Here is a 57072-nt window from a genome sequence, read left to right as displayed (position 1 = left end):
ACACCCGGATACCTTTTTCACAAACGCAGGTTTGGGCCGTGGTTACTCGGGCATTGGCGACTATAAAAAGGCGATAACCTATATAGAAAAGGCACAGGCACAGGCGCCAAGCAAGCCCGCCAAAGACAATATGGGAAAACAAATTAAAACCCTGCAGGACGGCAAGGATATTAATTAAAACTGTTCATCTATCAATTATACCATAATGCATTATTTACACTGGTTGGTAAAGGCGGTTGTGCTGGGCATAATCATCACCTGGTGCGCTGTTTTATCGGCCTTTAGCCAAAATATACAGGCTGATATTATTGATACCGCCGCCAATCCGCATTTATTTGCGGATGGCGTGGTTTCATCTCCCTATACCGAATGGGCCACTTCTTTTACACCGAATGGCAAAACGGTTTACTTTTCGCGCGGCGCAGTTTATTGGACAATATGCTCGTCTAAGATGATAAACGGTGCCTGGGCAAGGCCAACGGTAGTAAACATATCAGGCCGCTGGCGCGATACCGACCCTTTTATAACCCCTGATGGCAAACGAATGTTTTTTATTTCGAACCGCCCGCCCGAGGGCATGCCGCAAAATAAACCGCAGCCTAATTTTCACGTTTGGTATGCGGAGCGTTTGGCCGGCGATGAGTGGGGCGTGCCGCACTACCTGGATACTGCCATCAATAGCAAAATGGCCAGCAATTACGGCATATCGGTAAACCGGGCGGGCGACCTTTATTTTTGTTCGCGCGATAGGGAAGACCATGCAGGGATGTCGAGCTATTGTGCCAAATGGTTGGGCGGCCATTTTGATAAACCAAAACTGCTTGTCCTGCGCGACAAAGAAGAGGTACAGGACCCGTTCATAGCACCCTACGGGCGTTACATCTTATTTGAAAGCGGGCCGGATTTATACATCTGCTATAAAAATGGCGATGGCTGGTCGCCGGCCGAAAACCTGGGGCCAAAGGTCAATAATGGCGACTCCAATTCATCGCCTTGCATATCGCCCGATGGAAAGACGCTCTACTATTCAAGCTCGCGTATCAGGGGTTTTTACAAACGCGACCCGGTAAACCATGCCTTGAATTATGAAGAACTTGAAAAGGAAATGAACAGCGATTTTAATAATCAACCCAATATATTAATGGTGCCGGTTAATATAAAAAAGGCATCAAGCTAAAAAGATAAATTTCATGAAAAAGCTTATTTACATCACTACACTTATAATATCCTTTGTTGCAAGCCAGACCTATGCGCAGATAGATTCTATACGACTTAAAGACAAACGCCTGCTTACCTCGTTTTTAAAGCCTGCACTAAACCAATACCTGGTGTATTTCCAGGCGCCGAAGGATAAAAAGAAGCTTGGCTTGTCGTTTTGGCTGCGCGACATAAAAACTACCACCATTAACGGCGAAAAAGTTTTTACCATAAGCCAGCACTGGTATGGCAGCGACACCAATAGCTACCGCGTGGTTTATTCGATTAATAAACAAGCTGATTTTGCGCCCGTTTATCATTCAGAAACTTTACAAAACAAAATAAATGCCTATAACTGGGGACGGGACAAAATTTCCGGCGCCGACACCGTGGCCAACAACACCAGGAAAGGGTTTGCACTTGATTTTAAACTGCCAAACTTTAACTGGAATTTGGACATCGAGACGTTTGAAATGCTTCCACTGGCCGCTGGTAAAACCTTCGCTATAAACTTTTATGATGCGGGGCTAAGTCCGCCGGAATGGGTGATTTACAAGGTGATCGGCAGCGAAATAATATCGACCTTAAACAGCGAAAAAATTGATTGCTGGAAATTGTTTACCGAAGGCGAATACAAAGGCAACAAATACTCCGAAACCTATTGGATCAGTAAAAAAGACCATGAGTTTTTAAAGGAACAGGACAGCTTTAACGGGGGCTACCGGTATAAAATAAAAATGATAGGCGCCTCGCCCGACCTGGTACAGGTCTTTTCAAAATAAAAATAAATAAATCAACCAATTGTAACAGCCTTTCGCAGATAACGCGATGGGCTGTTTTTTTTTATATCTTTATTTAATTAAAAGGGATAACCTAAACATTGCTTCGAACCCGGTTGCAAACATTGCCGAACTATAAACTTTAAAAGCTTTGTACTATGGATATGATTAAGGATTTGAGGCTGGCTGTTTTAATTGATGCGGACAATGTACCGTATGCCAACGTGAAGCAGATGTTTGAAGAAATAGCCAAATACGGTACGCCCACTTTTAAAAGGATTTATGCCGACTGGACAAAGCAAACTGTATCAGGCTGGAAAACGGTACTGCTTGAAAATGCCATAACACCTATACAGCAATACAGTTACTCAACCGGCAAAAACTCAAGCGATAGCGCCATGATTATTGATGCCATGGATATTTTATATTCGGGCAAAGTAGATGGTTTTTGCATTGTATCGAGCGATAGCGACTTTACCCGGCTAGCCATACGCTTGCGCGAAGCCGGAATGAAGGTAATAGGCATAGGCGAAAAGAAAACCTTAATACCATTTATTACAGCCTGCGACAAGTTTATTTATATAGAGATTTTAAAGACTGAGGATGCCGCGCCCGAAGAGGGCCGGAAAGTCAGGTCGGGTAAAAAGCGGTCGTCGCCTAAAGCAGCGCCGATAGATAAAGTTGACCATGAGCTGGTAAAGCTGGTGAAAGACAGCATAAGCGATTTGGGCGACGAAAATGGCTGGGCTTACCTTGGCAACCTGGGTACGCAGATATTGAAGAAGAAACCCGATTTCGACTCGAGGAATTATGGCTACCCGAAAATGCTGCCGTTGATAAAGAGTTTAAATAAATTTGAGTTTGATGAACGGGAATCGGGCAAGGGGAATATAAAACACGTATATGTTAAAATAAAGTGACCTTAACAACCTTATCATTTCGGCAATTAAAATATGGCGCAGGCTGCCTTCTGTTTTTGTTATGGGCTAAACCCGTATCGGCACAGGTCGTCACTAAAACAGACATGGTTAAGCTAACTGCAGCAGCAGATTCATTCAGGAACCGGAGTGCGGTGGAAAAGCTTTATTGCCAGTTTGATAAACCTTATTATGCTGTGGGTGATACCATTTGGTTTAAGGCCTACCTGCTTAACGCCGCGTACCTTACGCCCTCAGTAAAAAGCGGAATCATGTACGTGGAACTCGTTAATGACAGCAATAAGGTGGTGCAACGGCAGATGCTGCCGGTGGCCAACGGATTAAGTTGGGGAAACATAGGGCTTGATCCCAAAACGGTGGTTGAAGGCGGCTATACCTTCAGGGCATATACCAACTGGATGCGCAACTTTGGGGAAACCTATGTTTTTAAACAGAGAATCTATATCGCAAGCCCATCGGCAAATAATTGGCTGGTAAATACCCGTTTTAGTTTAACCAGGGAGGGTGGTATAGAAAAAGGAAAACTTAAATTGCAATTTAACCAGTTTAATAATCAACCTGCAATTTTAAAAGAATTGGATTTAAATGTGCTTGATGGCCCCAAAACATGGTATAAAAGCAAAGTGCAAACCAAGCTTGACGGAACCGTTGATGTTGATTTCACCCTTAAATCGCCGGTAAAAAAGCTGACTTTGATAGCGCAGGAGACCGGGATCGCTGATGATACTCACAAATTAATTATTCCTGTAAATATAAGCCGCCCCGAAAATATCGACCTACAGTTTATGCCCGAAGGTGGTGCGCTGGTAGCTGGTTTGCCCGCGCACGTAGGCTTTAAAGCAATTGGCGAAGATGGTAAAGCCGTGAATGTTGAAGGTGCTGTTTATGACAGCCATCAACAGCAGATAGCTCAATTTAAAACGGTTCATAAAGGTATGGGGGCGTTTGATATGATGCCGGCCGCCGGCGAAGTTTATATCGCGAAAGTAACGTTGCAAAATGGAGTAGTAAAAACATACAGTTTGCCAGCTGTGCAAAACTCCGGAACGACCCTAAAAATAACCCAAGCCGTGGCTGCAGATTCGTTGGTGGTAACCATTGTGGGCGTGCAAGTTAACGGCAGTTATTATTTGATCGGCCAGGCAAACGGCGTGGTTTGCTTCGGAGCTATTGTTAACCTGGATGGCACGCCGGTAAAAAGTAAAATATCCACGGCCGGTTTCCCTACCGGTATTGCACGCTTTACTTTGCTTAATGCAGCCCGGCAACCGCTTAACGAACGGATGATTTTCATAAATCATAATGATTTTTTGCGAATAGATGCAAAGCCGGACAAGCCTGGCTACGGCGCGCGGGATAGTATTGGTATGCAAATAAACATCACCGATAAGAATGGCCAACCCGTACAGGGCAGTTTTTCGATGGCGGTAACTGACGACTCGCAGGTTAAAATAGACAGTGTGGGTACCACCAGCATAATAAGCAATCTTTTGCTCACATCCGATTTAAAAGGTACAGTTGAAGAGCCGGGTTATTATTTTCGGCAAGATGCCGATGGTAGCATACAACAGCAGCTGGATAACCTGTTATTAACCCAGGGTTGGGTGGGTTATAATTGGAGCAATATACTTGCCACGGCAAGGCAACTGGTATTTAAAGCTGAAAAAGAATTTATAATAAATGGACAGGTAACAAATGTGTTTAACAAGCCGGTAGTAAACTCGCATGTGTTGCTATTTTCAAAAAAGCCGCCTTTATTAATGGATTCTGTAACCAACAAAGGAGGCAGTTTCAGCTTCCGTAATATTATACCATTGGACACGCCTTATTATATGTTACAAGCTCGGAACAAACGGGGCAAAAGTTTTAACATTGATTTAAAGGTTGATGAATTTAAGCCGCCTTTATTTGCCATGGTTTCGGAAACCGCAACCCCATGGTATGTAAACAGCGATACCATTACCATGAATTACATAAAGGGGAGCATTGCAAATAAAACGGCGAAAGACAACTACCAGGGTAGCGGCCATATTTTGAAGGAGGTAAAAATTACTGCGAAAAAATTTATTAAGGATTCACAAAACCTTAATGGGCCGGGCAATGCGGATGTAGTGATAGATGAAAAAGAATTGGAAAAGGCCGGCAAGAAGACATTTTTGGATTTGCTGAAGGAAAGGGTGGAGGGGTTTCATGAGGGTGCCTTTTTGTTGATGGGCTCCCACAAAAGGGCTGAACATGACAACATGCTGTTTAACTTTGTAACTGACTTAAACAGGGGCAGCGACCCTATCTGGTATTTTATACATGACAGGGCGATAAAGTTGATTATAGATGGAGTACCACTTTCAAAAGTGTACGCAATAACCGGATTTAGGGATATTAATGATTATTTAACCACTCATTCGGCTGAGGATGTGAAAGGCATAGAGGTTAATATAACTTCAAAATACACCATGAAATATATCCCAATGGATGCCCCTGCCGATTTAAGTATGGCCGACGTAGCCTTTGTTGAAATTACGACCCGGGCAGGAAGCGGACCTGTAATGCCTTACACCCCCGGCACCTATTTATACAAACCTATGCCATTTAGCTTGCCAAAGCAGTTTTATCAGCCAAAATATACAGTGAAAAATAAGGACACAGCCGCTAAAGACCTGCGGTCGACCATAGCCTGGTACCCTAACATAATCACTGATAAAGATGGAAAGGCTTCTGTTTCATTCCATTCATCGGACAGGGCGGGAACGTACACTTTGATTTTAGAAGGTACAGACATTAATGGGAACCTGGGTAGCTACCGGCGAAAAATAATCCTGTCAAAAAGATAGTACGGACTTTAAACCGTCAGGATTTTTTGAGCAGCGTCGTCATCTAAAAACCTGCGCGTTAAACGGTAACAGATATAAACAATACCCGGTGAAGCTAAAATATCGATAGTGTAATGGATATGTTGCACCACTAATAAACCAGCAACAATTATAGTAGCAAAAAAACCAATTATTTTATCGTTACGTTTTTGAAGGCACAAAAATATTAACGTAAGCGTAGCTATGTGGCCCGAAAAAAAGAGATCCTTGGTGATGAGCGCCTGCCCATAAAAAACGCCTGTAAGAGGATCTGTAAGCGGAATTAATCCAATCGGGTGTTCAAGGGGCACTATACTTATGGCAATAAAACGAGCGATGGTTATCGGGATGAGCGCCCAGCAATAAATTATGTAAATTTGTGGCTTGTGAGCCGCCCTTATCATAGTTAATAATACCATGCCCCATATAATCGCGAAAATTGCAACTGATACGTTGTGCGGAGGTACCGCTGCTAAAACAGGGTCGTTAATAAGCGTACCTTGTCTTTTCTCGATATGTCCGAAAAACAATGGCATAGTAAAAACTACCGACAGCATAATAACCGTGCCGACAATAATTTGCCTGCGTTTTAGGGTTTGTTTCCAGGTATTACTCCAAACGTTTTTTATTGCCGTTACTGACATAGGGGCACATAGCTTAAATTAGCGTTGGCAAAAGTAGTAATTGCTAAACTATTTGAAAACCTTAAAATAATATTAAATTAACATGACCAAAATTAATAAAAACAGATGCAATGGCGTTGCATTTATGTGTATATTTGCAATATGAAACACCCAAGGCAATCTTCAAGGCTTGATAATGTAGGCATGACAGCGTCTATATTATGTGCTGTGCATTGCGCCCTGGTGCCTTTATTAATAACCAGTTTGCCCCTGTTTGGCCTGGGTTTTTTAGCCAACCCCTGGTTTGAGTGGGTCATGATAACCATCGCCGTGTTTGTTGGGTTTTACGCTATTGGCATTTCGTACTTTCGCTCACACCACCGCATTTTGCCGGCTGTTTTACTGTTGGGTGGTTTCCTGCTGATAATTATTGGGCACGTATATGTTAAAAGCTGGCGCGAAGCTATTATTGTGCCGTTTGGAGGATTACTTATTGCCACTGCCCATTTTTTTAATTATAAGTACACTACCATTTGCCGGGCCGACAATACCCTGTTTCATATGAAGCACAGCCACCCGCATAGCCATTAGTTGTAAGTCTGAAGTCTTAAGTCGAAAGTCTTAAGCCGGATTGCTGTCGTTTTTTACTTAAGACTTTCGACTTAAGACTATTGACTCATCCCTAATTCCAATACACATCTATACTTTTTGCCGATGTGTGTGTTATTCTTTTTAACTTTGTATTTGTAAAATTTTAAATAGTTCAAATGACTTCTCTAGAAAAAGAACTTTTTGAAGAGTTGCTTGATAAGCATCATCTTAAAAAAACCGCGCCGCGCCTTAAGGTACTGTCTTTACTGTCTAAAAAAGAAGTAGCAACCTCGCAGCCCGACCTTGAAAGCGTTTTGAATGATGTTGACCGGGTTACTCTTTACCGTATTCTGATTGCATTTGAAGAAAAAGGTATTATACACAAGGTGTTTGATCTGGACGGCACGGCTAACTACGCCATGTGTTCGCCGGTATGTGGTGATGAACACCACCACCATGATGAACACCTGCATTTTAACTGTACCGTTTGCAAAAGTGTGTATTGTTTGGACGACCTACACCTGCCGGAGATAAAATTGCCAAAAGGCTTTAAAGTTGATGGCTTTACCTTATATGCAGCGGGCTTGTGCCCTAAATGCAATAAACCGGCATAATTTGAATAGGTTGAAACAATTTATTTAATTATGCACTTATCTATCTGATGACAAAATACGCCCGAAGCCTAAGAGTATTTACCCTTACTGTTTCCATGTTTTTATTTTTGATAATAACATCATTTAGTGGGGGCGATGATGATGGGCCTCAATCGTTTCATTTTAAAACTGTTGTAATTGATGCTGGTCATGGCGGCAAAGACCCGGGTGCACACGGTTCCTATTCGTCCGAGAAGAATGTAACCCTCGCGATAGCAAAAAAACTGGAGCGCCTGCTTAAAGATAATATGCCGGAGGTAAACGTGGTGATGACCCGCTCGACCGATAGGTTTGTGGAACTGAATAAACGCGCAAACATTGCTAACCAAATAAATGCTAACTTATTTGTTTCTATCCATTGCAATTCATCGCCAGAAGGGACAGCAAAAATTGCTCACAAGGAAAAGGGCGTGATGATGCTGGTTTACGGTTTTCACCGCAAGGAAGAACAGATTGAAGCCCTACGCGAAAATGCTTCAATCTATATCGAAAAAGACTATCAAAAAAACTATGCCGGGTATAATGAAAAGGACCCTACATCGATGATTGTGTTAAATACTTTTATGCAAAAGTACCGCAAGCAAAGTATTTTGTTCGGCGAACTATTGGATGAACAGTTTAAAGGAAACGATGGTCGCCGTAGCCGTGGGGTTAAGGAGCAGGGTGTTTTGGTTCTTGCCCATAGCGCAATGCCAGCCATATTGGTTGAAACCGGTTACATAAATAACAATACCGAAGAAAAATACCTCAACTCCGAGGACGGGCAAAACGCTATTGCCAACTCTATTTTCAGGGCTATTAAGGCTTACCGCAGGCAAATTAAGCCGGTTAAGTAAGCTCTGCGCAACAAACATTTTACTTGTTTAGCTGTAGTTTTTTGTATTATTTGTAAGTGTACAAAAACCAGCATCGCCATGAAAAAATTAATACTTCTTTTTATTGTAACCGTCGCATTTGCCGCAACCGCATCGGCGCAAAAAAGGTTTTCGGCGGATGGTTTTGCCAAAAATCTGGGGAAAACAGGAACCCTTTGCGATACTGTTTACTCGCTGCGGGTAGTGAGCGATACGCTTGCGTTGTTAAATATGGGGGGCGTTTATCCCAATCAGAAGTACACAGTAGCCATAAAAGGCAATAAGGTAACGCTGGACTATACCAACCTGAAAGGCAAACCACTTTGTGTGACCGGTGTGTTTTTAATGTACAAAAACAGGCCTGAGATAGAGGTTTCGGAGCCGGAGCAGATTAATGCGAAATAGACCAATGCAGATTTTTTAGTTTCCAACGTCCGTCATTAAGCCCGGAAATGGCGGTAAAATAGCCGTGTGTATGTTGGGTCAAACCTTTGGTATCTGTAAGATCTTCGTTAAATCCGGCTGCGATAAATACTGCATCGTTTGCCAGGGCGACGGCCTTTACGTTGCTCCAAACTAATTTTATGCGCGGGATAATCTTAACAAGGGTATCCAAAACAAATTTTCGTGCCGACGGGTAGCTGGCAAAAGCAATCTTACCGTCGGATGCCATGAAAAAGCCTGGACTATCGTCAAAGTAATTTAGCCAGGCAGCGGGGCCTTTGGCTGAGATATCGTTTTCGATATTAACCATCAACTTAACCGCGCTATCCTTCACCATTGCGCTATCAGCGGGAGTTAACTTAGCTATTTTTTGCCGGCATGCAAAAGCCATAGTCACAATCACTATAGACAGGCTATATTGTTTTGCAAGGCGCGTCATAAGTCCGGCTATCTTTGGTTTAATTGTAATCTAAGCTATACAAAAAAACAAAATAAATTACACATCAATTTTTAATAATTGATAAAGTGTACTTACAAATGCCTTACCTGCCAGCTCCTTACCGAAAAACTCACCGCGCCCAAAAATACATTCAGCATCAACATAATCGATATAAAGCCTATGGGCGAATCATGTGGCAACGCCCCGAGGTAATCGGTTAATGGTATTTTTTGCGTTATAAGATAGGTGATAAAGAAAAACAGAATTTCGAATAGCTTTTTGCCACCGCTTACAATCCCGAGGCTTGCCGCGAGTAAAACAAGAAAGGCAGCGCCGTTGATAATATTGAACACCGAATAAATATTCCCGGCGGCGGCACTGCGCAATATCACCGGCAGCGCTAATGCAACAGCCATTGTAAAAGCTGCCAATAATTGCGATGGCAGCATGCGCTGTAATGGCTTGTATGACGACCAGGTGAAATAGTGAAGCCGGTTTGTTACTTCTTTGGTTGCCAGTTCCGACCAGCGCGTAACCTGCAAAAACAACAATATGGGCAAAAGATATGCATAAGCTATATCGAGCTTAACAAACACCATGCTTATCCAAAGCCCGCCGTTGACCAGCCAAAACCATTTTGGCCCTTTGCGGATAAGCAGTAATAGTTCGGTTTTAACAAACGGGAAGATGCTGTAATCGGTAACCACAGGCGGTAACAGCGATACATTAATTCCGGCTGCAAAGGTGCCATTGGTATGCGATATGTTTGCCGGTGCCAAGGCTTTTTTCTTTTTACCGGCGGCTTGTTTAAAATCAAACCTGTGGAACGAAAAGGATGAAAAATAAACTAAGCCAAATGCAATGCAAATCCACATCAGCCGGCTTGCAATAAAAATGCCTGTCCAGCTAATGCCATCCCACTCAAAAGTTTTAAACCGGTGTTTGGCGCTAAAAGTAAAGCCAAGGTTAACGGCGTCGATATGTTCATGATATTGCGTGTTTACTTTGTCCTTCACGCTATTGGTCATGGTGTTTACGCCAAACGTATCGATAAACGTATTTACTGTACTGCTCTTGTGCCCGACGACATTTGCCATTAGTGCGCCGAACAGGAAGAAGAAAATGATGTATTGCAGGATTAACTTTCGCCCCAAAAAAACTTCGGCAACTATAGCCAGTGCCGATACGGTGAACAAGGCTGGAATGGCAAAAAACAGGAAAGGCAGTATGAAATCACCAATGATGAAAGGGCTGCCGCTTGTCCGCACAAAAAACATGACGATACTAATCAGGAATGTGAGGGCCGAAATGGTAAGCAGCACCAAAAAGTTGCTGAGGAATTTGCTTAATAAGTATCCGAAATTGGTAATGGGTGTTGTGGCAATAATCTGGCCGATGCCCGTATCTACATCTTTTTTGATACCCCCGTTTATTAAAAAAAAGCCGTAAAGTGATAACATGATGGTTGTCATCATAGCAGAAACATGCCCTACCCATGCCGAATTATAAATCCCCTTATAACCAACAACATTCAGTGTGGTGTATGAGGCCGTTGGCGGCGGCACAAACGAGTAGGCCGCGTAAATGGTAATTGCCAGTGTTATTAAAAACGAATAGCTGCGCGTACGCTGCAAATAGTCCGCCTTTATGATGCTGTAAATGTATTTCACGGCGTTAGGCTTTAGTATGTGTTAAAAACAGGTAGGCATCCTCCAGGGTAGCAATAACTGCAACAGAACCTGCCTCGGGCTGTTGGCTCCGGGTAATATAGCGCGCCCTTGTTTGATCTTTTTGACGACTGGTATCAATGACAAGATGCCGCGCCTTTAAATCGTTAAGTTGCTGACTGTCCAGTATGGTTTCAAAAACCTTGCCCTCAACCAGTTTCACTATATCGGGCTGCGTGCCTTTTTTAAGTAACGTGCCGTTTTGCATAATGGCAACCTCATCGGCAATGGCCTCGATATCTGACACGATGTGCGAGGAAAGTATAATGATACAATCATTTGCCAGATCGGAAATTAACTGGCGAAACCTGACACGTTCTTCCGGGTCGAGGCCCACGGTGGGCTCATCAAAAATTAAAACTTTGGGGTCGTTAAGCAGGGCCTGGGCTATGCCTATTCGCTGCTTCATGCCGCCGCTGTAGGTGCCTATGGGGCGTTTGGCATCAGCAGTGAGGTTAACACCGTCGAGCAGCATATCAATACGTTTCCGTAAATCAGGGCCGCCAACGCCTTTAAGTGCTGCAATGTATTCCAGGAACTCGTATGCGTTAAGATTTGGGTACACGCCAAAATCCTGCGGCAGGTAGCCTAATATTTTGCGGATGTTGTCGGGGTTCTTAACAATATCTTCGCCATCCAAAAACAGCGTGCCCGTTGTGGGTTTGCTGATGGTGGCAATAATTTTCATCAGGGTTGATTTCCCTGCCCCGTTGGGCCCAAGCAGACCTAAGATCCCCCTGTCGATTGTGATGGAATAATTAGATAAGCCGGTTTTATGCTTGTTATATTGTTTGGTAAGGTTTTTAATTTCTAAGGCCATAACGATTGTATATGCCTTTGAGATGCTATTTGGGGGATTAGGTTACAGCCCGGGGAAAAAATAGATCCAAGAATCGAGAAATCAAGAGTCAAGAAGTAAAAAGTCCGCCTAGTCTTCTTATCTTGATTCCTGACTCTTGACTTCTTGATTCTTCGTTACAAATCCCAATTAAAATCAACTTCCCTGCCATTCAGCTTCCATTTACTTGGAAAGGGGTTTGTCATCCAATCCAGTGGTTCACCAAGCGGCTGCGGTTTGGCGGCCATAGCAAAGCACTCTTTAATATATTTTTTCTGTGCTTCGCCGGTAGCTTCGGGCTGGGCCGAAATAAATAGCGGCGCACCGCTTTCGGCAAGCAACTGCATCCACTGCTTGTTGCGCTCCCACGATATGTCTTTGGTAACGCCAACGCAATCGCCGTCGGCAGCATAAAATGCGTTATGTTGCGGCAGGCGGAAAGACATGGTATTTACCCCCATTTTTTTAACACGCGGCCATTCCCTGCCGCTGGTATCATCACCAATACGGTTCAATTCAAACAAGCCGGCCGACAGGTGGCTCATGGTATTGCAGCCGATAATATAAATGCCGTCGCCAGCTGCATTACGTATCGTCCGGTAAAGGTGGTTGATAATTTCGGCTGTGGTTTTTGTTTTATCGTAAAAGCTCCAGTTAGGCGTTGTTAGTGCGTCCTTCATTTTGATACCCCAGCGACCAAAAATATCATAAGTGGTATAATCATGTTTTACCATTTCAAAGCCCCATTGCTTGTAAACATCAAAATAAGCTTTTATGCGTTCGATATTCTCGGGGATGGTTGGGTCAAGTATCGGCGCTTTCGGATCGTCACGGCCAGGGATTTTCGGCAATGTTAAACTTTCTTTTTCATCGTGCCTTGCACAAAGTGGCCGTATCCATAAACCCGGGCGCATACCGAGTTTTTTTATCTCGTTGCCCATAGCGTGCATATCCTTAAACTTATCGTTGGGTTTTGCGTAGGTTTCGTTCCAGCCACCATCGCCCGGCAGCAGCGGCGAATATTCGGCCCAGCCGGCGTCAATTACCGAGAACGGGCGGTTATTGGTATCGGTAACCAACTCAGCCATCATGGCGGTGGTTTTCTTAATCAATTCGTACGAGTTCTCGCCGTAGGCAAAATACCAGTCGTTTATACCATAAACAGGTTGCTTTGGCAACCGCGGCTTATCGCACATCAGTTTGCAAAAACGGTGGGCAGCAGCGTAGGTGTTTTCGGCGGCTGTGCTATGCATGGTCACAATATCTGCGGCGTGCAGTTTTCTGTTACCCAGGTGTACTCCAGCCCCGCCCGAATGGGTATCCAGGGTTAGTTCAAGATTTGCAGGGCCTACATTCCACCAGCAAATTGTGCTTGGCCCGGTTTTTACACCAAAGCAGGCCGTGTTTTTGCCATCGTTTACTAATACATACCAGGGGTTTTTGTTATTACTGTCCATACCGCGCCAGGCCAGGTCGCCGTAGCTGCGTTCAAAATGGTCGCCCATGGTTTTGGCTGCCGTTGCAGTTTGGTGCTTCCATTTAAGTTTTATGCCCGATAAAACTGTTTTTGGCGACTGAACATATACTCCGTTGGCATTGCCATTGGTTTTAAAGCTTACTTCTACATCTTTATTAACGAACGTGCCATTGCCTGATGGTTTCAATTGGAACCAATCGGCATCAGACTGTCCCCAAACTTCATCAGGGTGGTTTATTAAAGCGGCGTTACCGCTGGCATACGTAATACGGCTAAACAAGAGGGCTGCGGTGGCAGTTGCCGATAGTTTTACAAAATGACGTCGTTGCATATAGGTTAATGATAGTTTTTGTCCGAAAGCTAACTTATAGTGCCGCCTGGTGGAGGCAATAAATGGTTGTTACGGTAAAAATAGGTTTTTACCCTTTATATGCAATTAAATAGGATGTAATAATGACAGTAATTTTAACAGGCGAAAAATTTAATGCTCATTGCAATATCCATTTCTTGCGCATGCATTTGAGACACTTGTACTTTCTAACCGGAAGCCAAAAGAAAAAAGTTTTTACGAAGACGCCTCTCGGAATTCTTTGCATTTCTGATCGATCGGCCCTTCTGCATGGGCATAAATTCCCACTATCGGGGGTTTTAGTTAAGGGATTTTGTTGCATAACACCAATAGTTTAAGTAATACAAAAACAATTTCTTCTCAAGAAATGGTTGTAGTTGGTGATTAAGAACGATAAACGCAGACGAACTATTTTGCGTTTTTTGGATTATTGTTATATATCAGCACCAGGTGGCTGTTTATCAATAATATGGTTTAAGTGGGCCAAACGCTGGTTAACGCGATACCTCGTTTAACAAATATAAACTAATCCATTTTAAAATAAAAACGGATTTTTGTTTTTGTAATAGTGAGCAATTATGTCATGAATATTTAAATTAATTTAAATTATTTGATTGGCTGAGATGGCTTTTTTATCATATTGGCAAAAGTGATCGCGAAGAATACATAGTATAGATATAATCTATATGTCATCAGTTCTTTATATAAAATGCGGTATTTAAAAGTGGTATATTTGTAGCGAAATTTAAAAAACAATATAAATATGCTAACTATAGGTCAAAAATTCCCCCAATTTTCTAAAACCGCTGTTGTAAGTATCGAAAAAGGAAAAGAGTTTGAAACTATCACATCTGATTTTTTGGTAAACGAAGATAACGTTTGGACAGTAATGTTCTGGTGGCCAAAAGACTTCACTTTTGTATGCCCAACCGAAATTGCTGAATTCAACAAAAGCTATGGCGAATTCCGTGACCGCGATACCCGCCTGATTGGCGCATCAACCGATACTGAGTTTGTACATGCAGCCTGGAGAAGGGACCACGCCGATTTACGCGACCTGAAATTCCCGATGCTTGCTGATACTTCAAAATCGTTAGCTGAAGAGCTGGGCATATTGGAGCCAAACGAAAAAATTGCTTACCGTGCCACCTTTATAGTAGACCCAACCGGTATTATCCGCTGGGTATCCGTAAACGATTTAAGCGTAGGCCGGAACGTAAAAGAAGTTTTGCGTGTGCTTGATGGTTTGCAAACCGACGAGCTTTGCCCTTGCAACTGGGTTAAAGGCGAAGAAACACTTACAGTATAATTAGAGCCAAGAATTCAAGAGCCAAGAATCAAGAGCCAAGATAGAAGAGATGAAAAATGCATACATCTGGCTTTTTTCAGTCTTGATCCTTGGTTCTTGACTTTTTGATTCTTCTCCTTTATTCCTTACAAATTACAAATCATGAACGAATCTACCGAGATAATAAACGAATTATTGCAAGGCCTGGGCATCGATACTGCTTATCGCACGGCAAGCTTAACCTTGCTTGAAAAAGGCGAGTCGCGCTACCTGCGCGATTTAAAGCTGAACTTTACCAGCACCCTGACTTCCGAACAATTAAGCACTAAAGAGTGCGCCTTGCTTGGCCTTTCGACAGCTGTAAACAATAACAACGGCCCCTTAACTACCTATTTCACCAATTATGCTGAAGAGCAGGGCGCCACAGCTGCCGAAATTGGCGAAGCTGTTGGTTGTGCGTCATTACTGGCATCAAACAATGTATTTTACCGTTTCCGTCACTTTACGAAAAAAGAAAAATACACCCAGATACCGGCGCGCATCCGCATGCAGCTGATGATGAAACCGGTTACCGGCAAGGAGTTTTTTGAGTTGATGAGCCTGGCAATTTCGGCAGTTAACGGCTGCGAAATGTGCGTAAATGCGCATGAGGATTCGCTGATAAAATTGGGCACTACCGAAGAACGTATTTTTGATGCTGTCAGGATTGCATCATTGGTGACCGCTACCGGGAAAGTGGTGTTTTAAACACTTAAAATATAAATTGCATGATATTAATACTTAATATCGATTGATATAATAATATGTATGATAAAGTATTTAAATTGAGCACTCCATTTAAATACTTTATTAATGCTAAATTATAGGTGTGCTTTTTTTATTGCCATCCTTTTTTGTTTAAGCTGCGGGAAAAAGCAAACTGCAAAACAAATCACAAATAATAACACCGATATTCCCAACGACCAGCACACCTCGGTGCTTACACAACATAACAATAACACCCGCGCCGGCTGGAACAACCACGAAACCAAGCTTACCGCAGCCAATGTTAATTCGCAGCAGTTTGGCAGGCTTTTTACACTAACCGTTGACGACCAGGTTTATGCCCAGCCTTTGATGGCCGGCAATATTAGCATAGCTGGTGGCACGCACAACGTGGCTTACATTGCAACTGTTAATAATTCAGTTTATGCTTATGATGGCGACAGCGGCAAGCTTTACTGGCAAAAAAACTTTACTCAGCAGGGTATGCGTGCACCAAAAAACACCGACATGACAGGGGCATGCGGCGGCTCGTACCAGGATTTTAGCGGCAACATTGGCATTGTGGGGACGCCGGTTATAGATTCGGCCGCACAAACAATTTACTTTGTTGCCCGCAGTACCGACGGCGCAGCATTTGTGCAATACCTGCATGCCGTGAATATTCTTACAGGCAACGAGCAAACAGGGAGCCCTGTTAAAATTATGGCTACCTATACCGGCAACGGTGACGGCAGCGTGGCCAATGTTTTAACATTTGATGCGCAACGCCAAAACCAGCGCCAGGCCCTAACGCTGCTAAACGGCGTGGTATACGTAACGTTCTCATCACATTGCGACTGGGGGCCATACCACGGCTGGATACTGGGTTACAATTCAAAAACACTCTCCAGGGATATTGTCTATAACGATACCCCAAATGGCGGCGACGGCGGAATTTGGGAAAGTGGCATGGGTATGGCGGCCGACGACCAGGGTAATTTATACGCAGTAATTGGCAATGGAACGGTTGGCGAAGGCAGTAATCCAGGCGCACTAATTAATCGCGGTGAAAGCGCTTTGAAGCTTACGCCTAATGGTTCTACTTTAAAGGTGAGTTCGTTTTTTACGCCTTTCAATTTCCAAACGCTAGAGGATAACGACCTTGACTACGGCAGTATGGGGGCTTTTTTAATACCTGGTTCCAGCTTTTACCTTACCGGTTGTAAAGATGGCAATCTCTACCTTGTAAATAAAGATAATATGGGCGGGTTTAATACAGCCTCCAACCAGGTGCAACAAACAATAGCTTTAAGCCCCAGCGCCAATATGCATTGTCAACCTGCTTACTTTAAGGGTGCTAGCGGCGAATTTGCATTTATATGGGCCGAAAACGACCAGTTGCGGGCATTTCCTTTTTCGCGTACCAGCAATTTAATGGATGTGGGTAAACAAGTTACATCAGCAGTAAGCGGCCCGACAGGGCAGAGCGGCGCGGTGTTGTCGGTTTCTTCAAATGGTTCGACAGCAGGCACAGGAATCTTATGGGCATCCTATGCTTCGTCTGGCGATGCCGAACACGATGTGAGTCCCGGAATATTGCGGGCATTCGACGCAAGCGACATCACTAAAGAACTTTGGAGCAATAGCCAAAATCCGGGCCAGGACTACGCAGGCAATTACGCCAAATTCTCATCGCCAACTATCGTTAATGGGCATGTTTACCTGCCAACGTTCTCGAATAAAGTGGTGGTATACGGATTAAAGTAGTCGCTGCCTACATAAAAGATAATGAATTACCGGGTTTAACGCGTGTTACTTTTATACCCGGCACATTCTTTTTAACCCAGTTCATCATAAACTCGGACCCGGCATCCTCGCTTGCGATATGGCCAAGCACTACCAATGCAATTTTATCACCTTTGGCACGGGCATCGCGTACATATTCGGCAGTTTCCCATTCGTGCAGTTCGCCAATAATAAGCACATCTGGTTTTACATGGTTGATGCCATTAATATGTGTTTCTTCTCCTGCTGCGCCCGGTATCAGCAGTAAACGACTGCAAGACTGGGCAGGGTCGCCGATATATCGCACCATCTGAATGCCCATTTTTATTTTTAGATAGACTATCAAATCCTTTAATGATGTTGAAGGCACAGTAATAATGTTCGGAATTTTCTTGTCGGCGTACTTTTTCCAATCCAATTGTTCAAGCACGCCATCGGTAACGCCATCCGGCACCAGACGATGGATATAATCATGATTGCGCCATACGGCAATGTTGTGTTCTTTTAACAGGTTGGCTTTGTATTTATATACTTCATCATTTTCCAGCCATTTGGTATCATCGGCATGGTTATAAAAAGTAGGCTCGTGGGCGATGATGAAATTAGCACCCAGGTCAATCGCCTTCCTGATTACTTCAATCGTTGCAAACATGGCCGTAACTATCCCGGTAATTTTTATATCTCTATTGCCCGATTTTAGCGTATCAACGGTGTTGTTTAATGCACCGCCAGGTACCTGTTTAATAAACATATCCATTACCTGGCCCACTGTGAAGCTTTCATCAACAGCAATAAAATTTGATGCCTTGTTAACCAGCGGTGCCAGCAATAGAACGCCAGTGGCTTTAGCAGTATTTACAAAAAACTTACGCCTTTTAATGGCCGGGTAATTTAACGGGGCAGGTTTATTATTCATGGTCGTTTTTTTATTTTAAATGTAAAACATTATTCATTAAACATTAAGGATTTTTTATGCAGAGACGCAATGCTGTGCCGTATGTAACGAGCCATAAATCGCTGTTTGAGGTGAAGTTATAATTTCATCCAGCGTCATGCCGAAACAAGTTCAGCATGAGGGATCTTTTACTTAGTCGAGCTTATTTCGTCAGCCTATATTTCTTCAACTTCTCATACATATACCCCCGCCGTTTTGCCGCGTCGCCAATAGAAATATCTGCAGAATCATCGCCAAAAATCTTCGGCACCGCTATTCGCTGTGAGCTGTAAATACCGGAGTTACCACTAAAAAAGTAAGCTGTAAAACAAGCCACGGCAAACAGCAGCGCATGCTCGCCGTCAAATAGCTCAATTCCCATAAAGGTACAGGCCAATGGTGTATTAGTTGCCCCGGCGAAAACGGCAATAAAGCCCAGCGCAGCAAACAAGCCGACCGGCGCATTTAACAAATCAGCCAACGTGTTGCCTAAAGTTGCGCCGATATAAAATAACGGCGTTACCTCGCCGCCCTTAAAGCCTGTGCCAAGCGTTACCGTAGTATAAATGGTTTTCCATAGCCAGCTCCAGGTATCTGCCCCGCCGGCGTGAAATGCAGAAGGGATGGTAATTGCGCCGGGATGTTCAGGATCGATCCCCAGAGTTAAATAATCGGGCTTGCCATTGATAAAGGTAAGCCCGATTATAATTAACCCACCCAGTACAGGTATCATCCATTTATGTTTAAAGAGTTTAAGGCACACATTCTTAATTTCGTGTACCATGCCGGCAAACAAAAAGCTGGCAAGCCCAAACAATGCCGAGGCAATGATTACCTTACCCAGCAGCGACAAATCGAAATGCAGGTAACTGTTTATAAGTCCAGTTGTTTGGGGTAAAATATCGATGTGGTATTGTGTATGGGTAACATGCCAGGCACTAACGGTTAAGTCGCCAACCACGGCGGCAATCAAAGCCGGCAGCAGGGCATCATATTTAATGCGGCCAATTGCCAAAACTTCCAATGCAAAAATAGCCCCCGTAACCGGCGTGCCGAAAACAGCGCCAAAGCCCGCGGCCATACCCGCAGTGAGCATCAGGCGCATATCGGTCCTGTTTAGTTTGAACCACTTGCCAAACATGGCAGCTATACTGCCCCCAATTTGTACCGCTGTACCCTCGCGCCCTGCCGAGCCACCAAACAGGTGTGTAATTATAGTGGTAGCCAGGATAACCGGCGCCATCCGTTTTGGCACTGCACCGCCTTCTTCATGTATCTGTTCCATTATCAAATTATTCCCTTTTTCAGATGATTTGCCGACAGTTTGGTAAATAAAATGAATAAGCACACCGGCCACCGGCAACAGGAACAATAACCACGGGTGACTGAAACGGAAATGAATGGCAGTGGTAAGCAGCCACAGGAAAAACGCAACTACGCTGCCAATTACTATGGCAACGGGTACGGCCATCAGCGTCCAGCGGATGAGGTGCTTTATGATTGCGAAATGTTCCTTAAAGGGGATGGGTTTGTTTTCAGTCATGCAAGACGGGGTTAAGGTTGATGAAAGGAAAAGCAGCAGTTATCGACCGGCGTTTTACCCGGACGATGGTTTTGTAAAATATGATATTTAAATTCTTCACCCACAAACAAATATATCAATAAGCTTTATTGCTATTGATTGATTGCAGGCGTCATCAGCGAATGCGGTTTTTGAAAGGAAGACACCATTTCCTAAGTGCAAGGTAGAGAATATTTTTTAAAAGCGAAATATTTGCACGTGCAATTTACCACGGGCCGGCGGCTTGTGCCGTGTTCCGTTTTGCAGAAATGGAACGCTTTATCGGTAGGTGTAAAAAACAGAACGATTGATAATCAGGATGTTTCACAGCGTTCCGGGTGTTCCGCGTGTAAAAATGGAACGCTTTGCTGTGTCTCGTACTGCAAAAAAGTTTACACTTTTGATGATCAATCCTGTTATAAGTTTACACTTCCCGGGGCTGTTTCTAATAATCATCGGCGTCATCAGTTAAATCAGCAAATATTTGCGATTACTTTCCTGCTGCGATTGTTGATAAGTTAAAATATTGCGTTAATGATTTCGTAACGTAAATACTATTTTTGCCAGTGGACAGGTTTGCCCTGTGCTGAACTGTCCGCCTTTTCCCTTAATTTAATATTGATAGTATCTAAATGGCTGAAGCTGTAAATTATAGTGATGATAGTATCCGTTCGCTGGATTGGAAAGAGCATATCCGCTTACGGCCCGGGATGTATATTGGTAAACTTGGCGACGGCTCGGCGTACGACGATGGCGTTTATGTGTTGCTGAAGGAGATCGTAGATAACTCGATAGATGAGTTTGTGATGGGCGCCGGCAGAACCATCGAGATAAATATGAGCGACCATAAGGTATCCGTGCGCGATTATGGGCGTGGTATACCGTTAGGAAAAGTTATTGATTGTGTATCGAAAATAAATACAGGGGGTAAATACGACAGTAAGGCCTTCCAGAAATCGGTAGGTCTGAACGGTGTAGGTACAAAAGCCGTGAACGCCTTGTCAAACTCATTTATTGTACAATCATACCGCGATGGCCGCACCAAATTGGCTGAATTTGCCAAAGGCGAACTGGTGCGCGACGAGCCGGAAAAGGAAACTACGCAACGCAACGGTACAGCCATCAACTTTTTGCCCGACGATACTATCTTCAGGCATTACCGTTTTATCCCGGAGTTTGTGGATAGCATGATATGGAACTACGTGTTCCTGAACTCGGGGCTTACCATCAATTTTAACAACCAAAAATATTTTTCGGAACGCGGGCTTTACGATCTATTGGTGCGCAACAGCGATGCTGAAAATATACGCTATCCAATTATTCACCTAAAGGGCGAGGATATTGAAATAGCCATGACCCACGGACAGCAATACGGCGAGGAATACTACTCGTTTGTAAACGGGCAGAACACCACCCAGGGCGGTACCCACCAGGCGGCTTTCCGCGAGGCAGTGGTAAAAACGATCCGTGAGTTTTATAAAAAAGAATTTGATGCTTCCGATGTGCGTGCGTCAATAGTCGCTGCCATCGCCATAAAGGTACAGGAGCCGGTTTTTGAGTCGCAGACCAAAACAAAACTGGGCTCTCAAAACATTGGACCCGAGGGGCCCTCGGTCCGCGGGTTTATCGGGGATTTTGTCAAGCGTGAGTTAGATAACTACCTTCATAAAAATCCTGCCGTGGCTGATGCGTTGCTAAAACGCATTATGCAAAGCGAGCGGGAACGCAAGGACATTGCCGGTATTAAAAAACTCGCTAACGAACGCGCTAAAAAAGCATCGCTCCACAACCGCAAACTACGCGATTGCAAGGTGCATTTTGACGAAACCCACGAGCGCAAACAGGAAACCACTTTATTTATTACCGAAGGTGACTCGGCCAGCGGGTCGATAACTAAATCGCGCGATGTGATGACGCAGGCGGTATTTAGCCTGAAGGGTAAGCCGTTAAACTGTTTCGGGCTTACCAAAAAAGTGGTTTACGAAAACGAAGAATTTAATCTGCTGCAGCACGCGCTGAATATAGAAGACGGCATTGGCGACCTGCGCTACAACAACATTGTAATAGCTACCGATGCCGATGTGGACGGTATGCACATCCGCCTGTTGTTGATGACTTTCTTTTTGCAGTTCTTCCCCGATTTGGTGAAGGCAGGGCACGTATTTATACTGCAAACGCCGCTGTTTCGCGTGCGCAACAAAAAGGAAACCATTTATTGCTATAGCGATGAAGAGCGCCGCAACGCCATTGCCAAACTTGGCGTAAAGCCCGAAATAACACGGTTTAAAGGTTTAGGTGAAATATCCCCGGATGAGTTTGGCTTGTTTATCGGTAAGGATATTCGCCTCGATCCTGTTATCCTGAAGGATGCTAATATTAAAGCCCTACTTGAATATTTTATGGGTAAAAATACGCCGACACGCCAGATGCATATTATTAATAACCTGAGGGTTGAGAAGGATGATGAAAGGATTAACCCACTGATTGCTGACGATTTGGATAGTGGGGAGTTGCCGGTGGCTTCATAACACGATTTAAGGATTTTTAAGATTTTCAGGATTGCTTGTAAGAATTAGCTTTGACAACTTTCAAAAAATTGTCAAAGCTTTTTTCTGATTTTTAATCATGAAAATCCGTTAAATCCCGAAATCGTGTTGTATATTGTATCCCCCGTATTTTCAGGGCATAATAAAAATGACAGAACACCAGATAGAAATAAACTTTAAAGAATATAATTCCTTAAACGAACTGGATAAGGCCAGCCACTCGTTATGCCTTGAGGCGGTGAAAGCGATGGAAGGCTCACACTCGCCTTATTCAAAATTCAGGGTGGGGGCGGCGCTGAGGCTGCAAAGCGGCAAAATTATTTACGGCAGCAACCAGGAGAACGTAGCTTATCCATCGGGGCTTTGCGCCGAACGCGTGGCATTATTTACCTGGGGCGCCAATCACGCTGACGACCCCATCGAAGCAATGGCGGTAACGGCTGCTACGTATGAATTTGAGCTTTTGAAACCTGTTACCAGTTGTGGCGCCTGCCTGCAGGTACTTGCCGAATTTGAGAAAAAACAAAATAAGCCGATCGAAATTATCTTATTCTGTAACAATAGCCCGGTTTGGGTAATGAATGGCGTGAATAGCTTTTTGCCTTTTTTGTTTTTTGAAAACAGGCTGAATGCAGAAGTAAAAGGCCTGTGACAAAACTTGCGAAGTTTAACTCGATTTGTTTGTTTTTATAGGCCTCGTTGAGGGCTTCGCCGTTTGCAAACATCGTAAGTTTGAAGATATCCAGTTATGAAAGCAAAATTAATCCTACTGTTCCTATTAGTTTGCATCGGCAGCCAACTGCACGCGCAAGCAGGTTTCCCGTTTGATAACGAGATACGCGATTTTAAACACCAGGACAGCCTGAAATTTCCGCCAAAAAATGGCATCCTGTTTATCGGCAGCTCATCTATCCGTAAATGGACGGACCTTGAGCAACGCTTTCCTAATGAGCCAATCATCAGACGCGGTGTAGGAGGCTGCGAGTTGTGGCAGGTGGTTGATTACTATACGCCTTACATATTGTTCCCCTACCAGCCGCGCAAAATTTTTATTTACGCCGGCGAAAATGATATCGCTGCAGGCAAAACCGGCAAATTTGTTTTTGATGAATTTCAGAAACTTTGGGAAATGATTAACAAAAAATTACCTAAGGCTACCATATACTTTATGTCGGTAAAGCCGAGCCCTAGCAGGGTGAAGTTTATAGGCGAAGTGAATATTGCCAACGGACTGATAAGAAGCTATCTTAAAAATAAGAAAAACAGCATCTTTATTGACGTAAGCACGGTGCTGTATGCTCCTGGAAGCACCACGGTTGATAACTCTTTATTTGAAGGCGATTTGCTGCACCTGAATAGCAAAGGGTATGATAAATGGCAGAAGGTATTGGAGCCGTTTGTGAGGTAGTTAAGTAACTCCAAAAAGAAAGAAAGTCTGAATGAAGGATATTTCGATTTTAGGTAATAAAAAAGGCCCCAACCACAGGGCCTTTTTACTAACAAACTATTTAACTAAACCTAAAACTAAATTCTTATTTAAAAACGCTGTACACGTTGGTGATTTTCCAGCCGTTGCCAGTGTTGGCAATGGTTACGTAGTTGTTGCGTACAAAACTGTCGTATTTCATAGAAACTTTTACGATGGTAACGCTTGGGGTGCTCTCAACAATTGAGGTGCTTGTGGTGCAGCTTTGCTCGATGTTTTTATTTTCTTTAAAAAAGGCAAGCATATCATTTTTGCCGAAGCTCAGCATTGTTTTTCCACGCAGCATATTAAACTCTGCTGTTTTATCCAAAACGCCATCAAGCCCTGCTAATTTGCCGCGGGTCATGGCATCAACAAAAGTATTAATTGCATAATTTGGAGTTGTTTTTTCGTCGATGGTGTTTGCTTTTGCAACACCGCATATAACTAGTAGCGCTAATCCCAGTACTATTGATTTTAAGGTTTTCATAATGTTGTAATTTATTTGTGATTATGTATTTGGTAATAAGACAGCGCTAGTTTTCCAATAGTTACAAGGTTTTTTATTTTTAACAAACATTTAACAAATAGGCACATTAACAACATTAAATGCCATGAAATGTGCGTTATCTTTATCCGCAAATAGGCCTTAAGGGCTTATAATTGCAGTATTTTTAAAATACATGGTTACGTTTAACACAATTATTTTACAATTTGACGAGCAGGGCGAAAAAACCGGCTGGAGTTATATTTCTATCCCGGCCGATTTGGCGCAGAAGCTAAAGCCGGGCAACAAAAAATCGTTCCGCGTTAGGGGAATGCTGGATGGGTTGGCCGTGAGTGGCATGGCCCTTATGCCAATGGGCGAGGGTGAGTTTATCATGGCACTAAAGGCAGAAGTTCGAAAAGCGCTGCACAAAAACAGTGGCGCTATGCTTACGGTAAGCCTTGAGGAAGATGTGGACTATAGAGTAGATTTACCCGAAGATTTAAAAGAATGTTTCGACTTTGAGCCCGAAGCCCTGGATTTTTTTAACAGCCTGGCAAAATCGCATCGCGAGTATTTTATAAAATGGATAAACGGTGCCAAAACTAACGAAACACGAAACAAACGGATTGTAAATACTTTAAACGCCATGTTGCGAAGGTGGGACTATGGTAAAATGATGAGGGAGATGAAAAATGAGATTTGATGTGGGGGCTGTTGTATCGGCTTGAGCCGGACGGTGATAATGCGTAACGCCTGGCTTACTTAGCTGAAACCAAACTGGCAAACAACTCAACATCATCAATATTCATCAAAATGGTGTTGAACGATCTGCTTGCCCCATAAAGTTTTTCAATCAGCACAGGTTCGTTAAATGTAATAAGCAAGTTGCCGCTTTTGCTGGTTATACCGCCTTTAAAATAGGTTCCTGTTGAATGATAGTCATATCGTATCTTCTCTACTGAACTGACGTTGCTGATTGTGGTAACGGCCCGCCAGCGTAAGCCGGTGCGCAATATCAATTGGTTATTGTTTACCAATATTTTTCTTTTCAGGATTGCAGACAGATCGGCAATGAATAAAATAAAACTGTAACAGGAAAGTACGGTTACAATTATCGCGGCGGTATTGCTCCATTTTCGCAGGAGAAAATGAAAGGCCACAATTTCGACCATCATGGCAAATATAAATACGCACCACAGCGCAATGTAGCCAAACTCCCGGTGCGTGCTAAAACCATTGTTATTGCTTTCCACGGCCGGCTCCTTTTTCCAGAATAACAGTCCGTACCTTAATACAGCCAGTTCGGATGCTATTATTTTTACACCAAACGATTCGCCCATAACACCGGCCATTGCGTTGCGCAAATTAAAAATAGGGTCGGCAAACGTGGCCTTATGAGCCAGGTACAATTTTCTTAATTTGTTGAATTTGGTTACCGCGTAAATAATAAACACAATTTCGGCTACCGCAGTTAATTTGCGTACCTGCAAAATGTACTCACGTTGATGTTGCGGCAATACCAGGTAAGCCACTCCGCAGCTCAGGCTTATAACAATCAGAAGTTTTTTAGCTGATATTTTTAACGGGCGGATAACAATAAAATAATAAAGCGCCGGGAAAGTAATTACAAAATCAGCCAGCAGGCCGTCGGCAATTTTGTCTTTAGTTGTTGCGGGGACGGCGTGAAGCATTAGCATTCCGCCAAAAAATATGAGCACCGCTATAATAGTTATGGCTACGATATTCCGGGTGGGTTTTGCAAAGGCGGCTGTCATTATTTGAAATTTTATAAAGGTAACTAATGTTTAATGAAAGGAAAGAGAGACCGTGTTAATTGCTGGCAATGAACTATCTTTAGAGACCAAATACGACCGCAATGAATAAAAAAGTACTCGCTATCGCATTTCTTACTTTTACAATAAATGTTACCGTTTATGCCCAAAATGTAAATAAAGCAAAATTGGACAGCTTTTTTAATGTATTAGGCGCCAATAATAAACAAATGGGCAGCATAGCAATTTCGGCCGGCGGGAAGCTGGTTTACCAGAACGCGATCGGTTACAGCGCTGTTAGCGGCGACAATAAAACGCCGGCAACCATCAAGACAAAATATCGCATCGGTTCCGTGACAAAAATGTTTACCGGCACCATGATATTTCAATTGATTGAAGAAAAAAAATTAACCCTTGAGACCCCTTTATCGACCTGGTTTCCGCAAATTCCCAATGCATCAAAGATTACCATAGGAGAAATGCTGAGCCACCGCAGCGGACTACACAACTTTACCGATGATCCGCAATACAAAACGTACATGGCAAAGCCGCAAACCGAAGCAGCTATGCTGGCAATTATTCAAAACAGTAAACCCGACTTTGAGCCAGATTTGAAAGCCAGCTATAGCAATACAAACTTTGTGCTGCTGGGCTATATCATCGAAAAAATTACCGGTCACCCCTATGCTGACGAATTAAAAAAACGTATCATTTCAAAAATTGGCCTGGCCGATACCTACTACGGCGGCAAAACAAATTCCGCTGATAATGAGGCATACTCCTTTGTTTATAACGGGAACTGGCAGCAGCAGCCGGAAACAGACATGAGCGTCCCTGGCGGAGCAGGTGCAATAGTTTCGACACCAACCGACCTGGTTAAATTTATTGAAGCCCTGTTCGGTGGAAAACTGGTCAGCCAAAGCAACCTGGACAAAATGCAAACTATGCGCGAGAATTATGGTATGGCTATGCTTACCATACCGTTTAACGATAAAACATCATACGGACACGGCGGTAGCATTGATAGCTTTTTGTCGATGGTGTCCTATTTTCCCGAAGATAAAATGGCCGTGGCTTACATATCAAATGGCGCCGTATATGCGCCAAATGATGTAATGATAGGTGTTTTAAGTATTTACTTCAATGAGCCTTTCGTGATACCGTCTTTTAAAACCGCTAACCTGAAAACGGAAGACCTGGACAAATACCTTGGTGAATATTCAAGCACCCAATTACCGTTAAAAATTACGGTCACCAAAAATAATACAACGCTTATGGCACAGGCCACCGGCCAATCGCAATTTCCCCTGGAGACTGTTGATACGGACAAGTTTGTTTTTACACAAGCTGGTATAACAATGATTTTTAACCCCGCCAAAGGTGAGTTTACGTTATTGCAGGGAGGGCAAAATTATTTGTTTATGAAAACAAAGTGAAGAGCATATCGAATATTTTAACCACAGAGGCGCGGAGGATTCACAGAGAGCACAAAGAATTAAAATGGAAATTGAAAACGAATTAGCTACACAGGTTATTGGAGCTTGTATAGCTGTACACAGGACATTGGGTCCAGGTCTGCTCGAGTCGGCTTATAAAGAATGCCTGTTTTATGAATTATTTAAAAGAGGTTTATTTGTTGAAAAAGAAAAACCATTGCCTCTTGTTTATGAAGGAATAAGAATGGATTGCGGCTACCGGCTTGATATCGTAGTTGAAAATAAATTAATACTTGAGATAAAGGCAGTTGAGGCTTTAAGCGACGTCCATATGGCACAACTACTAACCTATTTAAAAATTTCGGGCTGCAAATTAGGCCTATTGATAAATTTCAATGTATTGATGGTAAAGGACGGCATCCGTCGCGTGATTAATACCCAACTTTAATTCTCTCAGTGCCCTCTGTGCATACTCCGCGCCTCTGTGGTTAAAAAACAATGAAAAAGATGTTAATACTTCCCAATGTGTTTAAAACTCCATAACTTCAAAATCCACACATCCGCACAATATATTTATCTTTACCCATCCATATTTTTTGTAGCTAATAATGAGTGAAGAATTAACAACGGAAGAGATACCTGCTAATAACGAAGAAAAATTACATACCATTACCTCACTCGACGGGCTGTACGAAAACTGGTTCCTTGATTATGCCTCGTATGTAATCCTCGACCGTGCCGTTCCCCATATAAATGATGGGTTAAAACCTGTTCAGCGCCGCATACTGCACTCGTTGAAAGAGATGGACGACGGACGCTTTAACAAAGCCGCCAACGTAATAGGCAACACCATGAAGTACCACCCCCATGGTGATGCTTCCATTGGTGATGCCATGGTGCAGATAGGCCAGAAAAATTTACTGATTGACTGCCAGGGCAACTGGGGCGACCCGGTAACCGGCGACTCGGCTGCTGCGCCGCGTTATATTGAGGCGCGCCTGTCGAAATTTGCACTCGAAGTCGTTTTTAATCCTGATACTACCGACTGGCAGGCCAGCTATGATGGCCGTAACCGCGAACCTATAACGCTGCCGGTAAAATTTCCGCTACTGCTTGCGCAGGGGGCTGATGGCATTGCTGTAGGTTTGGCTACCAAGATAATGCCCCATAATTTTAACGAGCTGATTGATGCCTCGATCGAGGTATTGAAGGGCAACCTGCCAAACCTGATACCGGATTTCCCGACGGGAGGTATGGCGGATGCTTCTGCTTATAATGACGGGCAAAGGGGCGGAAAAGTAAGGATACGTGCAAAAATAGAGGAACGCGATAAAAAGACACTGGCCATTACCGAAATTCCATTCAGCACCACCACCGGCGGGTTAATGGAAAGTATTGTTGCCGCTAATGAAAAAGGCAAGATAAAAATAAAGAAGATAGAGGACAACACATCGAGCAGTGTGGAGATTGTGGTGCACCTTGCGCCCGGTATTTCGCCCGATGTGACGATTGACGCCCTGTATGCTTTTACCGACTGCGAAGTTTCGATATCGCCAAATACCTGCGTAATTCAGCATGATAAGCCGCGCTTTATGAGCGTGAACGACATGCTTACCGAGAGTACGCACTACACCCGCCAGCTGCTGAAAATGGAGCTGGAGATACGCCTGAAGGAGTTGATGGAGAAGATATTTTTTAGCTCGCTGCTAAAGATATTTATCCAGGAGGGTATGTATAAGCATCCGGATTACGAAACTTCATCGAACTTTGAAATGGTGCTGGAGGTTTTGAACCGTTTGTTCGAGCCTTTCTTCCCGCAATTTTACCGGGCTATTGTACCGGAGGATTATAAGAAGCTTATTGATAAGCCAATGAGCAGCATTACCCGCTTCGACGTAAAGAAAACGGATGAACAAATAAAGGGACTGGAAGCTGAGATAAAAGAGGTAAAACATCACCTTAAGCACTTAACCGATTACACCATTGCCTGGTTCCAGAAACTGAAGGATAAATACGGTAAAGGCCGGGAGCGCAAAACCGAACTACGCACGTTTGATAGAGTTGAGGCTGCCCAGGTGGCGTTGGCAAATGCCAAGCTATATGTTAACCGCGTGGATGGATTTATCGGCACAGGTTTAAAGAAGGACGAGTTTGTAACCGATTGTTCGGACATAGACGAGATAATTGTGTTCCGCGAGGATGGGCGCTGCCTGATAACAAAAGTGCAGGACAAAGTTTTTGTGGGCAAAGAAATTATACACGTGGCCGTATTTAAAAAGAACGACGAGCGCACCGTGTATAACATGATTTATAAAGACGGGCATAGCGGGGTAAGCTATATCAAGCGTTTCTCGGTAGTGGGCGTTACCCGCGATAAGGAATACGATTTAACTAAGGGCACTAAAGGTTCGCGGTCGTTGTATTTTTCGGCCAATCCTAACGGCGAGGCGGAGATTGTTAACGTGCAGCTAAAACCGCATAGCAAGCTTAAAAAATTGCAGTTTGATGAGGATTTTGCAGCGCTGGCCATAAAGGGCCGGGGCTCAATGGGTAACATCATAACCAAGTATCCGGTTAAAAAAATCATCCTGAAAAGCAAAGGTGTATCCACATTGGCCGGCCGTAAAATTTGGTACGATGATATACTAAAACGGTTGAATGCCGATGGTCGCGGTAAATACCTGGGCGAATTTGACGGCGACGATAAAGTATTGACCATATTGAGTACCGGTTTATATGAACTAACCAGCTTTGATTTGAACAATCACTTTGATGACAAAATGATTGTGATTGAAAAGTACGACCCGGCAAAGGTTTACTCAGCCATACATATCGACGGAAAATCGAAAAACTTTATGGTGAAAAGGTTTGTATTTGATAACCTGGCCATAGGCAAGCAAACCAGCATCATCAGCGACGAAAACGGTTCAAAACTGGTGCTGATATCGGGCGCAGTACAGCCAGTAGTAAGCGTGGTACAATTAAAAGGTAAGGAGCAAACACCGGAAACCATAGAGGTTGATTTATCGGCAGTGATTGATGTTAAAGGAATGAAAGCGATGGGCAACAGGCTATCGCAGCACCCTGTAAAATCGGTTGAGTTGATGGCTGAAATTGAACCGCCGGAAGAGGAAGTAATTGCAGATGTGGAAGAAGAAGAAACAGTTGAAAGTGCCGAGGAGGAAGCCGTCGCTGATGTAAAAACGGATGACGATGATGACGCAGATGGGGACATAATAGCTGATACTAATGCGCCGGAAGATAAACCTGTTCCGCCCGCCCCAGCTGAATCGGTGGAATCACCTCCCCAATCGGTGCAATCCAGAAAAGTAGACTTTGAAATAACCAATCCTGACGATATAGATATTGACGATAAAGGACAGTTGGGATTATTTTAATTGACTATATTATTATAGCGATGGGTTTCAAGCTCATCGCTATTTTTAAATCCGGTCGATTTGTTATAAAAATAAGATTCAATAAACAACAAACCATGCCATGCGTCATTTACCAAAACCTTTCCGCCTGATTGCTGCAATTGCGTTTTCAATCTGCCTTTTTACAGCCGCCGCCCAACCAAAAAAACATGTAGTCATCGGTTATGTGGGTGGTTACCGCGGTTTAATTGACACCAGCATGGTGAATGCCAAGAAGCTCACCCATATTAATTATGCGTTTGTAAACGTAAAAAATAACCGGGCATGGCTCACCAATATTAAAACCGACACTTTTAATTTTAAGAGCCTGCTTAAACTGAAAAAAGTAAACCCCGATTTGAAAATCCTGATTTCAATTGGCGGGTGGGCATGGAGCAAAAATTTCTCGGATGCGGTGTTAACTGATACTGCGCGGAACGCGTTTGCTGCCAGTGCGGTTGAGATCATAAGACAATACAAGCTTGATGGCGTTGATATAGATTGGGAATACCCCAATGATATTGGCGACGGCAATGTATTCCGGCCCGTGGACAAACAGAATTTTACACTGATGTTTAAAGCGCTCAGAAAGGAGCTGGATAAGTTGGAAAAAGAAACCGGCAAAAAACTTTTCCTTACTGCGGCAATAGGCGGCTTTAAACGGTTTACGCTAAATTCCGAAATGGATAAAGTAGCCAAATACTTAAACTATGTAAACCTGATGACATATGATTATTTCCAGGATAGTTTGGGCGTTGCCGTACACCACGCCAACCTGTATGCATCAAAAAAATATAACCCGGCCTATGATAGTGCCGACAAAGCCATGAAAGATTTTATGGCAGCAGGTGTTCCTGCCAATAAATTGGTGATGGGCCTGGCGTTTTATGGTCATTCGTCGCGGGTTGTGGATACGTTGTCCAATGGCTTGGGTACCAAAACCGATGGCAAAATGCGGGCAGGCGGCTTTACTTTTTTAAAAGATAGCCTTGTTACCAATACCACAAAAGGCTTTAAATACTACCGCGATAATGATGCTGCCGCACCTTACCTGTTTAACTCAGCCACCCGCCAGTTTATAACGTACGAGGATGAATGGTCAGTAAAAAACAAATGCGATTTTGTAAACAAGAATGGTCTGGCGGGCGTGATGTTTTGGGAATACAGTGAGGATAAAAAAGAGTATTTGCTGAATGAGATAAATGAGGATTTAAAGTGAAGTCCAAAAAGTCCGAAAGAAGGAAGTTTAGGTCTGTTGATATGTGTTTTCATTAATTTAAACTCCGCAAGTTTCGGGTAGGGTTCGGTTTGCAGGCGCTGTACTTTTGTTATGTATAATTAAAGAAAAACAAAATGAAAGACCAGGAAATAACAAACTATAGCCGTATTGAGGACGCAATAGGCTATATCCGCAGCAACTTTAAAAATCAGCCCACACTTGACGAAATTGCCGAAAAGGTTCATTTAAGCTCCTTCCATTTTCAGCGCATATTTACCGACTGGGCAGGCGTGAGCCCCAAAAAGTTTTTACAATACATCAGTTTGGACCATGCTAAAAAAATGCTGGCCAGCCAGGCAACATTGTTCGACACCGCTTTTGAAACGGGCCTTTCGGGCACCAGCCGCTTGCACGATTTATTTGTAAACATTGAGGGCATGACACCCGGCGAATACAAAAACGGCGGGGAAAGCCTTGCAATTAACTACAGCTATGCGGAAAGCCCGTTTGGTAATGTAATGGTAGCATCGACGTCGAAAGGTATTTGTCATATCGCGTTCGCAAACAGCGAGGCAGAAGGCTTATCCGAACTGCAAAAGGTGTTCCCGAATGCGGCTTATAAACCCATGGTAGATTTGATACAGCAAAACGCCCTGCATATTTTCAGGCGCGACTGGAGCAAACTGGAGGAAATTAAACTGCACCTGAAGGGTACCGAATTCCAATTGAAGGTATGGGAAACGTTGTTGAAAATTCCAGCCGGGAAATTATCAACCTATGGTAACATTGCCAGTAAACTGAATCAGCCAACCGCATCACGGGCCGTAGGTAGTGCGGTAGGGGATAACCCGGTAGCGTTTTTGATACCATGCCACAGGGTAATACAATCAACCGGAGAATTTGGGCAATACCACTGGGGCAGCAATCGCAAAACCGCCATTATTGGCTGGGAGGCGGCACAGGCGGCAATGCCTAATTGATTCACCCGTAGAGACACAATACTTGTGTCTTTCTCCCGCATGCAGGTAATTGCCTTATATTAACAACATAAATTCAGAGACACAAGTGTTGTGTCTCTACAGAAGAAAATAATGACCGACATAGCAAAATCCATAGAAAAAATAGACTGGCAAACCGTAACTGAAAATATGAACGACAACGGTTACGCTATCATACCCAACTTAATTAGCGACGAAGATTGCAGCGAGTTGATTAGCAATTACAGTAATTCGGAGGCATACCGCAAAACGGTGGTGATGGAACGCTACCGCTACGGCCTGGGCGAATATCGATATTTTGCCTACCCTTTGCCGCCATTAATTCAGCAATTAAGGGAGCAGATTTACCCAAGGCTGGCGCCGATTGCCAATAACTGGATGAAGGTACTTAATATTCAAACCACGTTCGCGGCGACATTTGAGGAATTGCAGCAGCTTTGCCATGCCAATAATCAAACGAAACCAACCGCTTTAATTTTAAAATATGGCCCGGGCGGCTTTAATACCCTGCACCAGGATTTATATGGCGATGTGTACTTCCCCATGCAAATGGTGCTATTTTTAACCGAGCCGGATAAAGATTATACCGGGGGCGAATTTGTGCTGACAGAGCAAATACCCAGGGCGCAGTCGAAAGCTATCGTACTAAAACCACGCAAGGGCGATGTATTGATATTCACGACAAACTTCCGCCCGGTAAAAGGCGCAAAAGGTTATTACAGAGTTAATATGAAACATGGAGTTAGTCAGTTGCACAGCGGTGCGCGTTATACAGCAGGTGTGATTTTTCATGATGCTTTAAGTTAATTTACATGGACTTATTTAGCACCGGCCAAACCGAAAACCTGCTGCCATTTGACGGGACTGTAGTTTATCACGGCAAAATATTGAAACCCGGTGCCGCGGCAAATTATCACAACCTGTTAATGGATACTATACAATGGAAAAATGACGAAGCCATAATTTTCGGCAAGCACATTATCACCAAGCGCAAAGTTGCCTGGTATGGCGATGATGGTTATTTATATACCTATTCAAACACTACCAAAAAAGCCCTTGCCTGGACGCCAGAACTGCTCGAACTTAAACAAATGGTTGAGGCCATAACCGGCACAACTTTCAACTCATGCCTGTTGAATCTTTATCACAACGGCGACGAAGGTATGGCCTGGCACAGCGATGACGAGTCGTCGCTTGGCAAGAACACCACCATCGCGTCGCTCAGTTTTAGCGCCGAAAGAAAGTTTAGCCTTAAACATAAAAAAGGCAAAGAAACGGTATCGCTAATACTGGAAAGCGGCAGCCTGCTGGTAATGAAGGATACCACCCAGACCAATTGGTTGCACAGTTTGCCAAAATCAAAAAAGGTTGTGCGGCCGAGGATAAATCTCACGTTTAGGACGATTGTTGCGTAGTGCCGGGTTTCAACCCGGCATTGATATCCCGGCAACGAATTACCCCAACTTCTCTATCACAGTTCCATTACAAAGCAAACAAAAATCGCACTTGTTGGTGCTCCATATCAGCCTTAGTGTATCAAACTAAAAATCTCTAATTTAGCTGTTCTATTTAAACAGGCTGCCTTTATAATTTTTGCTAACCCTATATTACTAAATGATAAGAAAGAATAAAATTTTTGTACTGCATTTCCATGTATATAAAATTGTATTTGCTTTTATCATACTGTTTGCCGCAGTTAAAGGCAAGGGCCAGGGTTTGCAGTTCAATTCAAACGACAGTTTGCTGGCTAAACGTACGTCGTATTCGGTTTTTAAAACGGAGTAACCAACGTTTTCAGGACACCTCTACATTAATTTCGACCTTTCGCTGTGGGATAACGAGCACCTGGGGTATATCCTCAACATTACCGATGCTAAAAACAACTCCTATAGCCTGAGCTCAATATATGACGGATCACCTTTTTTAAATTTCAACATCGATAGCAAGGCTAATAAAATAAAAATTCCGCTCACTAGGGGGCAGTTGAAAAAGCGGAGCTGGATGCCGGTGAAAATAGACATTGACTTAAAGGGAAACACACTAGGGATATTGATAAATGGCAGGTGGTACCGGGCAATCGATTTTGGTTTCAGTAATACTATTACGCCTAAAATATATTTCGGGAAAAACGAACATTATTTTGACGTGCCCAAAATGGCCATCAGGAATTTAACCATCGGCGACGGCAGCAAAAACTATTCGTTCCCCCTGAATGAGTGGAGCGGCAAAAATGTGTACAGCAGCGATGGCGATAACCTTGGCGTTGTTGACAACCCAGTGTGGCTGATTATCGAATCGTACTTTTGGGCGCCCCGGTTTACCCGTGGTTTTAGCGAAGTGGCAGGCGTGAATTTTAACGAAGCTGCACAGAAACTTATTATGTTTAAAAGCGACTCGCTGATAAGTTATGATGTGCAGCGCAATAACCTAACGGGCCAGACTTATCAAAATAAATGCCCGGTTCCCCCTGCATTTGGGCAAAAGCATAATCAATACCCGTGAAAATAAGCTCTACTCGTACGAAACACTTAAGTCATCCAAACCGGGCCCAAGCATTGCTTCGCTCGATTTAAATACCCTGAAATGGGATATAACCGGTTTTGGAGCCATTAAGGAACAGTGGCACCACCACGATATTTTTTATAATAAGGCGCAGGACAGTATATTTTTGTTTGGCGGTTATGGCTCGTACTAATATTACATGGATTTTTTCGTGTACAACAGGCAAGCCGATACCTGGGACAAAGTGCAGTTTACCGGCGATAAAATTATGCCCCGTTTTTTTTCGGGCTATAGCCAGGCGGATGAAAACAACAACGTTTACATTTTTGGCGGCTATGGTAACCAAAGCGGTAACCAGGTGGTTGGCGGTATGCATTTTTACGATCTGTATTGTGTTAACTTAACCACCCGCACCATTAAAAAATGCTGGGAAATAAAGCCGCCGGCCGAGGACTTTGTAGCGGCGAATAACCTGATCATCAGCAGCGATAAAAAGTATTTTTATGCCATTTGCTACGCGCATGATAAACCGAAAACCAGCTTAAGATTGTGCAGGTTTTCGATAAAGGATGGGGCATACGAGGCTGTTAGCGGAAGTATACCAGCCAAGGGCGAAAAGATTGAAACCGATATTAATCTTTTCTATAACCACCAGCAGGAGACGTTTTATTGTGCTATACAGGAGTTTACATCACCCGATTATTCAACAGTGCGGGTTTATTCGCTGGCCTCGCCGCCGGTCACGGAGAAAGATTACTTGGCATCGCAGCAGGAAAATGCTCTTGTCGGCGGTTTTAGCTTTAGACTGGTTACGTCGTGGTGGACAATTATTCTACTTATCGGAGTAGTCATAGGTATAATCTTTTATTTTAAACAACGAAAAAAAGCTAAGAGTATTTGTAGTTAGGATTACACCGATTAAACTAAGATTAAGGGAAAGATGCCGCGTCAAGGCATCGGGTCGTCCTAAAATCAAGCAAATCTTGGTTCAGACCAATGATCGATAATATATCTTTCCGATATTTTCATTACAAAATATCACCAAAATTTATATTTTTGATAATCACAATCAAACTATTACCCCCATGTTTTACGGCGGCGGCTCTTATTATTACCTAATTATCGGTCTGCAGATTTTCTGTGCCATCCATTGCCTGCGCCGGGGGACGCAAGGGCGGTGGCTATGGATAATTATAGTTTTGCCTGTATTAGGAAGTTTGATTTATATCTATCAGGAGATTCTTTCAAATCGACGTTTCAATGCGCCTAAAATTAATATAGGTGCAGTAATAAATCCGGGGGGCAATATCAAGAAACTGGAAGACGAGCTAAACTTTACCGACACGTTTGCCAACCGGATGAAGCTGGCAGACGCCTACCTTGCAGCAGGCCAAACCGAAAAAGCGGCCGACCTTTATAAAACCAGCCTCACTGGTGCATTTGCCGAAAATGAGCATGGATTGATGCAACTGATTATCGCTTATTACGAATTGCAGCTGTACGAAGAAGTTATTCCCATAGCAAAAAAACTCTACAAAATACCGCAGTTTGCCCGCTCGAAGGCACACCTGGCCTATGCTATGTCGCTTGAAGAACTGGGACAACTTGACGAGGCCGAAAACGAGTTTAAAGCGATGAAAGGCCGTTACTCATATTTCGAGCAACGGTATCAATATGGCCTGTTTTTGCTTCGTAACGACCGCGAAACCGATGCATGGACGATTTTTAGTGATATGCTAAATGAGGAGCAGCACCTTAGCCAGATGGAAAAACGCAGCAACAGCAAATGGTTTAGCCTGGCCAAGGCCGAGATAAAGAAAATTGCTGCGCAGCAAAAAGCCTGATCGTACTATCCGGTAGAACAGTCTCGTCCCATATCGACCTATAACACTAATGGTCGATAATTAGCGTATCTTACAGCGGTATGGACATCATATTCGACGAACTCATCGACAGCTACCTGGCTACTAACGTGGGTACAGTCAGCAATTTTCTTAGTGTAGCCTTATCAGCCCACCTGGCCGATAATATAACAGCGCTTTATGCTGCCGATTTACTCCTCTCGGCTGGAACAGGTAATAATAAACTGATAAACCATGATAAACTGGTAAGAAGCGATAAAATTTACTGGTTAGACAGGATCCATAACGACGCTTATGAAAATATTTTTTTTGACCTGATGGATAACTTTGTGAGCCACCTGAACCGGACTTGCTTTGCAGGCATTACCGGCTATGAATTCCATTACACCCTTTACGAGAAAGGGGCTTTTTACAAACGCCATTTAGACAATTTCAAACAAAATGGCACCCGGGCATTTTCGATGATCATGTATTTAAACAGCGAGGTTGACGGCGGTGATTTACGCATTTACCAGGGTACTAGTTCCCGTGACATTTCGCCCAATGCTGGTAAAAGCGTGTTTTTTAAAAGCAACGAGCTGGAACACGAGGTATTGATAACCCATTTGCCAAGGATGAGCATTACCGGATGGCTAAAGATTGTGGGTTAAGGGGATAAAATTGGGTAGCTTATTCCGAAAACAAATGTTCTTCCCATTTACAAGCGACTGTATTGTAATAAGTCCCTTCCCCATCTAAAAAATAATTGATTATAGCGCTGTGCGCCAGTTAATTTCACCCTTTTGGGGTGAACTTCGCTATAAGTTATTGCCATAGCTTTGGAGAGAAGATGGACAATCAATCAAACACTCTCATCGCTGGCCCCAAAAAACAATATAACACTTAATGAAGTAGCGGAGTTGCCATTGGCTTTACCATTCAGTGGTAAGCCTATAAAAAGAAAGCTGTGAAAAAGTTCTACGAGATGCTGACTAAAATTTAACGTTTTTACCCCATCGTTCTTCGCCCTTGGTAGTGTTTTTATTATAGCTGTGAACTTTCCTGTTGAATCCGTTAAATAAAAAAGCCCCCACATTTCTGTGAGGCTTCTGCTCCCCGAACTGTGCGTTTTTCGAACTAATTTTTGGATCAATTGTTCGTTTTGAACGATTTGAGGTAGTTTTAGTTTCGACCCAGGCTGGATTCTCGAACCACTTTCTAATTTGCAAATTTTATTTTTGACAGGTCTTTTGATCTTAACTGTCTATTGGCCATTAATTGTTATTCTTTGTAGTCCTTTTCAATTATGTTAAGCATGCCTTCGGCAGTAGCTTTCATAATCTGAAGCCGGGTAACCTCATAAATGAATGATGATTTTAATTGATGCTGGTAATACACATACTGCCTAATGAATTTTTTATCCACCGGGTTCAGTGTGTGTACGCCGGTTGGCCTACTGATAGTATTGTTATTATTATCTACCATTGTTTGAAAAACATTCCCGTCAAATATTTGTGATATAAAGGGATACAAAAACGCCCGCTCAGTAATGTCACCTGAAGACTGTTGTTTGTAACTGTCAAAGTGTTTTTGGTATTCCAGGATACCATCAATCAGGTGCTCATCCTTTATAAGCCTGAAATTACCCGAGCTTTTTAACTGGACAACAGTGCGGTCGGTTATTTCAAAATCAGGTTTCCTGGTAGCCCAGAGCGCGCATAATAATATGCGGCGTTCACCTCGTCAGGAGTTAATACCGGTTTATTGACCAGCATGATCAGCGAATCCATCATCACCACCTGTATCTTGATATTTTTAATTTGCAGGGCAACGTTAGCTGTATCCTGCCTTAGATCGTTTTTTAGGGATGCCACATATTCGGTTTCCTTACCATGGTCGCCCAAATATTCCCTGAGGCTTTCGGCAAAAAAACCTGTTGTTACTGCCAGCACTATCATGATATATTCTAAAAGATATTCTTTCCAGGGCTTTGGCTTATGCTCTAATTGTGGGTGATGGTGTACTTCCATGGTTGCAGAATCGTGTTTGGTTAAATTATGGTCACCGGCGCGTGACAAGTCCTGGCTTTTTGGTTTTCGGTTGGGCTTTTTTGCCGGTTTTTTTGCCTGTTGGGAAGGATGTTGTTTTGGCGCCTTATCCATGGTAAATATTATTTGGTAAAGGCACTGAAAAATGATGGGCAATACTCTTATCAGGGAGCGCTAATTTGAACATATCCATCAATTAATTTTCGCTCAATATATTGAAATTGGCAATATCTTCAAAACATTATATTCAGCCTGTAGCCGGTGTTTTCACCGCACCACTAAAATATAAGCAACAAAAAAAGCCCCGCGGACGTGCGGGGCTTTGCTCCTGAAGCTGGACTCGAACCAGCGACCCTCTGATTAACAGTCAGATGCTCTAACCGGCTGAGCTATTCAGGAGTGCATTTCCGGTTTGGAGTGTGCAAAAGTATGATTTCTGCCTTAATTACACAACAACTCTTTTAAAAAAAATTAAAAAATTATGCCTGTGCAAAATTAACAGCTCATTAATAGCGCTTTAAATGTTTTTGTACCGGTGTAAATAAGGCAACTATGGCTTAATTTCATAATATTTGCAAAATTTTTAATTACTACTACATGAGTTTACTGGTTATTGGTACCGTTGCATTTGATGCTATTGAAACGCCTTTTGGCAAAACAGATAAAATTGTTGGCGGCGCCGCCACCTTTGCAAGTCTTGCGGCTTCCTATTTTTACGATAAGGTTAAAATTGTTGCTGTTGTGGGCGACGACTTCCCCGAGCCATTTATAAAGGATTTTAACAAACACAGCATTGATACCGAAGGCCTGCAAATAAAAAGGGGCGAAAAGTCATTTTTTTGGAGCGGTAAGTATCATAACGACATGAACAGCCGCGATACCCTGGTTACCGAGTTGAACGTGCTTGCTGATTTTGATCCCATCATTCCCGAAAACTACCAGGACTGCGAATACCTGATGTTGGGCAACCTTACCCCGCAAGTGCAGCAAACTGTTATCAAACGCCTTAAGAACCGCCCTAAGCTGATTGTGCTTGACACCATGAACTTTTGGATGGACATTATGCTGGATGACTTGCTGGATACTATCAAAATGATAGACGTGTTAACCATTAACGATGCCGAGGCGCGCCAGCTATCGGGTGAATATTCATTGGTAAAAGCCGCCAACAAAATATTGACCATGGGCCCCAAATATCTCATCATAAAAAAAGGCGAACACGGTGCGCTGCTGTTTGGCGATGGCAAAATATTTTCGGCACCAGCATTGCCGCTTGCCGAAGTATTTGATCCTACGGGCGCCGGGGACACCTTTGCTGGTGGTTTTGTGGGCTACATGGCAAAGGTTGGTTCGGTTAATTTTAACAATATGAAAAATGCCATCATCTTTGGATCGGCACTGGCGTCATTCTGCGTTGAAAAATTCGGTACCGAAAAAATTCTTAACCTAACCCAGGAAGAAATTGCTGCAAGGGTACAGGAATTTGTGAGCCTGTCGAAGTTTGAGATATTATAGGAGGTCTGAAATCGGAGGTCTGAAATCGGAGATCTGACCTCCGGCTTCTGTCTTCAGCCCAGCTTCCCCACCACATCTAAATTCTGAAACACCCACTCATCGTGCGGAGCATCGCCGAGTTCGGCGGTAAGGTCCTGGCCGGCCCAGTGTTCGTAGTGTTTGCCGTTGCGCCAAAGACGACTGCGCGATACGTCGTAGATAATCCCCTTATAGGCTATCCATACCTCAGGTTTGTCCTGCCCGTTGCGTAAAGCGAGTTGCGATTTTGTGTAGGTAGCAAGTTCTGCCATATTACACGCAAATCTATGCGTTTTTAAACAATGGCTGTATTACAATATCCAATAAATCCCCAAATCGGACAAATCCCGGTTCAGACAACTAAAAAGCCCGGAAAAAATCCGGGCTTTTGTTTTTATATAGATAGATGTAACTGAAATGAACTTTTAGTTTTCGGCGTACACAGGTTTTGAAACGCCGTTATCATAAGCTTTAAGACTTTTCTTCAGCAGCTTGCGTGCAACGTGTATACGTGTTTTAACCGTGCCGATAGGTATTTCCAAATGGTCGGCAATTTCGTGGTACTTGTGGCCCTCGAAATACATAGTGAAGGGTACGTAATAATCAGCAGGCAACCTGTCCAATGCTTTTTTCAGGTCGTCCATCACAAACTTGGCTTCGCCCTGATTTTTGGTCGAGCTGAACACCAGGTTTGGAGAGCTTATTTCGTCACTTTTGGTTACAAAAGTGTTCATTTTTATAAAACGGCGATAGTTATTAATGAAGGTGTTCTTCATAATTGTGTATAACCACCCTTTCAAATTTGTTCCTTCTTTAAACTTATTATAATAAGTTATGGCCTTCAACATTGTATCCTGAACAAGGTCGTTAGCATCATCTGCGTCATGGGTAAAATGGAGGGCATAAGACCTTAATGAGGTTGCCTGACGTAGTACTAGGGTGTTAAACTCAATCTTTGTCATACTTGTTAAAGTTTTGTATCTATACTTAGGCAAGCATAGTGCCACTTACGCTTTGCCTGCTATGACGACTTTAATGTACAACAAGTAATTATTTGGAATTTTAAAGTGTGTATATGTTACACTATTGATATATTTAAATCGTTGGTAAACAGTAGTATTGCGGACAATTCTATGACACTATTTCTCTAAGGAGTAGCGAGTTTAGGTAACAGGAATGTTATATTTCCCAGCGGTTTTTAAAGGTGTATTTTATTTCTAATAAAATTATTTAACTAATAATATTCACCTCGCGTTGTAACAAAACGCCAAATTTAGTGTACACACTGTCTATGATTTGCGACGAAAAACTGTACACTTCTTCGCCCGTTGCGCCACCATGGTTCACCAGTACCAGCGCTTGGTTTTTCCACGTACCTGTGTGGCCAACTACTTTTCCCTTCCATCCGCACTGTTCAATCAGCCAGCCAGCAGCCAGCTTTACCCGTCCATCGCCGCCGGGGTAGTTCACCACTTCCGGGAATTTGGCATGCACCTGTGCAAATAGTTCGGCGCTGATGATGGGATTTTTAAAAAAACTGCCCGCATTGCCAATGGTCGAAGGATCGGGAAGTTTGGATACGCGGATATGCGACACCACCTGCGACACATCTTTTAATGTAGGCTCCGTTATTCCGCGGTTTTGCAGCTCCTGCTCAATGGCGCCGTATTTTAAATTAAAATTGGGCACCAGCGACAAATGGAATTTTACAGACACTATAATATACTCTCCCTGCAATTCGCTTTTAAATATGCTTTCGCGATAGCCGAATTTACAATCGGCTTTGGTAAAAGTTTTAAAGGTACCTGTTGCCAGCTCAAAGGCGTTGCAGCTTTGGAATACGTCTTTCAGCTCGACCCCATAGGCACCGATGTTCTGTATAGGCGATGCACCCACCGAGCCCGGTATTAAACTCAAATTCTCCATCCCGGCATAGCCGCGTGCCACGCAAAAGTTCACCAGGTCGTTCCATACCTCGCCGCCGCCGGCCTCAACAAACACATCGTTATGGCTGATCCTGTGCTCAATGCCGCGGATATTTATCCGAATAACCAGCCCCTCATAATCCTTCAGTAACAGCATGTTGCTGCCGCCGCCCAAAACCAGATGAGGCATCTGCTTCCACTGCGGATCCATAAACAACTCAACAAGGTGGTCATTGCGGTTAATCTCCACAAAATACCTGGCTTTGGCATCAACGCCGAAAGTGTTAAAATTTTTAAGCGATACGTTTTCTTGTATTTGTAGCATGGGGTTGATGTGCGAATGTGCCGATGTGCAAATATAAACTAAGATTTATAGGATTTATTGGATTGTAGGATTTGATGTGCAGATGTGCGAATATGCAGATGTGCGGATGAGGACAACCTTTTTGAAGCATATAACTGCCACTCATCAATTCTACTCAACACAGCTAATCGAAACTGCCACTTACTACTTAACTCCACATTCAACTACTCACTCAACAAAGATGCAACCACCAGCCCCAGCAACCCGCCATCAATAACGGTAACGATTAAATTGCCATACTGATGCAGCGGCAGTCCAGTGGCCAGGCGTATGGCAATGGTTACGGCCATAACCAATATGAGCTGCAACCAAAAGGCTGATATATTTTTTGCCCGCGTAAGTTCGCCTTTGGGTAGCGCCAGGCATAAAATAGCGATAAACAACAGCCCAAGCACAGTGCTGCCATGCTGTAATATGGTAAACCCGAATAAATGGTAGCCGTATATATTAAAAACTCGCTGCAAAACCGGCCACTGGTGCACATACATGCCATTGGGGTGACTAAAACCATCCCACACAATATGCGATGCCGCCCCCAGCGCAACTGAAACCAGGATAGCCAGAAAATAACCCACGGTATAAAACGTAACGTGTTGCCTGGCCCAGTAAAAGCGGCGGTTAAGTCCGCCGGGCAGGTGCGTTATCAGTTTTTCCTTAATAAAAATTTCGTACAAAATTACCAGCACAAAAGCCAGCGGCACATCAAACCAAACCAGCCCCTGCCAGGTATGGCTGTAGATGCTAACAATACGCATCCGCCCGAAATACTCAAAATCGGGCACCATACTGCCAATAACCAGCCCCGTAGTTGAGAGCCCGCGTTTAAAAATTTTACCGAAAGATAAAACAATAGCCGGATGTGCAAAGGTGAATGGCATGTGGGTAAATATAGGATTTTTGAATGATGGGTTCAGGGAGTGCGGGAATGATGTGTGGATTTTTTGCAAGAGATTTTACCCCGCCTATCAATTGATAACCGCCCCGATGGCAAAATTCGTCCCATCTTCATAAACCTTCCAGTCTGAGGGATACTGCGCTTTCCTGTATACAGCGTATGTAACGCCATTTCGCCGGCTATCGTCATACCGGTAGCCAAGGTTCTTCCAAATACCCTTAATACCGGGGACGCGGGGGTAAAGGCTTCCGTGGTCGTTAACTTTTTCGGTGCCATAGTAATCAGGCGAAAGCGTTTCAATGCCGATAAAAAGCCCTTCTTCGGGCAGCTGGATGTTATACTTTGAAATATCCACCCTGAATACCGGCAGCTTTTTTTGATTGTATACAATAAGGGTGTCCTTAATCAGCGGTTCGCCAGGCTCCATGCTGTCTTTTACCTTCGAATATAGAATCACCCTAAACGCCCTTTCAATGCCCTTATGGTTGTTGAGCAATACATATTCAACTGCGGTAACAGTGCCGGTAAGTTTATCGTTATTGGGTATGTATTCGGCAATCTCTTCGTTGGTAGCAAACAAGTATCCGCCGGTTGCCTGCAGGTTAATATTGCCGAAGGGGGTGCCTTTAGGCTTCGAATTTATGGTTACTTCGTGCAGTGCGGTGGTAATAGCACTGAGCATCAATGTATCCGGGTATTTGCCGCCCGGTTTATAATAAAGGGTTTTATAGCCAACGCACGAAACCGTTATGCTTTTACCACCGATGTTGTTTTTATCAATATTAATTACCCCATCAGCACCTGTGATATAGCTACCGGTATTAATGCCGGAAACTGTTGCGCGCTCAATACCTTTTAAGGTAAGGCTATCGGCAATAGTTAGGCGCCATATATTATTAGCATTGCTTTGTGATAGCACAGTAGTTGTAACACAAACTAAAAATAATGTAACAAGTGTTGATTTTTTCATTGCGACAAGGTATTTAACGGATAATAAAGTCTAAGTATTTTTTATTGTGCCCGTTATTTTTTTGCTCCAGTTTAAAGATTTCAAAATCATTAGCGCACCGCAAAAACGGTACTTATAAACCTTATATTTGAATAACCACAACCCCCATGCAAACCCCAAACGAAGAATACACCAACCAACAACCGTCACCCGAAAATAAAGAGCCAATCTTTCTGCCACGGACCAATGGTTGGGGGTGGTCGCTTAATTTTAACCGGCGGGAATCGTATTTCGTGCTGGCTATAATTTTAGGTGTGCCCTTTGCCGTAGTGTTATGTGTCATTTTATTTGTTAAATAACATTGGACGGCGCGTAATTTAAAACCCCATCCCCACACTGTTCTCTTTCAAAAAAACCTTGAATTTATCCTGTAGCCGGTGAAACTCCGCTATTATCCTCAACCCTTCGGCAGTAAGCGTTGCGTTGCCGCCGCCTTTGCCGCCACGATGGCTGGTTACCAATGGTGATTTAAAGTGGGTGTTCATGTGGTTAATAAGGTCCCAGGCCTGTTTGTAACTCATTTTCATCTGCAGCGCTGCCTGCCTGATAGAGCCGGATTGATGTATCCGCTCCAGCAGCTCGATACGGCCATGGCCCAGGATTTTCTCGCTGGCTGTTTCAACCCATATCCGCCCGTTTAGTGTAAATATCTGCTCCATTGGCCTGGTTTTGTTTTCAACTGTTAAGGTATAAATATAGTCAGGCATTTATAAACGGCTTTACCTCTTTTTAAAATATAATTTATTTGCCGACCATATTTTGATTGGGCCTTCTTTTTTCCTATCATTATATTTTTAAAAGTATAACGAATCCTATACTGGAAATTTAACCCTGTCAACCCAAAACCTATTATACTATGCAAACCAACTTACCCGCGCTTAAAAAAAACGTTCTAAAGTATTTCAAAATTAATGCGCTATTAGCGTTTGTATTTCTTTCGGCCTTAATGACGCCGCAGCTGACAAAAGCCCAGACCCCGCCTGATACCATCAAAGTACAGGGTGCCACCTACCAAAAAGTAAAAGAGAAACCGGAGTATCCCAAAGTGGTTGGCTATTTAAGCTTTATAGTACCGATAGTTACCCATGCTGATGGTAAATTCACCCCCAATTTCGATCATCATATCGCCAGCATCGGTTTCCCGGTAGGCGTTAACGTGTTGTACAGCGCCAAATTTGGCTTTAGCTACGAGTTCACGCCAACTATAAAATCATCAGGCGGAACCAGCAAAATGAGCAACCTGTTGTTCGACCCGGGCACCATGTTCCGCTTCGAACACGGGTTTACCATTATCACACGGCTGGCTTTTGAAACATCAGGCCGGTATGGTTTTACGCCTGTATTTAACAAGGTTTACGCACGCTCAAAGGATGTAAATTACTTTGTGGCCCTGTCGCTGCCAAACCGTTTCGGCAACGCCGATCCGTATTCAATTGGGCTAAACGTGCAATTTGGGTTTACTTTTAATTAATCAGGGGTAATTGTAAGCTAAGGTGCCCCATCAAATTTTTATTTCAAATTCCTTTGAATTCCTCCCTTTATTAGTTAACTTGGTACAACCAATTGCTAACCATTAATAAAGGAGTTTCTTATGAAGAAAAAAGCTACCTTAGTTAATCAGCCTGGTAAGACTGAAACTAATAAGTCCGAACCTTTGCCCCGTCAAATTACCGTTCAAGTTGTTCATCATCACCATTCATTTTGCGACCATTCACATGGCCGTGTTAACAGGTATCCTTTTGGTGGCAGCCACGGGCCCGAGGCATTTTAACGACCGCTGTTGCGGGTTTACCACGGGTTCCGTAGCTTTCTGCTATGGCCCGTATTAAATACGCACCAACAATTTTATTGTTGTGTATCCTATGCCTTAGCTGCAACTTAAACAGCGGCGGTGCAAATTCAGCATCCGCCCCCAAAACTTCGCAAAAAAAATGCGGATGAGAATTTTGATGCTTTTTTTAGCAGGTTTAAAACTGATTCTGTTTTTCAAAAATCGCGCATCCGGTTTCCGCTTAAAATTAAACTTACCGCCGGCGAAGGCGACATCGACTCGACAAACTTAATTCCTGCAGGCAGCTTGCCTTACATCAATTTATTTACAGTAAAAGGAATAAAAGGAATTGTCAAAAAAACTGTTTTGAGCCCTGCAAAAGTCGATGTGCGTTTTCAACTGCAGGATACCGGTTTTGAGGAAAATTTTACCTTTGTAAAGAAGAATGGCCAATGGAACCTTATTTTAATAGTTGACAATTCTGATTGATCAATAATTTTCCTCCTTATACCAACCCGATGCAAAACCAGGACATAACCGAAGGCTTCCAGCATGTAGATCAATCGCAAACAGGCTTCCTGATAAAGTTCCTGGAAGACGTGCACCGCTGCGAAACCGTACAGGAAGGATTTGCCAAACAATTAGCGTGGCTTAACATACAACCCGGTCAGCACGTGCTTGACGTGGGCTGCGGCATTGGCGACCAGGCATTTGCTATGGCTAAACTTACCGGCAAAACGGGCAGCGTTACCGGCACCGATATCAGCACCGCGATGATAACAATGGCCCAACACCGGCATGCAATGACACACTTGCCCCTGCAGGTTTTAGTTGCCCCTGCGGCCCGACAGCCCTTTGCAGAGGATTCGTTTGATATAATCCGCACCGAGCGTGTGCTGATGTATCTTAAAAATATCGAAGAAGTGTTTGTCGAATACACGCGACTGTTAAAGCCCGGCGGCAAGTTGCTTATTTTTGATGTTGACTGGGATGCGCTGGTATTGCCTCACCCCGATAAAGAGCTAACCCGCAGTATAGTTGAGTTTATAAGCGACAGCTTTCCATCAGGCCGCATCGGCGCCGAGCTGTTTTGCCATTTTAAGGACTCCGGCTTTAAGGATATACAAATAAGGCCGCATGGCTACATGCACAACCTCGAGCTTACTAAGCGCATTATAGGCGGCATAATATCTACCGGCGTGGATCACAACGTTTTTACCAACGATGAAGTTAACGGCTGGTGGGCTGAGTTAGAAAGGGCCGACGCTGCCGGTCAATTCTTTTCCTGTTTCCAGGGATTTATAGTGATGGGGACGCGGAATTAGATTTGCTTTACCTGTCGTGCTGGTCCCAAACCAGTTTGCTAACGTCATAAACAATGCTTTTGGCTTTTTCAAGATAATCGCTTTTGATAGCTTCGGGAATAGTTTTTTCGCGGGATAAGATCCACAAATAGTTAAGGTTATTGCCGGCTATTAAAGCATATTTATAATTATCATCAATGGCTATCACATTATACCCGGCATAAAACGGCCCGAAAAATGATACTTGCAGGCGGCCGGTGTTTGGATCGCCGGCAAATTTTGCTTTACCAACGCTTTGTTTCCATTTGTTATTTACAAAATCGTAGCCCCGGTTATCAACCCTGATTAATCCGTCGCCTCTCAGCGTATAAGTGGCCGTTACGTTGTTGAGGTTCTTTTCATACTTAAAATCAAGCCGGGCTATTTCATACCATTTACCCAGGTATTTGTCTTTATAAAATGGTTTTACTGCTTTTGCCCCTTTGGGGATAGAAACGCACGAGCTGAGCTTTAACGCAACTGCCGCTGCGCCCAGTCCCAATGCTAACGCCAATTGCCAATTTTTTAGTTTCATAATGTATTTTTAATTAACCCAGTTACCAATGCTTGTGTAACCGGGATAATAATTATTTGTTTTTAAAAATGCACGTGTTAAAACCAAAATCAACCAGGTACACTACAGAATCGTTACATTATCTTTTTGTTAAGCCCATCTGTCCGTCATAATCAATCAGTACTTTTGGTATTACAAATATCATCCTATGAAACTAAAATTCTTGAGCATCATAGCTTTTATTAGTTTAAGTTTTCAATCTATAGCTCAAACACCAGGCAAAATTGAGCAAACCGGGCAGGTATTACTACCCAACGGCTGGAAACTGAGCCCTGCCGGTCGTGGTTTGCCACTTGGCGATTTGCCGTTAAACATTCAGTTATCAGCATCAGGTAAATTACTGGCTGTTACCAATAACGGACAAAGCACACAATCCATCTAGCTGATCGATACCAAAACAGAACAACAGCTTGATGAGCGGATAATAAAAAAGGCATGGTACGGATTGGCATTCAGTCATGATGAGAAAAAGCTATATGCATCGGGCGGTAATGACAACCAGATACTGGTATATCCCATCCAAAATAACAAAATAGGCGTTGCGGACACCATTAAACTTGGCGCAGCCTGGCCGAAAAATAAAATATGCACCACCGGTATAGTGCTTAACAAAAGCAACACGCGTTTATACACTGTTACCAAAGAAGATAGCGCGCTTTATGTGATTGACCCGACAAGCCTTAAGGTAGTAAAACGCCAGAAGCTGGCTGCCGAGGCTTACAGTTGCGTATTATCGCCCGATGAAAAAACGCTGTACATTTCTATTTGGGGCGGGGGCGAGGTAAGCTGCTATAATACTGCAACAGGCGTCATAAATAGTATAAAAACAGGCAGTCACCCCAACGAGTTGCTGCTGAATAAAAAAGGCACCCGGCTTTTTGTGGCCAATGCCAATGACAATTCAGTATCGGTTATAAATACCGTCACCCGCAAAACTACCGAAGTAATATCAACTTCGCTTTATCCCACCCGGCTAACGGGCTCAACCACCAATGGCCTGGCCCTTTCGCCCACCGAAAAAACGCTTTACATTGCCAATGCCGACAATAATTGCCTGGCCGTGTTTGATGTTAGCCTACCCGGCAACAGCAAAAGCCAGGGCTTTATCCCGGTAGGCTGGTACCCAACAAACGTAAAAACGCTGGGAGATAAAATATTTGTAGCAAACGGTAAGGGTTTTACCTCCATGGCAAATCCGAAAGGCCCGCAGCCGGTTAAAAAAGCCGACAACAGCGGCTACCAAAAAGGGGCTGTAAATAGCAGGGAGCAATATATTGGCGGCTTGTTTAAAGGCACCCTGAGCATTATTGATGCGCCAACCGAGGCTAAACTAAAAACATATACCAAACAGGTTTATGCCAACACGCCCTTTACCGATAAAATTGCCGCAACGGCTCCGGGTGAGGCGGGTAACCCAATACCACGTAGGCGCGGCGAAAAATCGCCTATAAAACACGTGTTTTATATTATCAAGGAAAATCGCACGTACGACCAGGTTTTAGGGGATATGACAAAAGGCAACGGCGACACATCGCTTTGTATTTTTGGCGAAAAGGTTACCCCAAACCACCACGCCATTGCTGACAACTTTGTGCTGCTTGATAATTTTTATGTAGATGCCGAGGTAAGCGCCGATGGGCATAACTGGAGTACCGCCGCATATGCAACCGATTTTATTGAGAAAACATGGCCTACAAGCTATGGTGGTCGTGGCGGAAATTACGATAGCGAGGGCACCCGCGATGCCGGCGATCCGCGCGATGGTTTTATTTGGGACTACTGCAAACGCGCGGGTGTAAGCTACCGCACCTACGGCGAATTTGCTGATGATTATAAACCAAACATAAAAGTACTAAAGGACCATATTTGCCCCAGCGCGCCAAGTTTCGATCTAAATATTACCGACATCAAACGCGAAGAGGTTTGGGCACAAGATTTCGACTCGCTTTTGAGCATCAATGCAGTTCCACAATTTAACTCTATACGCATCTGTAACGACCATACCAGCGGGCAGCGTAAAGGTGCCATATCGCCCATTGCCGCTGTTGCAGACAACGACCAGGGAGTCGGGCGTTTTTTGGAGCACTTATCACACAGCTCCATTTGGAAGGAATCGGTGGTGTTTATTTTGGAAGATGACGCCCAAAACGGCCCCGATCACATTGATGCACACCGCAGTCCGGTATTTGTTGCAGGTCCTTATGTAAAACGTGGCGAGGCCATACACGCCATGTATTCTACTTCCGGCGTGTTGCGCACCATTGAATTAATACTCGGCCTGCCACCGATGAGCCAGTATGATGCCGCAGCCCTGCCCCTGTACGAATGCTTTACCGGCAAGCCTGATTTTACCCCATACAATGCAAGACCGGCCCAGGTAAACCTGGAACAACGCAATGTTGCCGACAATAAAAGCAGTCTCCGCTCCGAACATTTTAACTTCGCCAAAGAAGACGCCGTACCCGACCTTGACCTTAACGAGGTAATATGGAAATATGTAAAGGGAGAGAACGCAGTAATGCCCGCGCCAAAGCGCAGCGCCTTTGTTATTTTAGAGAAGAAGAAAAAGGATGATGATTAAGCGCGGATGTGGCGATAAGGTGTGATGACAATATATTACAGCGGCAATATTCTTATCCTGTTTTTGTCTTCATTAATTACAAGCAGCGCGCCTTTTTCGAGCAATTCAGCATATTTCTTAATCGTTGGAATAACAATATCACGAAGGTGTGATATTGTGACGTTTTGAGTCCGAACTTGTATGATGCTTGGTTTTTCAGCTTTTGTAAGGGCTATTGCCGTACCGAAATCAAGGTCATGCGTAAAAACGACGTGATTGTTGTTACGAGCCCAATTAATTATAATTTTATCGGCCGCGTCGTGTTTTCCAACGCTCGACCAATGAACAGCATCAAGCGCATGAATTTTAAACTCTCCAACCCATTGGGGAGATAAATTCATATCGATTATTATGCTCATGCTGTAGCAAGCGGAACTTCAAATTCTTCGGAGCGCCAGGCAGCATAGGCCAAAGCCTGCATAACATCATCATGTTGCAGATAGGGGTACATTTTTAATACATCGTCAACAGATAATCCCGATGCAAGTAGGCCTATAATAGTCCCCACGGTCATTCTCAGGCCTCTTATACAAGGCTTACCACCCATAACGTCAGGATTAAGCGTAATTCGTTCTAAGTTTTTCATTATCCTTGTTATCTTATCAAACAAAAATACGCATTATTACAATACGAGAAGTTTTGCCGTTTAACAAAATAGCCTATCTCAAATCTTACATCTTCTCAAAACAAATTCATAATTTAGAAAGTTTTACAACCGATACTTTTTAAACCTATGGCCATTTTAGAAAACGACTTTTTACGGGTAGAAATTAATGCGAAAGGCGCCCAGCTTACCTCAGTTTTTAACAAAGAAACCCAAACAGAACACATGTGGCAGGCTGATGCCAGCATATGGCCATGGCATGCCCCAAATTTGTTTCCTGTAGTGGGCGGGTTGATAAACGATGAACTTTTGGTTGATGGCCAAACTTATCACATGAGCCGGCATGGCTTTGCCCGGCAATCGGAATTTGTTTTGTTGGAAAGCGATGATGTGCACGCGGTATATTCGTTGCCCAACAGCGAAACCACGCTAAAAGTATATCCTTATAAATTTGATTTCCAGGTTTTATATAATTTGATTGATAATGCACTTCGGCTTACCTATAAGCTGATCAGCCACGATAAAAAAACAATCTATTTTTCGGTAGGCGGTCATCCGGCGTTCAGGGTGCCGTTTAATGCCGGCGAGAAATACGAAGATTATTATCTTGAATTTGAAACCGGCGAAAAGCTGGAAACATATTCCTTGTCGACCGATGGTTTTTTTACCGGCGAAACCCACCCCGTGCCAACATCCCATAACCGGCTGTATTTAACCAGGGATTTGTTTAAAGCCGATGCGCTGGTGTTTAAAAACCTGAAATCGCGCGAGGTTTGTATTAAGAGCGACAATCACGATAAATCAATCTCGGTTGAATTCCCCCATTTCAATTACCTGGGCATTTGGGCCAAACCGGGCGCCGATTTTGTTTGCATTGAACCCTGGCTGGGCTGCGCCGATTCCGTGGATAAACATGTTGATATCAGCCAAAAAGAAGAAATCCAGCAGTTAAAGCCCGGTCATGTTTTTGAAGCTGCGTTTTTTATAAGTGTGTAAGCCATCTTTGTCATTCTGAGCAAGAGCGAAGAATCTTATGCGTGCGATATTCACGCTAGAAAAGTATCGACGCAACCTTTAAGATTAAGCCTGGTCAATCGTAGAAGATTCTTCGCGCTGCTCAGAATTACAAAGTCATTTTATAGCGTTATAGAAATTGTTTCACCATTCGTTTTCGGTGCATAATTTATCGCCAAATCACCCTTTAGAGTGCTATTTACACTTTTAATAAGCTTGCCGTTCACCATAAACCGGTAACTCGCATTCGGCTTTAACTGGTGCAAAACATAAGCAACTGGTGTAGTAACGCTTTGCTGCCATTCCATTTTAACGGCATCCCAATTTTTTATATTGATGGATAAGCCATGTGCCGATGTGGCATCCAGTGAAGCAATAGCTGCGTTCCCGTTAAAATAAGTTAACTGGTTTTTGGTTGAATTAAAACCAAAGCTTTTGCCGCTTGTCACCTTAAACTTATGGTCCGAAACGGAATAGTTATCATTGTCAAGATTGATGACCAACTTTTTACCCCTGAAATTGTAGTTCAAAGCCGTACCGGCAAGCTCAGGCGTAATATGTGGTTCCAGGTAAAACCGATTGTACATCGGGTTTATGCCATAAATTGCCTGGTAAAGCCCTACGATAGAAAGGCTGTTACCTGATAAAATATCATCGCCCTGTCCATCCTGTTTTTCCCGGGCATAACGCTGAAATGCAAGCCCGTCCTTACTGTATTGTTCTAATACGTTTTTTACATATTTTAACGCAAGCCCAGGATTATAATCTGCGTATGCCTTTACCGCAACCGACCCCCACGATAAAAACAAGTCGCCGTTCTCGTAAGAAGGGAAGGGGTATTGCGATTGTTTTGCTTCGCCAGGTGCGTAAGGGTACATGCACAATGGCCAAAAGAACAGGTTTTCCTTTACCATCTGGGTCTCGATTCCATCCAAAATTATTTTTTTTCGGGCATTATCATCACAAATGCCGTAAGCAATCGCCATAAAGTTTACAGGCGTTACCATGTTGCGCCCGTGTACACTTTTGTCCTTATCAATCCAGTAGTCGTAGCAGCCTTTTTCTTCATCCCAAAAGCCGCCATTTTTTATATCCTTATTAAAACTGGCTTTTAATTTGGCAGCAAACGCCGTATAATATATTGCCTTAGCCGAATTGCCCAATTGGTGTTCAATATCGGCCCATTTTACCAGTGCATGGTACAGGTTGGCGTTTACAAAGGCGTTTTCGTAACAGGCCCACACAATATCAATCCAATCGCTGCTACGTTTTTGCGTGTGGCTATCGGTCATCATTTCAACCAGGCCGTTGTGGTTTTCGTCTCTTTTTAAAATCCAGTCCAAAGCTTTTTCGCAGGACAGTTGGTGTGTTTTAACCCAAGCTTTATTGCCCGTCATATCATAAAGCTCGGCAACATTCGTCACAAAATCCGGGTTCGAGTCCATTAAAATTCCCCATTGTGCTTCGTAAAAGCCCTCTTTGTTAAACTTGCCGGGCATGGCGTCTTCGTTGGTATAGGCCCAACGCGGGTAAACCCGCCCATCGGGCTTTATGGCGTGGTCGCGGTAATAGTTGAGGGTGCTTTCGTAGCCTTTTAAATAGCTGGGGTCGTTTATAGCCAGGCCCATCTGCGCAATGTATTGTTCATGCAGGCAAATGGGACCATACGGCGTATGCCAGCTGTTACCCCCAAAATGTAATGAGTCTATAACGCCGATACGGGCAATTGTATTTAACACGGCACCTACTTTATCACCGTCGATGCCCTTAAAATCGCCGCGGCCGTATTTTTGTTTAAAATCGAAATATGTTAAGGTAATGCTTTGCCTGCTGATGCCTGCTGGTATAGTAAATGGCGCCCAAACGTCGGTATGGCCCCTGATGAACCGGCGGCGGTTGGTACCAGTATCGCCTTTTGGCAGCAACTCTTTGCCCGATACACTTATGGTATACGCCAGCTTATCGTCGTTAGTGCGCGAGTATTTCATGGCCACATTTTTACCGGGAGAGCTAACGGTAATGTTCAGTCCATTATTAGTTTTGCCGTTCCAAAAATTTGTCGAACGTGTGTGCACACCGTATGTACACAACTTTTCGTTAAACAAATAAAACCAGGCTAAGCCGCCATAACCCTGGTAAGCGCCTTCCCAAGTGTTGATGTTATCAAAATTAAATACCGGGGCGGCAGATTCATCCGCAGTTATAGCCTTTGACGAACTTCTTTCTATGGTCCAGTTTATGGCTTTGCCCTTAATTGTAAAAATCCAGTTTTCCTTAACCGGTCCATAATTGACCCCGGTTAGCTTAAATACGTTACCCTGTTTTACCAGTGTCGGTTTTCCGCTTAAATGCAGCGAAGAATAAACAACGCCGCCAATGTTTACCGATGTGAAAATCCCCTCCGGACCGCTGATTACTTTTTGCCCGTTAACCACCAGCGAGGTTATGCTGACTTTGTCGCTATAATCAAGTACCATGGTGATTTTAGGGCTGCTGATGGTTATTTCTTTGGCCCCGGCAAAGACCGGCAAAAAAATAATTGAACAATAAATTAAGACGGTGTAGATTTTTTTTAACAGCATATGTTTTTTGTTTGCGGGTGGAATAGTTTACGGACCGGCGCATTAATGTTAGCCCGTTAGCACCTCAAAATTAATATATAACTTGGTATCCGGCTAAATTTCCAAAGGTAAAATCTGGAACGGCTAAATTGTTTTAGTAGAATTGAGGAGTTGACTTGCTTTTCAGGCGTTTTCTTTCATTGGTAATATCTCAACCAAAGATTTTATCGAATGAAATAGAAAGTTTTTTTGACGCTTAGTAGAAATGCTCCGGATTTGGGAAGGTAACCGAAAAGCATCCATACGCCTGGGAGGACTTGGATTCATTAAAAAAGACAATACAGCCCCACCAAAGTGGGGCCGTAAATGTCATCCCTAATCAATTGCCGTTAATATTTTAATAAGATGTACCCTGTTTTGCGCATAAGTTTACCCTTGTCGTTATACTCCAATTGGTAAAAATAGGTGCCTGCCTGAAGTAACCTGCCGTTGATGTTCGATTGCCCGTCAAACACCCGCGACGCATTGTCATATCCTTTTATGCTGTATACCAACATACCGCTACGGCTCATCAGCTGAAAGGTGTTTTGCGGGTAGTTGCCGATGCCGGTTATCTCCAGTACATCGCCTACCCCGTCTCCGTTGGGCGATACGCCCTGTTTTACTACAGGTGTATTTATTACATCGAGTAGTGTTTCGTCCACTTTGGCTGCGAAGCCAGGGGTGGTGGTAGTTGTTATGTTTACGATTGCCGCATCGCTGCCAAAGGCATTATAAGCTGTAACCGTGTAATCTGTGGCAGCACTGGCTGCTGCAGGCGTGCCGCTGATGGTACCTGTTGTGCTGTCGAAGGTTAAACCAGGCGGTAAGGCAGGGCTGATGGTATAACCGGTAAGCAGTATTTTTCGTACCTGGTGGCCTGCATAATCTGCTACATAGAGGTTACCCTGTCCGTCTGTGGCTACCCCGCGGGGGCTGTTAAATGTGGCAGAGGTGCCCGTCCCACCAGCATTGCCTGCTGCTCCGCTGCCCGAAAGCGTGGTCACTACCCCTGCT

60 protein-coding genes, 1 tRNA gene and 1 riboswitch (1 of these 62 only partly in view) are annotated in these 57072 nt (G+C 43.6%); of the genes, 38 read left to right on the top strand and 23 right to left on the bottom strand.

The window, feature by feature from the left end; all coding sequences use genetic code 11:
• From NAF19_RS19960 to NAF19_RS19940, 5 genes are all read left to right on the top strand, one after another.
• Positions 1–178, top strand: partial view of a DUF2911 domain-containing protein gene (locus NAF19_RS19960; protein WP_252792103.1) — the 3' portion only. The gene continues 941 nt to the left of window position 1, outside the view; the window shows 178 of its 1119 coding nt (coding positions 942–1119); its start codon lies off the left edge, out of view; its stop codon occupies positions 176–178.
• A 27-nt stretch (positions 179–205) separates the two neighbouring features.
• The gene (locus NAF19_RS19955) at positions 206–1177 is read left to right on the top strand and encodes a TolB-like translocation protein (RefSeq protein ID WP_252792102.1); all 972 of its coding nucleotides are present in this window, start codon (positions 206–208) and stop codon (positions 1175–1177) included.
• Between the two features lie 13 nt (positions 1178–1190).
• Positions 1191–1979: a DUF3108 domain-containing protein gene (locus tag NAF19_RS19950; protein WP_252792101.1), complete on the top strand. Its 789-nt coding sequence runs from the start codon at positions 1191–1193 to the stop codon at positions 1977–1979.
• Between the two features lie 155 nt (positions 1980–2134).
• The gene (locus NAF19_RS19945; RefSeq protein ID WP_252792100.1) at positions 2135–2896 is read left to right on the top strand and encodes an NYN domain-containing protein; all 762 of its coding nucleotides are present in this window, start codon (positions 2135–2137) and stop codon (positions 2894–2896) included.
• Positions 2893–5745 carry a hypothetical protein gene (locus NAF19_RS19940; RefSeq protein WP_252792099.1) on the top strand — a complete coding sequence of 951 codons (2853 nt, stop codon included), beginning with the start codon at positions 2893–2895 and terminating at the stop codon, positions 5743–5745. The genes NAF19_RS19945 and NAF19_RS19940 overlap by 4 nt, the downstream gene beginning before the upstream one ends.
• An 8-nt stretch (positions 5746–5753) precedes the next feature.
• Here the strand turns inward: NAF19_RS19940 and NAF19_RS19935 are convergent, their stop codons facing one another.
• On the bottom strand, positions 5754–6407 hold the full coding sequence (locus tag NAF19_RS19935) for a phosphatase PAP2-related protein (RefSeq protein WP_252792098.1): 654 nt from the start codon (positions 6405–6407) through the stop codon (positions 5754–5756).
• Positions 6408–6548: 141 nt separating this feature from the next.
• Between NAF19_RS19935 and NAF19_RS19930 the strand changes: the two genes are divergently transcribed.
• From NAF19_RS19930 to NAF19_RS19915, 4 genes are all read left to right on the top strand, one after another.
• Positions 6549–6977 carry a MerC domain-containing protein gene (locus tag NAF19_RS19930; protein ID WP_252792097.1) on the top strand — a complete coding sequence of 143 codons (429 nt, stop codon included), beginning with the start codon at positions 6549–6551 and terminating at the stop codon, positions 6975–6977.
• A 176-nt stretch (positions 6978–7153) separates the two neighbouring features.
• Positions 7154–7591 carry a Fur family transcriptional regulator gene (locus tag NAF19_RS19925; protein ID WP_252792096.1) on the top strand — a complete coding sequence of 146 codons (438 nt, stop codon included), beginning with the start codon at positions 7154–7156 and terminating at the stop codon, positions 7589–7591.
• Between the two features lie 47 nt (positions 7592–7638).
• Positions 7639–8466 (top strand): N-acetylmuramoyl-L-alanine amidase family protein, encoded by an 828-nt coding sequence (locus NAF19_RS19920; RefSeq protein WP_252792095.1) that lies wholly within the window; start codon positions 7639–7641, stop codon positions 8464–8466.
• 78 nt (positions 8467–8544) lie between these two features.
• Positions 8545–8889 carry a hypothetical protein gene (locus NAF19_RS19915; RefSeq protein WP_252792094.1) on the top strand — a complete coding sequence of 115 codons (345 nt, stop codon included), beginning with the start codon at positions 8545–8547 and terminating at the stop codon, positions 8887–8889.
• Here the strand turns inward: NAF19_RS19915 and NAF19_RS19910 are convergent.
• The 4 genes from NAF19_RS19910 to NAF19_RS19895 all read right to left on the bottom strand — a co-directional run bounded on the left by NAF19_RS19910 (position 8876) and on the right by NAF19_RS19895 (position 13740).
• The gene (locus tag NAF19_RS19910; protein WP_252792093.1) at positions 8876–9367 is read right to left on the bottom strand and encodes a hypothetical protein; all 492 of its coding nucleotides are present in this window, start codon (positions 9365–9367) and stop codon (positions 8876–8878) included. The two genes, NAF19_RS19915 and NAF19_RS19910, sit on opposite strands and share 14 nt — an antisense overlap.
• Positions 9368–9459: 92 nt before the next feature.
• The gene (locus tag NAF19_RS19905; RefSeq protein ID WP_252792092.1) at positions 9460–11037 is read right to left on the bottom strand and encodes an ABC transporter permease; all 1578 of its coding nucleotides are present in this window, start codon (positions 11035–11037) and stop codon (positions 9460–9462) included.
• A gap of 4 nt (positions 11038–11041) precedes the next feature.
• Positions 11042–11914 (bottom strand): ABC transporter ATP-binding protein, encoded by an 873-nt coding sequence (locus NAF19_RS19900; protein ID WP_252792091.1) that lies wholly within the window; start codon positions 11912–11914, stop codon positions 11042–11044.
• Positions 11915–12069: 155 nt separating this feature from the next.
• A complete protein-coding gene (locus NAF19_RS19895) occupies positions 12070–13740 on the bottom strand; it encodes an alpha-amylase family protein (protein WP_252792090.1) in 1671 nt (556 codons plus the stop codon).
• 781 nt (positions 13741–14521) lie between these two features.
• On the opposite strand from NAF19_RS19895, the gene NAF19_RS19890 reads away from it, so the two are divergent.
• The 3 genes from NAF19_RS19890 (at position 14522) to NAF19_RS19880 (ending at position 17557) form a co-directional block, all read left to right on the top strand.
• The gene (locus NAF19_RS19890; protein ID WP_256484385.1) at positions 14522–15067 is read left to right on the top strand and encodes a peroxiredoxin; all 546 of its coding nucleotides are present in this window, start codon (positions 14522–14524) and stop codon (positions 15065–15067) included.
• Between the two features lie 141 nt (positions 15068–15208).
• Positions 15209–15793, top strand: a complete 585-nt coding sequence (locus tag NAF19_RS19885) for a carboxymuconolactone decarboxylase family protein (RefSeq protein ID WP_252792089.1) — start codon at positions 15209–15211, stop codon at positions 15791–15793.
• A gap of 105 nt (positions 15794–15898) precedes the next feature.
• On the top strand, positions 15899–17557 hold the full coding sequence (locus NAF19_RS19880; protein WP_252792088.1) for a hypothetical protein: 1659 nt from the start codon (positions 15899–15901) through the stop codon (positions 17555–17557).
• A gap of 7 nt (positions 17558–17564) precedes the next feature.
• On the opposite strand, the gene NAF19_RS19875 is transcribed toward NAF19_RS19880, so the two are convergent.
• Both NAF19_RS19875 and NAF19_RS19870 read right to left on the bottom strand, forming a co-directional pair.
• Positions 17565–18491 carry a Nif3-like dinuclear metal center hexameric protein gene (locus NAF19_RS19875; protein WP_252792087.1) on the bottom strand — a complete coding sequence of 309 codons (927 nt, stop codon included), beginning with the start codon at positions 18489–18491 and terminating at the stop codon, positions 17565–17567.
• A gap of 181 nt (positions 18492–18672) precedes the next feature.
• A complete protein-coding gene (locus NAF19_RS19870) occupies positions 18673–20052 on the bottom strand; it encodes a voltage-gated chloride channel family protein (protein WP_252792086.1) in 1380 nt (459 codons plus the stop codon).
• 138 nt (positions 20053–20190) lie between these two features.
• A riboswitch (Fluoride riboswitch) is annotated at positions 20191–20253 on the bottom strand.
• Between the two features lie 449 nt (positions 20254–20702).
• On the opposite strand from NAF19_RS19870, the gene NAF19_RS19865 reads away from it, so the two are divergent.
• The 3 genes from NAF19_RS19865 (at position 20703) to NAF19_RS19855 (ending at position 24024) form a co-directional block, all read left to right on the top strand.
• Positions 20703–22598, top strand: coding sequence for a DNA topoisomerase IV subunit B (locus NAF19_RS19865; protein ID WP_252792085.1), 1896 nt, complete (start codon positions 20703–20705; stop codon positions 22596–22598).
• 166 nt (positions 22599–22764) lie between these two features.
• Complete coding sequence (locus NAF19_RS19860) at positions 22765–23268, top strand: cytidine deaminase (protein WP_252792084.1); 504 nt, start codon at positions 22765–22767, stop codon at positions 23266–23268.
• 96 nt (positions 23269–23364) lie between these two features.
• Entirely contained in the window at positions 23365–24024 is a 660-nt protein-coding gene (locus NAF19_RS19855; RefSeq protein WP_252792083.1) for a GDSL-type esterase/lipase family protein, read from the top strand.
• A gap of 124 nt (positions 24025–24148) precedes the next feature.
• Here the strand turns inward: NAF19_RS19855 and NAF19_RS19850 are convergent, their stop codons facing one another.
• On the bottom strand, positions 24149–24571 hold the full coding sequence (locus NAF19_RS19850; protein WP_252792082.1) for a nuclear transport factor 2 family protein: 423 nt from the start codon (positions 24569–24571) through the stop codon (positions 24149–24151).
• 193 nt (positions 24572–24764) lie between these two features.
• Between NAF19_RS19850 and NAF19_RS19845 the strand changes: the two genes are divergently transcribed.
• Positions 24765–25274: a YdeI/OmpD-associated family protein gene (locus tag NAF19_RS19845; protein WP_252792081.1), complete on the top strand. Its 510-nt coding sequence runs from the start codon at positions 24765–24767 to the stop codon at positions 25272–25274.
• Positions 25275–25329: 55 nt separating this feature from the next.
• Here the strand turns inward: NAF19_RS19845 and NAF19_RS19840 are convergent, their stop codons facing one another.
• A complete protein-coding gene (locus tag NAF19_RS19840) occupies positions 25330–26346 on the bottom strand; it encodes a hypothetical protein (protein WP_252792080.1) in 1017 nt (338 codons plus the stop codon).
• A 101-nt stretch (positions 26347–26447) separates the two neighbouring features.
• Here NAF19_RS19840 and NAF19_RS19835 point away from each other — a divergent pair, with 101 nt between their 5' ends.
• The 13 genes from NAF19_RS19835 (at position 26448) to NAF19_RS19775 (ending at position 38426) form a co-directional block, all read left to right on the top strand.
• On the top strand, positions 26448–27779 hold the full coding sequence (locus NAF19_RS19835) for a serine hydrolase domain-containing protein (RefSeq protein ID WP_252792079.1): 1332 nt from the start codon (positions 26448–26450) through the stop codon (positions 27777–27779).
• Positions 27780–27843: 64 nt separating this feature from the next.
• Entirely contained in the window at positions 27844–28227 is a 384-nt protein-coding gene (locus NAF19_RS19830; RefSeq protein WP_252792078.1) for a GxxExxY protein, read from the top strand.
• 160 nt (positions 28228–28387) lie between these two features.
• Positions 28388–31177: a DNA gyrase/topoisomerase IV subunit A gene (locus tag NAF19_RS19825; RefSeq protein ID WP_252792077.1), complete on the top strand. Its 2790-nt coding sequence runs from the start codon at positions 28388–28390 to the stop codon at positions 31175–31177.
• 100 nt (positions 31178–31277) lie between these two features.
• A complete protein-coding gene (locus NAF19_RS19820) occupies positions 31278–32414 on the top strand; it encodes a glycoside hydrolase family 18 protein (protein ID WP_252792076.1) in 1137 nt (378 codons plus the stop codon).
• Between the two features lie 134 nt (positions 32415–32548).
• Complete coding sequence (locus tag NAF19_RS19815) at positions 32549–33394, top strand: bifunctional helix-turn-helix domain-containing protein/methylated-DNA--[protein]-cysteine S-methyltransferase (protein ID WP_252792075.1); 846 nt, start codon at positions 32549–32551, stop codon at positions 33392–33394.
• Positions 33395–33505: 111 nt separating this feature from the next.
• Positions 33506–34219: a 2OG-Fe(II) oxygenase gene (locus NAF19_RS19810; protein WP_252792074.1), complete on the top strand. Its 714-nt coding sequence runs from the start codon at positions 33506–33508 to the stop codon at positions 34217–34219.
• 5 nt (positions 34220–34224) lie between these two features.
• Complete coding sequence (locus NAF19_RS19805) at positions 34225–34827, top strand: alpha-ketoglutarate-dependent dioxygenase AlkB family protein (RefSeq protein ID WP_252792073.1); 603 nt, start codon at positions 34225–34227, stop codon at positions 34825–34827.
• Between the two features lie 199 nt (positions 34828–35026).
• The gene (locus tag NAF19_RS19800) at positions 35027–35197 is read left to right on the top strand and encodes a hypothetical protein (protein WP_252792072.1); all 171 of its coding nucleotides are present in this window, start codon (positions 35027–35029) and stop codon (positions 35195–35197) included.
• Between the two features lie 198 nt (positions 35198–35395).
• On the top strand, positions 35396–35914 hold the full coding sequence (locus NAF19_RS19795; RefSeq protein ID WP_252792071.1) for a hypothetical protein: 519 nt from the start codon (positions 35396–35398) through the stop codon (positions 35912–35914).
• Positions 35886–36107 (top strand): hypothetical protein, encoded by a 222-nt coding sequence (locus NAF19_RS19790; RefSeq protein ID WP_252792070.1) that lies wholly within the window; start codon positions 35886–35888, stop codon positions 36105–36107. Before NAF19_RS19795 ends, NAF19_RS19790 begins: the two co-directional genes overlap by 29 nt.
• A 6-nt stretch (positions 36108–36113) precedes the next feature.
• Positions 36114–36821, top strand: a complete 708-nt coding sequence (locus NAF19_RS19785) for a kelch repeat-containing protein (RefSeq protein WP_252792069.1) — start codon at positions 36114–36116, stop codon at positions 36819–36821.
• A gap of 178 nt (positions 36822–36999) precedes the next feature.
• Positions 37000–37758, top strand: coding sequence for a PLDc N-terminal domain-containing protein (locus NAF19_RS19780; protein WP_252792068.1), 759 nt, complete (start codon positions 37000–37002; stop codon positions 37756–37758).
• 80 nt (positions 37759–37838) lie between these two features.
• Positions 37839–38426 (top strand): 2OG-Fe(II) oxygenase, encoded by a 588-nt coding sequence (locus tag NAF19_RS19775; protein ID WP_252792067.1) that lies wholly within the window; start codon positions 37839–37841, stop codon positions 38424–38426.
• A 610-nt stretch (positions 38427–39036) separates the two neighbouring features.
• Here the strand turns inward: NAF19_RS19775 and NAF19_RS19770 are convergent.
• From NAF19_RS19770 to NAF19_RS19760, 3 genes are all read right to left on the bottom strand, one after another.
• Positions 39037–39240 (bottom strand): hypothetical protein, encoded by a 204-nt coding sequence (locus NAF19_RS19770; protein ID WP_252792066.1) that lies wholly within the window; start codon positions 39238–39240, stop codon positions 39037–39039.
• A gap of 194 nt (positions 39241–39434) precedes the next feature.
• Entirely contained in the window at positions 39435–39917 is a 483-nt protein-coding gene (locus NAF19_RS19765) for a hypothetical protein (protein ID WP_252792065.1), read from the bottom strand.
• 211 nt (positions 39918–40128) lie between these two features.
• A tRNA-Asn gene (locus tag NAF19_RS19760) sits at positions 40129–40202 on the bottom strand.
• Between the two features lie 198 nt (positions 40203–40400).
• On the opposite strand from NAF19_RS19760, the gene NAF19_RS19755 reads away from it, so the two are divergent.
• Entirely contained in the window at positions 40401–41318 is a 918-nt protein-coding gene (locus NAF19_RS19755; RefSeq protein ID WP_252792064.1) for a PfkB family carbohydrate kinase, read from the top strand.
• Positions 41319–41371: 53 nt separating this feature from the next.
• Here the strand turns inward: NAF19_RS19755 and NAF19_RS19750 are convergent, their stop codons facing one another.
• The 5 genes from NAF19_RS19750 to NAF19_RS19730 form a co-directional block, all read right to left on the bottom strand.
• The gene (locus NAF19_RS19750; RefSeq protein WP_252792063.1) at positions 41372–41608 is read right to left on the bottom strand and encodes a cytochrome b5 domain-containing protein; all 237 of its coding nucleotides are present in this window, start codon (positions 41606–41608) and stop codon (positions 41372–41374) included.
• Positions 41609–41761: 153 nt separating this feature from the next.
• Positions 41762–42298: an RNA polymerase sigma factor gene (locus NAF19_RS19745; protein ID WP_252792062.1), complete on the bottom strand. Its 537-nt coding sequence runs from the start codon at positions 42296–42298 to the stop codon at positions 41762–41764.
• Between the two features lie 268 nt (positions 42299–42566).
• Complete coding sequence (gene murB / locus NAF19_RS19740) at positions 42567–43586, bottom strand: UDP-N-acetylmuramate dehydrogenase (RefSeq protein ID WP_252792061.1); 1020 nt, start codon at positions 43584–43586, stop codon at positions 42567–42569.
• Positions 43587–43789: 203 nt separating this feature from the next.
• Positions 43790–44503: a DUF4184 family protein gene (locus NAF19_RS19735; RefSeq protein WP_252792060.1), complete on the bottom strand. Its 714-nt coding sequence runs from the start codon at positions 44501–44503 to the stop codon at positions 43790–43792.
• Positions 44504–44590: 87 nt separating this feature from the next.
• Complete coding sequence (locus NAF19_RS19730) at positions 44591–45490, bottom strand: hypothetical protein (RefSeq protein ID WP_252792059.1); 900 nt, start codon at positions 45488–45490, stop codon at positions 44591–44593.
• A gap of 146 nt (positions 45491–45636) precedes the next feature.
• On the opposite strand from NAF19_RS19730, the gene NAF19_RS19725 reads away from it, so the two are divergent.
• Positions 45637–45828, top strand: coding sequence for a hypothetical protein (locus NAF19_RS19725; protein ID WP_252792058.1), 192 nt, complete (start codon positions 45637–45639; stop codon positions 45826–45828).
• A gap of 18 nt (positions 45829–45846) precedes the next feature.
• Here NAF19_RS19725 and NAF19_RS19720 read toward each other — a convergent pair whose 3' ends face one another.
• Positions 45847–46236 (bottom strand): winged helix-turn-helix domain-containing protein, encoded by a 390-nt coding sequence (locus NAF19_RS19720; RefSeq protein ID WP_252792057.1) that lies wholly within the window; start codon positions 46234–46236, stop codon positions 45847–45849.
• A 149-nt stretch (positions 46237–46385) separates the two neighbouring features.
• Between NAF19_RS19720 and NAF19_RS19715 the strand changes: the two genes are divergently transcribed.
• The 4 genes from NAF19_RS19715 to NAF19_RS19700 all read left to right on the top strand — a co-directional run bounded on the left by NAF19_RS19715 (position 46386) and on the right by NAF19_RS19700 (position 48625).
• Entirely contained in the window at positions 46386–47000 is a 615-nt protein-coding gene (locus tag NAF19_RS19715; RefSeq protein WP_252792056.1) for a hypothetical protein, read from the top strand.
• A 120-nt stretch (positions 47001–47120) separates the two neighbouring features.
• On the top strand, positions 47121–47300 hold the full coding sequence (locus NAF19_RS19710; RefSeq protein WP_252792055.1) for a hypothetical protein: 180 nt from the start codon (positions 47121–47123) through the stop codon (positions 47298–47300).
• Between the two features lie 120 nt (positions 47301–47420).
• Positions 47421–47789 carry a DUF4348 domain-containing protein gene (locus NAF19_RS19705; RefSeq protein ID WP_252792054.1) on the top strand — a complete coding sequence of 123 codons (369 nt, stop codon included), beginning with the start codon at positions 47421–47423 and terminating at the stop codon, positions 47787–47789.
• 29 nt (positions 47790–47818) lie between these two features.
• Positions 47819–48625 carry a methyltransferase domain-containing protein gene (locus NAF19_RS19700; protein WP_252792053.1) on the top strand — a complete coding sequence of 269 codons (807 nt, stop codon included), beginning with the start codon at positions 47819–47821 and terminating at the stop codon, positions 48623–48625.
• Positions 48626–48632: 7 nt separating this feature from the next.
• On the opposite strand, the gene NAF19_RS19695 is transcribed toward NAF19_RS19700, so the two are convergent.
• Complete coding sequence (locus tag NAF19_RS19695) at positions 48633–49178, bottom strand: lipocalin family protein (RefSeq protein ID WP_252792052.1); 546 nt, start codon at positions 49176–49178, stop codon at positions 48633–48635.
• Positions 49179–49365: 187 nt separating this feature from the next.
• Here NAF19_RS19695 and NAF19_RS19690 point away from each other — a divergent pair, with 187 nt between their 5' ends.
• A complete protein-coding gene (locus NAF19_RS19690) occupies positions 49366–49599 on the top strand; it encodes a hypothetical protein (RefSeq protein WP_252792051.1) in 234 nt (77 codons plus the stop codon).
• Positions 49600–49662: 63 nt separating this feature from the next.
• On the top strand, positions 49663–51798 hold the full coding sequence (locus tag NAF19_RS19685) for a bifunctional YncE family protein/alkaline phosphatase family protein (protein WP_252792050.1): 2136 nt from the start codon (positions 49663–49665) through the stop codon (positions 51796–51798).
• A gap of 35 nt (positions 51799–51833) precedes the next feature.
• On the opposite strand, the gene NAF19_RS19680 is transcribed toward NAF19_RS19685, so the two are convergent.
• Positions 51834–52196 carry a DUF5615 family PIN-like protein gene (locus tag NAF19_RS19680; protein ID WP_252792049.1) on the bottom strand — a complete coding sequence of 121 codons (363 nt, stop codon included), beginning with the start codon at positions 52194–52196 and terminating at the stop codon, positions 51834–51836.
• The gene (locus NAF19_RS19675; RefSeq protein WP_252792048.1) at positions 52193–52423 is read right to left on the bottom strand and encodes a DUF433 domain-containing protein; all 231 of its coding nucleotides are present in this window, start codon (positions 52421–52423) and stop codon (positions 52193–52195) included. The genes NAF19_RS19680 and NAF19_RS19675 overlap by 4 nt, the downstream gene beginning before the upstream one ends.
• Before the next feature lie 147 nt (positions 52424–52570).
• Between NAF19_RS19675 and NAF19_RS19670 the strand changes: the two genes are divergently transcribed.
• Positions 52571–53437 carry an aldose 1-epimerase family protein gene (locus NAF19_RS19670; RefSeq protein ID WP_252792047.1) on the top strand — a complete coding sequence of 289 codons (867 nt, stop codon included), beginning with the start codon at positions 52571–52573 and terminating at the stop codon, positions 53435–53437.
• A gap of 140 nt (positions 53438–53577) precedes the next feature.
• On the opposite strand, the gene NAF19_RS19665 is transcribed toward NAF19_RS19670, so the two are convergent.
• The gene (locus tag NAF19_RS19665) at positions 53578–56037 is read right to left on the bottom strand and encodes a glucosidase family protein (protein ID WP_252792046.1); all 2460 of its coding nucleotides are present in this window, start codon (positions 56035–56037) and stop codon (positions 53578–53580) included.
• A 368-nt stretch (positions 56038–56405) separates the two neighbouring features.
• The coding region (locus tag NAF19_RS19660; protein ID WP_252792045.1) for a T9SS type B sorting domain-containing protein at positions 56406–57072 on the bottom strand (667 nt) is incomplete at its 5' end.

The organism is Mucilaginibacter flavidus, from assembly GCF_024055575.1.
GTDB classification, from domain to species: Bacteria; Bacteroidota; Bacteroidia; order Sphingobacteriales; family Sphingobacteriaceae; genus Mucilaginibacter; species Mucilaginibacter flavidus.
This window is presented reverse-complemented; position numbering and strand designations above follow the sequence as displayed.

What these genes read in the sequence shown, in the direction of transcription:
- NAF19_RS19955 (WP_252792102.1), top strand. Translation starts at nt 206, where the DNA reads ATGCATTATTTACACTGGTTGGTAAAGGCGGTTGTGCTGGGCATAATC.
- NAF19_RS19950 (WP_252792101.1), top strand. Translation starts at nt 1,191, where the DNA reads ATGAAAAAGCTTATTTACATCACTACACTTATAATATCCTTTGTTGCA.
- NAF19_RS19945 (WP_252792100.1), top strand. Translation starts at nt 2,135, where the DNA reads ATGGATATGATTAAGGATTTGAGGCTGGCTGTTTTAATTGATGCGGAC.
- NAF19_RS19935 (WP_252792098.1), bottom strand. Translation starts at nt 6,407, where the DNA reads ATGTCAGTAACGGCAATAAAAAACGTTTGGAGTAATACCTGGAAACAA.
- NAF19_RS19930 (WP_252792097.1), top strand. Translation starts at nt 6,549, where the DNA reads ATGAAACACCCAAGGCAATCTTCAAGGCTTGATAATGTAGGCATGACA.
- NAF19_RS19925 (WP_252792096.1), top strand. Translation starts at nt 7,154, where the DNA reads ATGACTTCTCTAGAAAAAGAACTTTTTGAAGAGTTGCTTGATAAGCAT.
- NAF19_RS19920 (WP_252792095.1), top strand. Translation starts at nt 7,639, where the DNA reads ATGACAAAATACGCCCGAAGCCTAAGAGTATTTACCCTTACTGTTTCC.
- NAF19_RS19915 (WP_252792094.1), top strand. Translation starts at nt 8,545, where the DNA reads ATGAAAAAATTAATACTTCTTTTTATTGTAACCGTCGCATTTGCCGCA.
- NAF19_RS19910 (WP_252792093.1), bottom strand. Translation starts at nt 9,367, where the DNA reads ATGACGCGCCTTGCAAAACAATATAGCCTGTCTATAGTGATTGTGACT.
- NAF19_RS19900 (WP_252792091.1), bottom strand. Translation starts at nt 11,914, where the DNA reads ATGGCCTTAGAAATTAAAAACCTTACCAAACAATATAACAAGCATAAA.
- NAF19_RS19895 (WP_252792090.1), bottom strand. Translation starts at nt 13,740, where the DNA reads ATGCAACGACGTCATTTTGTAAAACTATCGGCAACTGCCACCGCAGCC.
- NAF19_RS19890 (WP_256484385.1), top strand. Translation starts at nt 14,522, where the DNA reads ATGCTAACTATAGGTCAAAAATTCCCCCAATTTTCTAAAACCGCTGTT.
- NAF19_RS19885 (WP_252792089.1), top strand. Translation starts at nt 15,209, where the DNA reads ATGAACGAATCTACCGAGATAATAAACGAATTATTGCAAGGCCTGGGC.
- NAF19_RS19880 (WP_252792088.1), top strand. Translation starts at nt 15,899, where the DNA reads ATGCTAAATTATAGGTGTGCTTTTTTTATTGCCATCCTTTTTTGTTTA.
- NAF19_RS19875 (WP_252792087.1), bottom strand. Translation starts at nt 18,491, where the DNA reads ATGAATAATAAACCTGCCCCGTTAAATTACCCGGCCATTAAAAGGCGT.
- NAF19_RS19870 (WP_252792086.1), bottom strand. Translation starts at nt 20,052, where the DNA reads ATGACTGAAAACAAACCCATCCCCTTTAAGGAACATTTCGCAATCATA.
- NAF19_RS19865 (WP_252792085.1), top strand. Translation starts at nt 20,703, where the DNA reads ATGGCTGAAGCTGTAAATTATAGTGATGATAGTATCCGTTCGCTGGAT.
- NAF19_RS19860 (WP_252792084.1), top strand. Translation starts at nt 22,765, where the DNA reads ATGACAGAACACCAGATAGAAATAAACTTTAAAGAATATAATTCCTTA.
- NAF19_RS19855 (WP_252792083.1), top strand. Translation starts at nt 23,365, where the DNA reads ATGAAAGCAAAATTAATCCTACTGTTCCTATTAGTTTGCATCGGCAGC.
- NAF19_RS19850 (WP_252792082.1), bottom strand. Translation starts at nt 24,571, where the DNA reads ATGAAAACCTTAAAATCAATAGTACTGGGATTAGCGCTACTAGTTATA.
- NAF19_RS19845 (WP_252792081.1), top strand. Translation starts at nt 24,765, where the DNA reads ATGGTTACGTTTAACACAATTATTTTACAATTTGACGAGCAGGGCGAA.
- NAF19_RS19840 (WP_252792080.1), bottom strand. Translation starts at nt 26,346, where the DNA reads ATGACAGCCGCCTTTGCAAAACCCACCCGGAATATCGTAGCCATAACT.
- NAF19_RS19835 (WP_252792079.1), top strand. Translation starts at nt 26,448, where the DNA reads ATGAATAAAAAAGTACTCGCTATCGCATTTCTTACTTTTACAATAAAT.
- NAF19_RS19830 (WP_252792078.1), top strand. Translation starts at nt 27,844, where the DNA reads ATGGAAATTGAAAACGAATTAGCTACACAGGTTATTGGAGCTTGTATA.
- NAF19_RS19825 (WP_252792077.1), top strand. Translation starts at nt 28,388, where the DNA reads ATGAGTGAAGAATTAACAACGGAAGAGATACCTGCTAATAACGAAGAA.
- NAF19_RS19820 (WP_252792076.1), top strand. Translation starts at nt 31,278, where the DNA reads ATGCGTCATTTACCAAAACCTTTCCGCCTGATTGCTGCAATTGCGTTT.
- NAF19_RS19815 (WP_252792075.1), top strand. Translation starts at nt 32,549, where the DNA reads ATGAAAGACCAGGAAATAACAAACTATAGCCGTATTGAGGACGCAATA.
- NAF19_RS19810 (WP_252792074.1), top strand. Translation starts at nt 33,506, where the DNA reads ATGACCGACATAGCAAAATCCATAGAAAAAATAGACTGGCAAACCGTA.
- NAF19_RS19805 (WP_252792073.1), top strand. Translation starts at nt 34,225, where the DNA reads ATGGACTTATTTAGCACCGGCCAAACCGAAAACCTGCTGCCATTTGAC.
- NAF19_RS19800 (WP_252792072.1), top strand. Translation starts at nt 35,027, where the DNA reads ATGATAAGAAAGAATAAAATTTTTGTACTGCATTTCCATGTATATAAA.
- NAF19_RS19785 (WP_252792069.1), top strand. Translation starts at nt 36,114, where the DNA reads ATGGATTTTTTCGTGTACAACAGGCAAGCCGATACCTGGGACAAAGTG.
- NAF19_RS19780 (WP_252792068.1), top strand. Translation starts at nt 37,000, where the DNA reads ATGTTTTACGGCGGCGGCTCTTATTATTACCTAATTATCGGTCTGCAG.
- NAF19_RS19775 (WP_252792067.1), top strand. Translation starts at nt 37,839, where the DNA reads ATGGACATCATATTCGACGAACTCATCGACAGCTACCTGGCTACTAAC.
- NAF19_RS19770 (WP_252792066.1), bottom strand. Translation starts at nt 39,240, where the DNA reads ATGGTAGATAATAATAACAATACTATCAGTAGGCCAACCGGCGTACAC.
- NAF19_RS19765 (WP_252792065.1), bottom strand. Translation starts at nt 39,917, where the DNA reads ATGGATAAGGCGCCAAAACAACATCCTTCCCAACAGGCAAAAAAACCG.
- NAF19_RS19755 (WP_252792064.1), top strand. Translation starts at nt 40,401, where the DNA reads ATGAGTTTACTGGTTATTGGTACCGTTGCATTTGATGCTATTGAAACG.
- NAF19_RS19750 (WP_252792063.1), bottom strand. Translation starts at nt 41,608, where the DNA reads ATGGCAGAACTTGCTACCTACACAAAATCGCAACTCGCTTTACGCAAC.
- NAF19_RS19745 (WP_252792062.1), bottom strand. Translation starts at nt 42,298, where the DNA reads ATGACAAAGATTGAGTTTAACACCCTAGTACTACGTCAGGCAACCTCA.
- murB (WP_252792061.1), bottom strand. Translation starts at nt 43,586, where the DNA reads ATGCTACAAATACAAGAAAACGTATCGCTTAAAAATTTTAACACTTTC.
- NAF19_RS19735 (WP_252792060.1), bottom strand. Translation starts at nt 44,503, where the DNA reads ATGCCATTCACCTTTGCACATCCGGCTATTGTTTTATCTTTCGGTAAA.
- NAF19_RS19730 (WP_252792059.1), bottom strand. Translation starts at nt 45,490, where the DNA reads ATGAAAAAATCAACACTTGTTACATTATTTTTAGTTTGTGTTACAACT.
- NAF19_RS19725 (WP_252792058.1), top strand. Translation starts at nt 45,637, where the DNA reads ATGCAAACCCCAAACGAAGAATACACCAACCAACAACCGTCACCCGAA.
- NAF19_RS19720 (WP_252792057.1), bottom strand. Translation starts at nt 46,236, where the DNA reads ATGCCTGACTATATTTATACCTTAACAGTTGAAAACAAAACCAGGCCA.
- NAF19_RS19715 (WP_252792056.1), top strand. Translation starts at nt 46,386, where the DNA reads ATGCAAACCAACTTACCCGCGCTTAAAAAAAACGTTCTAAAGTATTTC.
- NAF19_RS19710 (WP_252792055.1), top strand. Translation starts at nt 47,121, where the DNA reads ATGAAGAAAAAAGCTACCTTAGTTAATCAGCCTGGTAAGACTGAAACT.
- NAF19_RS19700 (WP_252792053.1), top strand. Translation starts at nt 47,819, where the DNA reads ATGCAAAACCAGGACATAACCGAAGGCTTCCAGCATGTAGATCAATCG.
- NAF19_RS19695 (WP_252792052.1), bottom strand. Translation starts at nt 49,178, where the DNA reads ATGAAACTAAAAAATTGGCAATTGGCGTTAGCATTGGGACTGGGCGCA.
- NAF19_RS19690 (WP_252792051.1), top strand. Translation starts at nt 49,366, where the DNA reads ATGAAACTAAAATTCTTGAGCATCATAGCTTTTATTAGTTTAAGTTTT.
- NAF19_RS19680 (WP_252792049.1), bottom strand. Translation starts at nt 52,196, where the DNA reads ATGAGCATAATAATCGATATGAATTTATCTCCCCAATGGGTTGGAGAG.
- NAF19_RS19675 (WP_252792048.1), bottom strand. Translation starts at nt 52,423, where the DNA reads ATGAAAAACTTAGAACGAATTACGCTTAATCCTGACGTTATGGGTGGT.
- NAF19_RS19670 (WP_252792047.1), top strand. Translation starts at nt 52,571, where the DNA reads ATGGCCATTTTAGAAAACGACTTTTTACGGGTAGAAATTAATGCGAAA.
- NAF19_RS19665 (WP_252792046.1), bottom strand. Translation starts at nt 56,037, where the DNA reads ATGCTGTTAAAAAAAATCTACACCGTCTTAATTTATTGTTCAATTATT.